43 protein-coding genes and 2 pseudogenes are annotated in these 52,504 nt (G+C 71.5%); 20 read left to right on the top strand and 25 right to left on the bottom strand.

The window, feature by feature from the left end; genetic code table 11:
• The 5 genes and pseudogenes from QZV97_RS11740 to soxC form a co-directional block, all read right to left on the bottom strand.
• Positions 1 to 230, bottom strand: a pseudogene (locus QZV97_RS11740) (sulfur oxidation c-type cytochrome SoxA); the annotation flags it as partial.
• Between the two features lie 45 nt (positions 231 to 275).
• On the bottom strand, positions 276 to 587 hold the full coding sequence (gene soxZ, locus QZV97_RS11735; RefSeq protein WP_295642086.1) for a thiosulfate oxidation carrier complex protein SoxZ: 312 nt from the start codon (positions 585 to 587) through the stop codon (positions 276 to 278).
• 52 nt (positions 588 to 639) lie between these two features.
• Complete coding sequence (soxY, locus tag QZV97_RS11730; RefSeq protein WP_295642084.1) at positions 640 to 1,107, bottom strand: thiosulfate oxidation carrier protein SoxY; 468 nt, start codon at positions 1,105 to 1,107, stop codon at positions 640 to 642.
• 73 nt (positions 1,108 to 1,180) lie between these two features.
• Positions 1,181 to 2,236: a c-type cytochrome gene (locus QZV97_RS11725; protein WP_295642082.1), complete on the bottom strand. Its 1,056-nt coding sequence runs from the start codon at positions 2,234 to 2,236 to the stop codon at positions 1,181 to 1,183.
• Entirely contained in the window at positions 2,220 to 3,593 is a 1,374-nt protein-coding gene (gene soxC, locus QZV97_RS11720; protein WP_295642080.1) for a sulfite dehydrogenase, read from the bottom strand. The genes QZV97_RS11725 and soxC overlap by 17 nt, the downstream gene beginning before the upstream one ends.
• A gap of 114 nt (positions 3,594 to 3,707) precedes the next feature.
• Here soxC and QZV97_RS11715 point away from each other — a divergent pair, with 114 nt between their 5' ends.
• The 4 genes from QZV97_RS11715 (at position 3,708) to QZV97_RS11700 (ending at position 7,009) form a co-directional block, all read left to right on the top strand.
• Positions 3,708 to 4,829: a YeeE/YedE family protein gene (locus tag QZV97_RS11715; RefSeq protein WP_295642078.1), complete on the top strand. Its 1,122-nt coding sequence runs from the start codon at positions 3,708 to 3,710 to the stop codon at positions 4,827 to 4,829.
• A 203-nt stretch (positions 4,830 to 5,032) separates the two neighbouring features.
• Complete coding sequence (locus QZV97_RS11710; RefSeq protein WP_295642076.1) at positions 5,033 to 5,653, top strand: superoxide dismutase; 621 nt, start codon at positions 5,033 to 5,035, stop codon at positions 5,651 to 5,653.
• Between the two features lie 11 nt (positions 5,654 to 5,664).
• Positions 5,665 to 6,135 (top strand): hypothetical protein, encoded by a 471-nt coding sequence (locus QZV97_RS11705; protein ID WP_295642074.1) that lies wholly within the window; start codon positions 5,665 to 5,667, stop codon positions 6,133 to 6,135.
• 235 nt (positions 6,136 to 6,370) lie between these two features.
• A complete protein-coding gene (locus QZV97_RS11700; protein ID WP_295642092.1) occupies positions 6,371 to 7,009 on the top strand; it encodes a Crp/Fnr family transcriptional regulator in 639 nt (212 codons plus the stop codon).
• Positions 7,010 to 7,015: 6 nt separating this feature from the next.
• On the opposite strand, the gene QZV97_RS11695 is transcribed toward QZV97_RS11700, so the two are convergent.
• Positions 7,016 to 8,227, bottom strand: a complete 1,212-nt coding sequence (locus QZV97_RS11695) for an AI-2E family transporter (protein WP_295642072.1) — start codon at positions 8,225 to 8,227, stop codon at positions 7,016 to 7,018.
• Positions 8,224 to 9,189 (bottom strand): hypothetical protein, encoded by a 966-nt coding sequence (locus tag QZV97_RS11690; RefSeq protein WP_295642071.1) that lies wholly within the window; start codon positions 9,187 to 9,189, stop codon positions 8,224 to 8,226. The genes QZV97_RS11695 and QZV97_RS11690 overlap by 4 nt, the downstream gene beginning before the upstream one ends.
• Before the next feature lie 208 nt (positions 9,190 to 9,397).
• On the opposite strand from QZV97_RS11690, the gene QZV97_RS11685 reads away from it, so the two are divergent.
• The 5 genes from QZV97_RS11685 to QZV97_RS11665 all read left to right on the top strand — a co-directional run bounded on the left by QZV97_RS11685 (position 9,398) and on the right by QZV97_RS11665 (position 15,194).
• Positions 9,398 to 11,365 (top strand): AsmA family protein, encoded by a 1,968-nt coding sequence (locus QZV97_RS11685; protein WP_295642090.1) that lies wholly within the window; start codon positions 9,398 to 9,400, stop codon positions 11,363 to 11,365.
• The gene (locus QZV97_RS11680) at positions 11,365 to 12,696 is read left to right on the top strand and encodes a sorbosone dehydrogenase family protein (protein ID WP_295642069.1); all 1,332 of its coding nucleotides are present in this window, start codon (positions 11,365 to 11,367) and stop codon (positions 12,694 to 12,696) included. The genes QZV97_RS11685 and QZV97_RS11680 overlap by 1 nt, the downstream gene beginning before the upstream one ends.
• 20 nt (positions 12,697 to 12,716) lie before the next feature.
• Positions 12,717 to 14,102, top strand: coding sequence for a cardiolipin synthase (cls, locus tag QZV97_RS11675; RefSeq protein WP_295642067.1), 1,386 nt, complete (start codon positions 12,717 to 12,719; stop codon positions 14,100 to 14,102).
• A gap of 17 nt (positions 14,103 to 14,119) precedes the next feature.
• Positions 14,120 to 14,533 carry a DUF2177 family protein gene (locus QZV97_RS11670; protein ID WP_295642065.1) on the top strand — a complete coding sequence of 138 codons (414 nt, stop codon included), beginning with the start codon at positions 14,120 to 14,122 and terminating at the stop codon, positions 14,531 to 14,533.
• A 109-nt stretch (positions 14,534 to 14,642) separates the two neighbouring features.
• A complete protein-coding gene (locus QZV97_RS11665; protein ID WP_295642063.1) occupies positions 14,643 to 15,194 on the top strand; it encodes a hypothetical protein in 552 nt (183 codons plus the stop codon).
• Between the two features lie 64 nt (positions 15,195 to 15,258).
• Here the strand turns inward: QZV97_RS11665 and QZV97_RS11660 are convergent, their stop codons facing one another.
• From QZV97_RS11660 to QZV97_RS11635, 6 genes and pseudogenes are all read right to left on the bottom strand, one after another.
• Positions 15,259 to 16,713, bottom strand: coding sequence for an aldehyde dehydrogenase (locus QZV97_RS11660; RefSeq protein WP_295642088.1), 1,455 nt, complete (start codon positions 16,711 to 16,713; stop codon positions 15,259 to 15,261).
• 279 nt (positions 16,714 to 16,992) lie between these two features.
• A pseudogene (locus tag QZV97_RS11655) lies at positions 16,993 to 17,502 on the bottom strand (ATP-binding cassette domain-containing protein); the annotation flags it as partial.
• Entirely contained in the window at positions 17,499 to 18,245 is a 747-nt protein-coding gene (locus QZV97_RS11650) for an ABC transporter ATP-binding protein (RefSeq protein WP_295642061.1), read from the bottom strand. The pseudogene QZV97_RS11655 and the gene QZV97_RS11650, both read right to left, overlap by 4 nt.
• The gene (locus QZV97_RS11645; RefSeq protein ID WP_295642059.1) at positions 18,242 to 19,210 is read right to left on the bottom strand and encodes a branched-chain amino acid ABC transporter permease; all 969 of its coding nucleotides are present in this window, start codon (positions 19,208 to 19,210) and stop codon (positions 18,242 to 18,244) included. The genes QZV97_RS11650 and QZV97_RS11645 overlap by 4 nt, the downstream gene beginning before the upstream one ends.
• Before the next feature lie 7 nt (positions 19,211 to 19,217).
• Positions 19,218 to 20,096 carry a branched-chain amino acid ABC transporter permease gene (locus QZV97_RS11640; RefSeq protein ID WP_295642057.1) on the bottom strand — a complete coding sequence of 293 codons (879 nt, stop codon included), beginning with the start codon at positions 20,094 to 20,096 and terminating at the stop codon, positions 19,218 to 19,220.
• Between the two features lie 91 nt (positions 20,097 to 20,187).
• Positions 20,188 to 21,408: an amino acid ABC transporter substrate-binding protein gene (locus QZV97_RS11635; protein ID WP_295642055.1), complete on the bottom strand. Its 1,221-nt coding sequence runs from the start codon at positions 21,406 to 21,408 to the stop codon at positions 20,188 to 20,190.
• A gap of 217 nt (positions 21,409 to 21,625) precedes the next feature.
• Between QZV97_RS11635 and QZV97_RS11630 the strand changes: the two genes are divergently transcribed.
• Positions 21,626 to 22,576 (top strand): helix-turn-helix domain-containing protein, encoded by a 951-nt coding sequence (locus QZV97_RS11630; RefSeq protein WP_295642054.1) that lies wholly within the window; start codon positions 21,626 to 21,628, stop codon positions 22,574 to 22,576.
• 45 nt (positions 22,577 to 22,621) lie between these two features.
• Here QZV97_RS11630 and QZV97_RS11625 read toward each other — a convergent pair whose 3' ends face one another.
• From QZV97_RS11625 to QZV97_RS11610, 4 genes are all read right to left on the bottom strand, one after another.
• Positions 22,622 to 24,166: a PAS domain-containing methyl-accepting chemotaxis protein gene (locus tag QZV97_RS11625; RefSeq protein ID WP_295642052.1), complete on the bottom strand. Its 1,545-nt coding sequence runs from the start codon at positions 24,164 to 24,166 to the stop codon at positions 22,622 to 22,624.
• A gap of 187 nt (positions 24,167 to 24,353) precedes the next feature.
• Positions 24,354 to 25,244 (bottom strand): DMT family transporter, encoded by an 891-nt coding sequence (locus tag QZV97_RS11620; RefSeq protein ID WP_295642050.1) that lies wholly within the window; start codon positions 25,242 to 25,244, stop codon positions 24,354 to 24,356.
• Positions 25,241 to 25,738: a methylated-DNA--[protein]-cysteine S-methyltransferase gene (locus QZV97_RS11615; RefSeq protein ID WP_295642048.1), complete on the bottom strand. Its 498-nt coding sequence runs from the start codon at positions 25,736 to 25,738 to the stop codon at positions 25,241 to 25,243. The genes QZV97_RS11620 and QZV97_RS11615 overlap by 4 nt, the downstream gene beginning before the upstream one ends.
• Positions 25,735 to 27,231 carry an AlkA N-terminal domain-containing protein gene (locus QZV97_RS11610; protein ID WP_295642046.1) on the bottom strand — a complete coding sequence of 499 codons (1,497 nt, stop codon included), beginning with the start codon at positions 27,229 to 27,231 and terminating at the stop codon, positions 25,735 to 25,737. Before QZV97_RS11610 ends, QZV97_RS11615 begins: the two co-directional genes overlap by 4 nt.
• Before the next feature lie 158 nt (positions 27,232 to 27,389).
• Here QZV97_RS11610 and QZV97_RS11605 point away from each other — a divergent pair, with 158 nt between their 5' ends.
• From QZV97_RS11605 to waaA, 3 genes are read left to right on the top strand one after another with little or no spacing between them, the layout of a single operon-like run.
• Positions 27,390 to 28,781: a phosphomannomutase/phosphoglucomutase gene (locus tag QZV97_RS11605; protein ID WP_295642044.1), complete on the top strand. Its 1,392-nt coding sequence runs from the start codon at positions 27,390 to 27,392 to the stop codon at positions 28,779 to 28,781.
• A gap of 18 nt (positions 28,782 to 28,799) precedes the next feature.
• Positions 28,800 to 29,777, top strand: a complete 978-nt coding sequence (waaC, locus tag QZV97_RS11600) for a lipopolysaccharide heptosyltransferase I (RefSeq protein ID WP_295642041.1) — start codon at positions 28,800 to 28,802, stop codon at positions 29,775 to 29,777.
• Positions 29,774 to 31,051 (top strand): lipid IV(A) 3-deoxy-D-manno-octulosonic acid transferase, encoded by a 1,278-nt coding sequence (gene waaA / locus QZV97_RS11595; protein ID WP_295642039.1) that lies wholly within the window; start codon positions 29,774 to 29,776, stop codon positions 31,049 to 31,051. The genes waaC and waaA overlap by 4 nt, the downstream gene beginning before the upstream one ends.
• 7 nt (positions 31,052 to 31,058) lie before the next feature.
• Here the strand turns inward: waaA and QZV97_RS11590 are convergent, their stop codons facing one another.
• Both QZV97_RS11590 and QZV97_RS11585 read right to left on the bottom strand, forming a co-directional pair.
• Positions 31,059 to 32,186: an aminotransferase class V-fold PLP-dependent enzyme gene (locus QZV97_RS11590; RefSeq protein WP_295642037.1), complete on the bottom strand. Its 1,128-nt coding sequence runs from the start codon at positions 32,184 to 32,186 to the stop codon at positions 31,059 to 31,061.
• Positions 32,187 to 32,302: 116 nt separating this feature from the next.
• On the bottom strand, positions 32,303 to 33,337 hold the full coding sequence (locus tag QZV97_RS11585; RefSeq protein WP_295642035.1) for a quinone-dependent dihydroorotate dehydrogenase: 1,035 nt from the start codon (positions 33,335 to 33,337) through the stop codon (positions 32,303 to 32,305).
• Positions 33,338 to 33,405: 68 nt separating this feature from the next.
• Here QZV97_RS11585 and rpiA point away from each other — a divergent pair, with 68 nt between their 5' ends.
• Entirely contained in the window at positions 33,406 to 34,065 is a 660-nt protein-coding gene (rpiA, locus tag QZV97_RS11580; RefSeq protein WP_295642033.1) for a ribose-5-phosphate isomerase RpiA, read from the top strand.
• A 57-nt stretch (positions 34,066 to 34,122) separates the two neighbouring features.
• On the opposite strand, the gene QZV97_RS11575 is transcribed toward rpiA, so the two are convergent.
• The 5 genes from QZV97_RS11575 to QZV97_RS11555 form a co-directional block, all read right to left on the bottom strand.
• A complete protein-coding gene (locus QZV97_RS11575) occupies positions 34,123 to 34,743 on the bottom strand; it encodes a DUF4124 domain-containing protein (RefSeq protein ID WP_295642031.1) in 621 nt (206 codons plus the stop codon).
• 32 nt (positions 34,744 to 34,775) lie between these two features.
• Complete coding sequence (locus tag QZV97_RS11570) at positions 34,776 to 36,824, bottom strand: M3 family metallopeptidase (RefSeq protein ID WP_295642029.1); 2,049 nt, start codon at positions 36,822 to 36,824, stop codon at positions 34,776 to 34,778.
• Between the two features lie 35 nt (positions 36,825 to 36,859).
• Positions 36,860 to 37,711, bottom strand: coding sequence for a bifunctional methylenetetrahydrofolate dehydrogenase/methenyltetrahydrofolate cyclohydrolase FolD (folD, locus tag QZV97_RS11565; RefSeq protein WP_295642028.1), 852 nt, complete (start codon positions 37,709 to 37,711; stop codon positions 36,860 to 36,862).
• A gap of 83 nt (positions 37,712 to 37,794) precedes the next feature.
• Complete coding sequence (locus QZV97_RS11560) at positions 37,795 to 38,418, bottom strand: response regulator transcription factor (RefSeq protein ID WP_295642026.1); 624 nt, start codon at positions 38,416 to 38,418, stop codon at positions 37,795 to 37,797.
• Positions 38,419 to 38,427: 9 nt separating this feature from the next.
• On the bottom strand, positions 38,428 to 40,974 hold the full coding sequence (locus tag QZV97_RS11555) for a PAS domain-containing sensor histidine kinase (protein WP_295642024.1): 2,547 nt from the start codon (positions 40,972 to 40,974) through the stop codon (positions 38,428 to 38,430).
• 175 nt (positions 40,975 to 41,149) lie between these two features.
• Between QZV97_RS11555 and aceE the strand changes: the two genes are divergently transcribed.
• The 6 genes from aceE to QZV97_RS11525 all read left to right on the top strand — a co-directional run bounded on the left by aceE (position 41,150) and on the right by QZV97_RS11525 (position 51,893).
• Positions 41,150 to 43,888 (top strand): pyruvate dehydrogenase (acetyl-transferring), homodimeric type, encoded by a 2,739-nt coding sequence (gene aceE, locus QZV97_RS11550; RefSeq protein WP_295642022.1) that lies wholly within the window; start codon positions 41,150 to 41,152, stop codon positions 43,886 to 43,888.
• A 48-nt stretch (positions 43,889 to 43,936) separates the two neighbouring features.
• Positions 43,937 to 45,592, top strand: a complete 1,656-nt coding sequence (gene aceF, locus QZV97_RS11545; protein WP_295642020.1) for a dihydrolipoyllysine-residue acetyltransferase — start codon at positions 43,937 to 43,939, stop codon at positions 45,590 to 45,592.
• A gap of 10 nt (positions 45,593 to 45,602) precedes the next feature.
• Positions 45,603 to 47,357 carry a dihydrolipoyl dehydrogenase gene (gene lpdA, locus QZV97_RS11540; RefSeq protein ID WP_295642018.1) on the top strand — a complete coding sequence of 585 codons (1,755 nt, stop codon included), beginning with the start codon at positions 45,603 to 45,605 and terminating at the stop codon, positions 47,355 to 47,357.
• A 28-nt stretch (positions 47,358 to 47,385) separates the two neighbouring features.
• Entirely contained in the window at positions 47,386 to 48,807 is a 1,422-nt protein-coding gene (locus QZV97_RS11535) for an FAD/NAD(P)-binding protein (protein ID WP_295642016.1), read from the top strand.
• Between the two features lie 143 nt (positions 48,808 to 48,950).
• Positions 48,951 to 51,233: a TonB-dependent receptor gene (locus QZV97_RS11530; protein ID WP_295642014.1), complete on the top strand. Its 2,283-nt coding sequence runs from the start codon at positions 48,951 to 48,953 to the stop codon at positions 51,231 to 51,233.
• A gap of 111 nt (positions 51,234 to 51,344) precedes the next feature.
• Entirely contained in the window at positions 51,345 to 51,893 is a 549-nt protein-coding gene (locus QZV97_RS11525) for a cytochrome b (protein WP_295642011.1), read from the top strand.
• A 45-nt stretch (positions 51,894 to 51,938) separates the two neighbouring features.
• Here QZV97_RS11525 and QZV97_RS11520 read toward each other — a convergent pair.
• Positions 51,939 to 52,504: sodium/proton-translocating pyrophosphatase (locus QZV97_RS11520; protein WP_295642009.1), on the bottom strand; the 566-nt coding region annotated here is incomplete at its 5' end.

The following is a 52,504-nucleotide window of genomic DNA, read 5'->3' as shown; positions in this document are numbered from 1 at the left end:
GGCCCCTTGCCCAGATCGCACCGCTCGAGCGAGGCGTTCTTCGGCCCGCGCTTCTGCTTCCACAGGGCCTCGCCCTTGGCTTCGAAGAGGTCGGCCGGGTTGCCGTCCTCGAGCATCCTGCGGTATTCGGCGATGCCGTCGGCCGTGCTCCTGGCCTGCGACCAGGCGACGCCGGCCGTGGCCAGTGCGACGGCGGCCAGCGCACCGCCGGCGATCCTTGCGTGTCTCATTCGGGCTTGTCTCCGTGGTTCTTCCTGCCGATCGCGCGCGGGTGCTCAGGACACCGTGGCTTCGTCGGTGCGCGTGTCGCCCTTGTTGTCGACCCAGGTGATCGCGACCTTGTCGCCGGCCTTCGCGCCCTTGATCGTGAACTGCAGGAAGGGGTTCTTCGCGACGGCCGGGCCCCACTGGGCGGTCATCACGGTCTTGTCGTTGTGCTTCGCGCTGACCTGCTGGATGTGCCAGGCCGGGATCGTCTTGCCGGACGAGTCCTTGCGCTGACCGGTCTCCATCTCGTGGGCCATCAGCACGCGGACGGTGGCGTTGGGGCCGGCCACCTGGGCTCGGATGCGCATCGGGTCTGCCATGGGAATCTCCTTCGATCGTTGCGGTTCGGGGTGTCGAAGCGGGCGCGAGGCTTCAGCCGCCGCAACCGCCGAGCGTCACCTTGACTTCCTTCTGCGCATACAGCACGCGGCCGTCGTTCATCATCGCGACCGCGAAGACGTTGGACGACTGGCCCATCTTCACGCGCGTCGTGATCGAGGGCTCGACCGCATCGGTCAGCTCGAAGATCGAGGTCATGATGCTGGGGTTCTTCTCGACCAGCAGCGCGAGACGCTTCACGCCCGGCAGCGTGGTCGCGGCGCCCAGCGGCACGACGGCGCCGTTCTCGGCGATGTCGGGACCGGTGATCGTGACGTCCTTGCTCTCGGCGGGTGCCGAACCGCCGAGCGCCTTCATCAGCTCGGCCATGGTCTTCGTCTCGAAGGCCGCGGCGTTGTAGCCCGAGGCCTGGGCGCGGGCGACGGTCGGCAGCAGGCCGGCCGCCATCATCAGCGCGGCGACGCTCGCGCTGCGCTGGAGCATGTCTCGACGGGTGTTCATCAGGGTCTCCTTCATCACTCGATGCTAATGATTCGTGGCGGGTCCCGGCTCGGTGCCATCCCTAGCCGGTGGATCAGGGCGCGGCGCCGCGCGCCAGCCAGTCGGCGATCGAACGCAGGTCGGCATCGGGCGCGGATTGCGGCGGCATCGGGATCGTGCCCCAGGCGCCGCTGCTGCCGGCCTTGATGCGGCCGGCGAGCCAGGTCGATGCATCGTCGCGACCGGCGTGGCGCGCAGCGATCTCGCGGAACGACGGACCGAGGATCCGGCTGTCGATCGCGTGGCAGGCGGTGCAGCCGTGCTTCTGCGCCAGTGCGGCGGCGTTCGCGGGCGCGGGGGGCGATGTCGCCGCCGCCACGGGCTGGTTCGCGGCGGCGCGGCGCGTGTCGGCACCGCGCTGCGCACCGACCTCGCGGTTCTGGTCGGCCAGGTTGCCGTGCGCATCGCGCGCGAAGTCGGGCAGGAAGGACGCGAGCTTCGGCTCGCCGCCGCAGTCGCGCATGCACGCCGAGCCCTGCACGTCGGGCCGCGCGCTGCCGCCGAACTCGCGGCCCGGCCACAGCGCGTGCCGCTGTGTCATGCCGTCGCGGTTGGGCAGGCGCCGCTGCACGTCGGCGATGTTGCGGTCGCTCAGAACGAAGTCGTCGGGCAGCACGCCGCCCAGGTTGAGCACGTAGGCCGTGACCGCGTAGACCTCCTCGACGCTCAGCGACTTGGGCGCGGTCCAGGGCATCGCGCGGTTGATGTAGTCCCACAGCGTCGAGACCTGCGAGGCCTTCATCAGCGTCGTGCGGCCCGGATAGCCGGCATCGGTCAGGCGCGCGACGCGGCCGCGCTCGACATCGGCCCGGGTCGTGCCGCCGACCACGGGATTGAAGACCTCGCCCGACTCGCCGAACACGCCGTGGCAGGACGCGCACTGGGCCTCCCACACCTCCTGGCCCCGGGCCACCGAGCCCGACCCGGGCGGCAGGCCCTTGAAGTCCGGCCGCACGTCGATGTCCCAGGCGGCGATCTCCCTGGGCGTTGCGGGGCGTCCGATGCCGGGCAGGGCGGCGGATTGCGCCAGTGCGGCGGCCGACAGCAGCAGCGCGCCGACGGCCAGCAGGGACTCACGCCAGCTGCACATTGCGCACCTCGCCGCTCTCCTGCACCAGCCAGGTCTGGATCGCGTTGTTGTGATAGATCGAGCGCGAGCCGCGCACCGCGCGCAGCTGCTGATAGCTCGGCTGCACGTGGCCGGTCTCGTCGGTCGCGCGGCTCTGTACCAGCGCCGGCCTGCCGTCCCAGGCCCAGTCGACGTTGAAGCGCGTGAGGCACTTCGACATCACCGGCTGCTCGAGCCGCGCCATGCGCCAGTTGCGGCCGCCGTCGACCGACACGTCGACGCGCCGGACCTTGCCGCGGCCCGACCAGGCGAGGCCCGAGACGTTGTAGTAGCCGCGGTCCAGCAGCACCTGGCCGCCCGAGGGCGTGGTCACGACGCTCTTCACCTCCTGCAGCGAGCTGTACTGGCGGTGCAGGCCGCCGGGCATCAGGTCGACGTAGTGCAGCACCTCGTCCTTGGTGCCGTAGGGCTGGTCGCCGAGCTCGATGCGCCGCAGGTACTTGACCCAGCTCACGCCCTGCACGCCGGGCACGACGAGGCGCAGCGGATAGCCGTTCTCGGGCCGCAGCATCTCGCCGTTCTGGCCGTAGGCGACGATCACCTCGCCGCTGTCGATCAGCGAGCGCGGGATGGTGCGCGTCATCGACGAGCCGTCGGCGCCTTCGGCCAGCACGAAGCGGCCGCGCTTCCAGTCGGCACCGCACAGGTCGAGCAGGGTCTTCAGCGGCACGCCGGTGAACTCGCTGCAGCTGATCATGCCGTGGCTGTACTGGCAGGTGGGCACGGCGACGTTGCCCCACTCCATGCCGGTGTTGGCGCCGCACTCGATGAAGTGGAAGCGCGACACCGACGGCAGGCGCATCAGCTCGTCGAGCGTGAAGACCATCGCACGCTTCAGCATCGCCTCGTCCGAGCCGTTGATCATCAGCCGGTGCTTCGACGGATCGATGTCCCACCAGCCCTGGTGGTGGCGCTCGAAGTGCAGGCCGCTGGGCGTGACGATGCCGAACAGGCTCTGCAGCGGCGCGAACGACACCGAGGCCTGCGTGGTCTGCGTCAGGCCCGGGCTCTGGCGGCGCTGCACGTTGGACTCGTACCGCGAGGGCTTGCCGTAGCCGTCGGTCGCGACCGGCCGGCCCAGGCCGCGGCTGTGCTCGGGCAGCCTCAGGATGTTGGGGTCGCCGTCGCCGGCCACCGGGTTGGCCCGGGCCGCGGCCAGCGGTGCCGCGCCGCCGGCCACCGCGGCGGCGAAGGCGTTGCGGATGAAGTCGCGCCGGCCGGCCTTGCCTTCGCGGAACACCGTGCGGATGTCGTCGCGGTCGAGGAAGTTCTCGGGAGCCTTCAGCAGGCGGCCGGCCAGGGACGGGGGAGGGGGCACGGTGGGTGTCGTCTAGATCAGTGAGTGCAAATATAAGCGTATGCAAATATGCGGCTATGCGGGTTTGCACCGCCCGGCGGGCAGAATGTCGGCCCGATCCGACCGCCGCCGCCCATGGACTTCCCGCTCTCCCCGCAAGCCGCCACCCAGGCCGTCGTCTGGGGCGCCTTGCTGCTCGGGCTGGTGCTGGGCGCGGCCGGTCAGGCCTCGCGCTTCTGCGTGCGCGGCGCGATCGCGGACTGGTACATCTTCGGCGGCCAGGGGCGCATGCTGTCCTGGCTGCTGGTGGTCGTGGTCGCCGCGGCGGGCACGCAGGCACTGATCGCGCTGCAGGTCTTCGAGGCGCCGCGCGCGCTGGCCTGGAGCGACCGCTTCCTGTGGGCGTCCTACCTGCTCGGCGGCGTCGTGTTCGGCTACGGCATGGTGCTGGCGGCCGGCTGCCCGCAGCGCAGCCTGGTGAAGGCCGGCGCAGGCAACCTGAAGGCGATCGTCACGCTGCTGGTGGCGGCGATCGCGGCGCAGATGACGCTGCGCGGCGTGTTCGCCGAGGCGCGCGTGCGCAGCGTCGACAGCTGGGGCGTGCAGCTGCCGACGCCGCAGGACCTGGGCTCGCTGCTGACCGCCTGGCTGCCGGGATCGGCTGCGGCCTGGCGCGGCGTCCTGCTGGGGCTCGTGCTGCTGGCCGCCATCGTCTGGCTGTGGCGGCGACGCGCCGACATGGAGCCGACGCAGTGGGTCGCCAGCGTCGTCATCGGCCTGCTGGTGCCGACCGCCTGGTGGCTCACCGGCTTCGTCGGCTACCTGCCCGACCACCCCGAGACGCTCGAGCCGGCCTGGCTGGGCACGCAGTCGCGCCGCCCGGAGGCGCTGACCTTCACCGCGCCGGTCGCGCACACGCTGGACCTGCTGACCTTCTGGTCCGACCGCAACGCGACCGTGAGCTTCGGCGTGATGCTGACCGTCGGCGTGCTGGCGGGCAGCTTCGTGTCGGCGCGGCTGCGCGGCGAGTTCCGGCTCGAGTCCTTCTCCGGCCCGCGCGAGTTGCGCGACCACCTGCTGGGCGGCCTGCTGATGGGCATCGGCGGCGTCACCGCCGCCGGCTGCTCGGTGGGGCAGGGCGTGACCGGGCTCGCGATGCTGTCGGCCGGCGCGGCGCTGGCCGTGGCCGGCATCGTCGTCGGCGCGCTGCTGGCCCTGGCGGCCCAGGTGCGGCGCGCCGAGGCCACGACGGCCTGAGGACCGCCGGCGCGTCGCGCTGCGCGCCGGGGCCACCGGGTGTAGGACAACGCCGCGCGTGCGGGCTCCGCGGCGATCGAAGCGCGCTTTCTGCGTGCTTGTGTGGCCTGGCCCACAGACCGGCGCGCACGCGGTCCCTAGCCTTCATCGACCGTGTTGCTGCGGCGCCGTCGCGGCGACGCACCCGATCGAAAGGACCCGAGATGAGCGCAAGACCGACGACCCACAGCCCGTCGCACGAGCTTCCCCCGCTGCCCTACGCCGAGGACGCGCTGGCCCCTGTCATCTCGGCGCGCACCGTGGGCCTGCACCACGGCAAGCACCAGCGCGGCTATGTCGATACCCTGAACAAGCTGATCGCCGGCACGCCCTATGCCGAGATGAGGCTCGAGGACATCATCACCGCGACCGCCGGGCAGGCCGACGAGGTGCCGGTCTTCAACAACGCGGCGCAGGCCTGGAACCACGACTTCTACTGGAAGAGCCTGCGACCCGACGGCGGGGGCGTGCCGCCGCTGTCGATCCGGCCGCTGATCGAGGCGTCCTTCGAGAGCGTCGACGCCTGCAACGCGATGCTGGCCGACGCCGCGATCAAGCACTTCGGCAGCGGCTGGGCCTGGCTGGTGCTCGAGCGCGGCAAGCTCAAGGTGATCACGACGGTGAACGCCGAGGTGCCCGCGACGCGCGGCCTGCGGCCGCTGCTGGCCATCGACGTCTGGGAGCACGCCTACTACCTGGACTGGGAGAACCGGCGCCCGGAGCATGTGCGCGCCGTGATCGACCGGCTGGTCGACTGGGGCTTCGCGGCCGACAACCTGGGCTAGGGCCGACGACGATGGACAAGTCGCATCCCCCCGAGAGCTTCGGCGTCTTCAGCCCGGTCGGCCACACCGTGCTCGCGTTCCGCTCCGCTGCCGGCATGGAGGCGGCGGCGGCGGCGCTGGGCCTCGCCGGGTTCGACGTCGAGGCGCTGACGCGCTACACGCCGCAGGAGATGGTGGCGCAAGCCGACGCGGACCTGCGCAATGCCAGCCCGATGGCGTCGCTGGGCCAGGACCTGAACCTGGTCAAGGCCCATCGGGACCTGGCACGCAGCGGCTGCAGCTTCCTGGTGGTGCCGACGCCGGACGAGGAGCGTGCGCGGCGCGTCGCCGACCTGGCGGCGGCGACGGGCGCGGCCGCCGCGCGGCGCTACGGGCGCTTCCTCGTCGAGGAGCTGGTCGACCGTACGGCGGGCGAGGTGCAGAGCTTCGAGTCGCCGGCGCGCGGCCTCGATGTCGACGACGAGGGCAAGGCGGCTTCATGACCGCGGGCCGACCGACGCGATGCCGGGCGGCCGCCGCCACGTCGCCGCTGTAGGAAGCGACCGACACGGGAACCCGGCCTGCGCCGATATCGGTGCGATGCGTCGGGGTCGACCATCGGGACTCGAAACTGCGGAGAGTCCCGTGAATGCGACAGCCCGATCCATCTCCGACCTGCGCCAGAACCATCTGCTCGGGTCGCTGCCCGACTCCGACCTGCGGCGCTGGTTGCCCGAGATGGAAGTCGTGGACCTGCGCGCCGGCCAGGTGATCGGCGAGCCCGGTTCCGCCGCCGGCCATGTCCACTTTCCGGTCTCGGCCGTCGTGTCGCTGCTGTACCTGACGCAGGACGGTGCCTCGATCGAGACCGCGGTCATCGGCAACGACGGCCTGGTGGGCCTGGCGCACTGCATGGGCGGCGATGCGTCGCCGAGCCAGGCGGTCGTGCAGCATGCGGGCCAGGCGTATCGCCTGCGCGGCGCACTGATGAAGCAGGACCTCGCGCGCGGCGGCCCGGTGCTGACGATGCTGCTGCGCTACACGCAGTCGATGATCGTGCAGGCGACGCAGACGGCCGCCTGCAATCGCTATCACACGATCGATCAGCAGCTGTGCCGCCGGCTCCTGCAGAGCCTGGACCGGTCGCCCTCCAACGAGCTGGAGATGACGCAGGAGGGCGTCGCCCGGCTGCTGGGCGTGCGCCGCGAAGGCGTGACCTCGGCGGCGCTCAAGCTGCAGCATGCCGGCGTGATCCGCTACCGCCGGGGCCACATCGCGGTGCTCGACCGGCCCCGGCTCGAGCAGCGCGCCTGCGAGTGCTATGCGGTCGTGCGCCAGGAGCAGCGCCGCCTCCTGCCGCTGCCGCAGGCCGCCTGACGGGGCTCAGCCCTTCATCAGCTGCGCCAGGCGCCCGCCCGACCGCGAGTGTTCGGCGACGACCTTGATCAGCACGACCAGGGCCGGGCCGAGGAACAGCCCCCAGATCCCCCACAGCGCCCCCCAGAACACCAGGCCGATGAACACGGTCGCGGCGTTCATCTTCGCGGCATGGCCTTGCAGCCACGCGGTGCCCAGCGTTCCGACCAGCGTCGACAGCAGCACGACGAAGCCGGCCATGCCGAGCGCGGCACCCGCCGTGCCGTGGGCCAGGAAGGTCTCGGCCGCGCCCAGCACGGTCAGCAGGGCCATGCCGAGGTAGGGAATGACATGCAGCACCGCGGCGGCCGCACCCCAGCCCGCGGCGTCGGGCAGGTCGGCCAGCGAGAAGGCGACCCACACGGCCATGCCGATGACGGTGTTGGTGACCAGCAGCACGACGCCGTAGATGCGGATCTGCCGCCCCGACTCCAGCAGCGCCTGGCGGGCGCGCGCATGGACCCGCGGATCGTGGCCCCACAGTCCGAGGAAGCGCTCGGTCAGGGGCGCGCCGCCGGTCAGCACGAAGAACGCGATGAAGAAGATGATGGACAGGTTGCCGGCGAAGGCGAGCAGCACGCTCGAGCCGGTGACCGCGGTTTCGCGCAGCGCGACCGTGGCGCCCTCGGTGATGCTGGCCACCGGGGCGCTGGCGGCGGCCGGTGCCGCAGCGGGCGTCGTGGCGGCGGCCGCGCGTCGCTTCGGCCGGGCCGGCGGCTCGGGCCGCATCATGCGGTCGGCGGCCCGGTCCAGCTCCTGCAGCGCGACGCGTGCCCGCGTCAGCAGCGAGTCCGTGCCCGGGTCGCGCTCGGCGAGTTGCTGCGTCACCATGCCGATCATGTCCGGCGTGCGTTCGGCCACGCGGACGAACTGCCCGCCGAAGGCCATGGCGCCGAGCACCAGCGTGCCCAGCACCATCAGCAGGCTCAGCAGGGTCGCGGCCACGGCGCTGCGCAGCACCCGCGTCAGCCGGGCGTTGAGCGGCATGACCAGCATGGCCAGCATCAGCCCGGCCGTCAGCGGGATCAGGAAGCGCTGCCCCCACCACAGCGCGGCGATCACCGCGAGCGTGGCGAGCACCGTGGCCGCCACGCTGGAGCGCTCGCGAGGCGCGGGCTCGCCCGGGGCCGGTCCGTCGTCGGTCGTGTCGCGACGGGGCGGCGGGGTGTCGGGGCTCATGCAGCGATCCTAAGCCGGCCCGACGGCCCGGGGGCTCTTGCCAGCGACGCCTGCTGGCGACGGAGCTCGCCGCGCTTCATCCGCAGGTAGTCGTCGCGCTCCAGCTCGTGCAGCTGCAGTGGGTAGCGCTCGACGCCGCTGTGCCAGTCGTTGAGGCGCTTCTCCTGCCGCTGCGCGGCCGGCACGGCCAGCGCGCCGAGGTAGGCCTCGACGGCCAGGTAGTAGCGCATCGTGTTGCGCTCGATGACGCCGCGCGTGCCGCCGACGTGCACCGGCCGCCCGCCTGCATCGGTGCCGACGACGCTGAAGCCGACCTTGTCGCGTCCGGCGGTCGCCAGGTAGGTCTGCATCGCCATCCGCGCCACCGCGCCGTGGGCGTAGGAGTAGGACATGTGCAGGAAGCTGCGTTGCGCGTCGAGCGCCACCACCTCGACCTGGATGCGATAGCGGCGGGTGCCGAGCGGACCTTCGTCGGCCTGCAGCGCGATGTGCAGGTAGTCGGGCCGGGCCGCGAGCACGCGGTAGCCGAACTCGAAGCGGTAGGCGTCGGCCAGCGGCTGGTCGAACTTGCGCCCGATCGCCAGGCGCAGGGCCTCGCCGGCCGACGATCTCGAGGCCGTGCACTGCTTGACGTTGAGATGCAGCATCAGGATGTCGCACCACGCGCCGACCGGCGTCAGGGCGGGCCCGACGCTCGCGTAGGGCTGCTCGATCACGGCATGGATGTCGCCTCGCAGCTCCCCGTCGCCCTGCCGCGACTCCACGTGCAGCGGCCGGCGGAAGGCGTTGGTCGACAGCGTCTCTCGCAGTGCCGCATGGCGCGCCCGCAGCGACGCGGCGTCCTGCGCCTGCGCGGCCGGCCACACGAGGAGGGCGCCGCACAGCGCCAGCCACGCCAGCCGCGATGGCGCGATCCGGCGCGCGTCCTTGCGTGGCGATGCCGAGGCGGGGGTGGCGACCATGGACCGACGCTAGGGCCGCACGCAGCGGCCGTCTGTTCGACATCGAACGCCGGCCTGTAGGACATCGCGAGCACCGCGGTGCTGCCGCGGCCGACACGCCGACGCGCGCTCTGCCGATGCCGGGCACGCCGCCGCGGATCCACAGTCGGGGCCAGGCCGCGCGACCGCGTTCGGCCAAGACCCTGACCTGACGGAGACCGCCGTGAAGATGCTGAGCCGACGCTGGCAGCTCGTGGCCGCGGGCGTGCTGCTCGCCCTGCTGGCCGCGGTGGCGCTGGGCGAATGGCGTGGCTGGCCGTTCCTCGTGCCGCCGCTGCAGCGCGTGCTGTCCGAGCGCCTGGAACGCAAGGTCGACCTGTCCGCCGACGCAACAGGCAGCGGCAGCGTGCGCCTGCGCTTCGTCGGCGGCGTGCAGCTGCACGCGCCGCGACTCGTCGTCGGCGCGCCGGCCTGGAGCCGGGCGCCGCACCTGCTGCAGGCGAACGAGGTCGCGGTCGAGCTGCGCTACGTCGACCTCTGGCGCGCCCACCGCGGCGAGCCGCTGCGAGTCCAGCGGCTCGAGGCGAAGACGCTCGACAGCCACCTGGAGCGCCGCGCCGACGGCCGCGCGTCCTGGCAGTTCGGCACGCAGCTGCCCGACGCGGCGCCGCGTCCCCTGTCCCTGCCGCGCTTCGTGCACCTGAAGCTCGGCAGCGCCGATCTCCACGTGCGCGACGAGATCCTGGCCGTCGATGCCGACGGGCGCGTGTCGCCCGGTGGCGGCAGCCCGCCAGCGTGGCGCCTCGAGGCGACGGGGCGCTTTCGCGACCTGCCGCTGAAGCTGGAGCTGCTCGCCTCGGACGGCGAGGCCGCCACCGCCCCGACGACCGTGCGGCTGAAGGCCGAGGTCGGCCGCTCGCGCCTCGCGTTCGACGGCCATGCCCGTGGCCTGCAGGACCTCGGCGGTCGCTACAGCCTGCAGGGTCCGTCGCTCGCCGCGGTCGGCGACACGGTGGGCGTGACCTTGCCGACCACCGGTGCCTTCCGCGCCGAGGGCAGCGTCGTGCGCGACGGGTCGCTCTGGCAGGTCGCGATCGACGATGCGACGGTGGGCAGCAGCCGGCTGCGCGGCGCCTTCGCCTACGGACCCGTGCGGGGGCCGGGGACGGCGCGGCCGATGCTGACCGGCCGGCTCGGCGGCAGCCGGCTGCTGTTGTCCGACCTGGGTCCGGCGGTGGGCGTGGTCCCGGCGTCGACCGGCGCCGCGCGCAAGGCCGGCCGGGTGCTGCCGGACCGGGCCTTCGACCTGCCGTCGCTGCGTGCGATGGACGCCAACGTGCTGATCGACATCGCCGAGGTCGATCTCGACACCGCGCTGCTCGAGCCGCTGCGGCCGCTGCGTGCGCACCTGCTGCTGTCGAACGGCGTGATGACGCTGCGCGACGTCGACGCGCGCACGGCCCAGGGGCGGCTGCAGGGCCGGCTCAGCCTCGACGGCCGCGACAGTCCGGCCGGCTGGACCACCGACCTGCGCTGGGACGGCGTGCGGCTCGAGCGCTGGCTGCGCCTGGCGCGGGCCGACGACGCGCCGCCCTTCGTGTCGGGCCGGCTCAGCGGCAGGGCCGCGCTGACGGGCCAGGGACGGTCCACGGCCGAGATCCTGGGCAGCCTGCGCGGCGCCGTGCGCACCGAGCTGCACGAGGGCTCGATCTCGCATGCCACGATCGAGGCGGCCGGCCTGGACCTGGCCGAGAGCCTGGGCCTGCTGATCCGCGGCGACGACGCGCTGCCGGTCCAATGCGCGGTGGCCGACCTGGCCGCCGAGAAGGGCGTGCTGCGGCCGCGCGTGATGGTGGTGGACACGGCCGATTCGGCGATCTGGATCGACGGCTCGCTGTCGCTGGTCGACGAGACCCTGGACTTGCGTGCCGTGGTCGCGCCCAAGGACTTCAGTCCGCTGGCGCTGCGCACGCCGCTGCGCGTGCGCGGCAGCCTGGCCAAGCCCGCGGTGTCGGTCGAGAAGGGCGGGCTCGGCCGCAAGGTCGCCACCTCGCTGCTGCTGGGTCTGATCAACCCGCTGGCCGCGCTGATCCCGCTGGTCGACACCGGCAACGCCGACGGTGCCGAGCGCAGCGCGACTGGCTGCCAGGCCTTGATGCGGCGTGGCGCGGCGCGCAACACCCGACAGGAGCCGTGATGCGGACACCGAAGCCGAGATTGGGATCCACGCCGGCAGTCGCGCTGGCAGTTGCGCTGGCGCTCGGCGGCTGCGGCGATGTCGCCAAGCTGCCCGTGTCGGCCGGCACCGGACCGCAACCGACGCTGCCGGCGCCGCGCGAGTCCTGGATCCCGACGGTCAACATCGCGCCGGCCCAACCCTGGCCGCCCGGCGCGATGCCGCAGCCGGCTGCCGGCCTGCAGGTCGTCGCCTTCGCGCAGGGGCTCGACCATCCGCGCTGGCTGCTGGTGCTGCCCAACGGCGACGTGCTGGTGGCCGAGTCCAACGCCCCGCCCAAGCCCGACGACGCCCGCGGCGTCAGGGGCTGGGTGATGGGCCTGGTGATGCGGCGCGCCGGTGCGGCCACGCGCAGCGCCGACCGCATCACGCTGCTGCGTGACACCGACGGCGACGGCGTCGCCGACCTGCGCTCGGTGCTGCTCGAAGGCCTGAAGTCGCCGTTCGGCATGGCGCTGGTCGGGTCGTCGCTGTACGTCGCCAACTCCGACGCGGTGCTGCGCTTCCCCTATGCGCCCGGCGAGACGCGCATCGGCGCTGCCGGCACGCGCGTGGTCGAGCTGCCGGCCGGGCCGATCAACCACCACTGGACCAAGAACCTGATCGCCAGCGCCGACGGCAGCAGGCTCTACGTGAGCGTCGGCTCCAACAGCAACGTCGGCGAGCGCGGCATGGCGGCCGAGGAAGGCCGCGCCGCGATCTGGGAAGTCGACACCGCCAGCGGCGCGCATCGTGTCTTCGCGTCCGGCCTGCGCAACCCGAACGGCATGGCCTGGGCGCCGGGCGGGGCGCTGTGGACCGTGGTGAACGAGCGCGACGAGATCGGCAGCGACCTGGTCCCGGACTACCTGAGCGCGGTGAAGGACGGCGGCTTCTACGGCTGGCCCTACAGCTACTTCGGGCAGCACGTCGACACGCGCGTGCAGCCGCCGCGGCCCGACCTGGTGGCGCGCGCGATCGCGCCGGACTACGCGCTGGGTCCGCACACCGCGTCGCTGGGGCTGGCGGCGTCGGCCGGCAACGCGCTGCCGCCGGCCTTTGCCGACGGCATGTTCATCGGCCAGCACGGCTCGTGGAACCGGCGGCCGCACAGCGGCTACAAGGTCATCTTCGTGCCGTTCCGCGGCGACCGGCCGTCCGGCGAGGCGCCGATCGACGTGCTGACCGGCTTCCTCGGCGAGAACGGCAAGGCCCGCGGGCGGCCGGTGGGTGTCGCGATCGACGGGCGCGGTGCGCTGCTCGTCGCCGACGACGTGGGCAACGTGGTCTGGCGCGTCAGCGCCCGGCCCTGACGATCCGGGAGCGGTGCGCGATGGTCGCGACGATTCGACGGCAGGTCCTGGGGCCCGCGCTCGCCTGCATCCTGCTGCTGGCCGGCTGCGGCACGCTGCCGACCTTCGTGCCCGACCTCGAGCGGCGGCCCGCCGGGCCGGTGCGGCTGGAAGGCGCGCAGGGTCCGCTGTCGACCGCGCAGAGCCAGGCCATCATCGCCAGGCTGCGCAGCCAGCGCGGCCAGGACACCGACATCTTCGACCGCCACCTGGCGCTGGAGGAAGCCATCGTCGGCAGCCCGCTGACCACCGGCAACCGCGTGCGGCTGCTGCAGGACGGCCCGGCGACCTACGAGGCGATGTTCGCGGCCATCGCAGCGGCGCGCGACCACATCAACATGGAGACCTACATCCTCGAGGACGACGAGGTCGGCCAGCGCTTCGCGCAGGCTCTCATCGCCCGTCAGCAGCAGGGCGTGCAGGTCAACCTGATCCGCGACAGCGTGGGCACCATCGCCACGCCGGCGGCGTTCTTCCAGCGCCTGACCGACGCCGGCGTGCAGGTGCTCGAGTTCAACCCCGTCAACCCGCTGGCGGTGCGCAAGGACTGGCAGGTGAACCAGCGCGACCACCGCAAGCTGCTGATCGTCGACGGCCGCACCGCTTTCCTGGGCGGCATCAACATCAGCAGCGTCTACTCCGGCGGCTCGCGCCGGCGGGCCGACACCGACAGCGCCCTGGCCTGGCGCGACACCCACCTGCAGCTGCAGGGACCGGTGGTGGCCGAGCTGCAACAGCTCTTCCTCGCGACCTGGGGTCAGCAGAAGGGCCCGCCGCTGCTGCCGCGCCACTACTTCCCGCCGCCCGAGAACGTCGGCCGCGAAGTCGTGCGCGCGATCGGCAGCTCGCCCGAGGAGCCGTACAGCCAGATCTACAAGACGCTGCTGTCGGCCATCGCCAGCGCCGAGACCAGCGTGCTGCTCACCAACGCCTACTTCGTGCCCGACCCGCAGTTGCTGGCGGCCCTGGAGGCGGCCGCCGCGCGCGGCGTCGACGTGAAGCTGATCCTGCCGGGCCAGACCGACTCGTGGCTGGTGTTCCACGCCGGGCGCGGCTACTACGCGCGGCTGCTGCGCGCCGGCGTCAGGATCCACGAGCGGCGCGGCGCGATCCTGCATGCCAAGACCGGGCTGATCGACGGCGTGTGGGCCACCGTCGGGTCGACCAACCTCGACTGGCGCAGCTTCCTGCACAACCACGAGCTCAACGCCGTGGTGCTGGGCGCCGAGTTCGGCCGCGAGTTGCGGGCCATGTTCGACCAGGACCTGGCGGCGTCCGACGAGGTGACGCTCGAGCAGTGGGAGCGGCGCCCGCTCGACCTGCGGCTGAAGGAGGCCTTCGCCCGGGCCTGGGAATACTGGCTCTGATCCGGAGGAACCGCCTCATGAAGTACGCCGCCGCCTACGCTGCCACCGCCCTGGTGATGGTCGTGCTCGACCTGCTGTGGCTGGGCGTGATCGCCAGGCCGCTGTACCAGCATGGCATCGGGCACCTGATGCTCGAGCGGCCGAACGTGCCGGTCGCCGTGCTGTTCTACGCGGTGTTCGCGCTGGGGCTGGTGGTGTTCGCGGTGCTGCCGACGGCGGCCGACCCGGGATGGACGCGGACGGCGCTGTGGGCCGCGCTGTTCGGCTTCTTCGCCTACGCGACCTACGACCTCACCAACCTGGCCACGCTCAAAGGCTGGCCGGTCGGGCTGTCGCTGATCGACATGGCCTGGGGCAGCGCGGTCAGCGCGGTCTCGGGCGTGGCCGGCAAGCTGGCCTTCGATCTCTTCCTGCCGCGAGCGCCTGCGTAGGACGACGACTACCGCAGGCGGCGAGTCCTTCCGATGGTCGCGGCGACGGCGCGTTCGCACACTGCGGTCACCGCGGTCCCGCCGCGGACCCACTCGACAGGAGACCTTCATGAACAAGACCTTCGCTCTCAAGACCTCGATCATCGTCGCCGCCATGCTGGCTCTGCCGGTGGTTCACGCCGCCGGCATGAGCAAGGCCGACTTCAATGCCGCGAAGACGCGCATCGAAGCCGACCACAAGGCCGATCGCGCTGCCTGCGACTCGCTGGCCGGCAACGGCAAGGACGTCTGCGTCGAGCAGGCGAAGGGCAAGGAGAAGGTCGCGCGGGCCGAGCTCGACGCCAGCTACAGCGGCAAGCCGGACGACCGCAACAAGCTGCTGGTCGTGAGGGCCGAGACGGCCTACGCGGTCGCCAAGGAGAAGTGCGACGACAAGGCCGGCAACGACAAGGACGTCTGCGTCAAGGAAGCCAAGGCCGCCGAGACCAAGGCCCTGGCCGACGCCAGGATGAGCAAGGCGACCGGCGCCGCGGCCCGGGAGGCGACCGCCGACAAGCGCGAGGCCGACCTGAAGGTGGCGCTCGAGAAGTGCGACGCGCTGTCGGGCGACGCCAAGGCCAGCTGCGTCGCCGACGCGAAGGCGAAGTTCGGCAAGGGCTGAGTCGCCGCCTCTCGACCGGAAGAAACGGGCCCGCGGGCCCGTTTCTTCCGTGCGGCCACCAGCCTCAGAACGGATAGTGCCGGGGCGCCGTCTGCACCGTGATCCAGCGCAGCTCGGTGAACTCGGCGATGCCCGCCTTGCCGCCGAAGCGGCCCAGGCCCGAGCCCTTGACGCCGCCGAAGGGCATCTGGGCCTCGTCGTGCACCGTCGGCCCGTTGATGTGGCAGATGCCGGACTCGATGCGCCGGGCCACGTTCATCGCACGCGCCACGTCGCGTCCGAACACGGCCGCCGACAGGCCGTACTCGTTGTCGTTGGCGCAGGCGACCGCGGCCTCGACGCCGTCGACGCGCACGACGCACTTCACCGGGCCGAAGGTCTCTTCGCGGTAGATGCGCATGGCCGGCGTCACGTGGTCCAGCACCGTGGCCGGCATCAGCGTGCTGTCGGCCTTGCCGCCGCACAGCAGCTTTGCGCCCTTGGCGAGCGCGTCGTCGATCAGCGCGTTGCAGTGCTCGACCGTGCCCATGCCGACCACCGAGCCCAGCACCACCGGCTCGGGCTTGCGCGGGTCGCCGAGCGGCAGCGACTTCGCCTTCCTGACGAACTTCGCGACGAAGTCGTCGGCGATGCGACCGTCGACGACGAGGCGCTCGGTACTCATGCAGATCTGCCCGCTGTTGGCGAAGGCGCCGAAGGCCGCGGCATCGACCGCGGCGTCGAGGTCGGCATCGTCCAGCACGACCAGCGGCGCCTTGCCGCCCAGTTCCAGCACGACCGGCTTCAGGTGCCTGGCGCAGGTCATCGCGATCAGCCTGCCGACGCGCGTGCTGCCGGTGAAGTTGACGCGCCGCACCGCCGGGTGCGCGACCATGGCCTCGACCACCGCGCCGGCGTCGGCCGGCGCATTGGTGAGGTAGTTGACGACGCCCGGCGCGAAGCCGGCGTCCTGGAAGGCCTCGACGATCAGCTGGTGGGTGCGCGGGCAGTTCTCGCTGCCCTTGAGCACCACGGTGTTGCCGCAGGCCAGCGGCACGGCGATCGCGCGCACGCCCAGGATCACCGGCGCATTCCACGGCGCGATGCCCAGCACCACGCCGGCCGGCTGGCGCAGACCCATGGCGAGCGAGCCGGGCACGTCGGATGGGATCACTTCGCCGGCGATCTGCGTCGTCAGCGCGGCGGCCTCGCGGATCATCCCGGCGGCCAGCATCACGTTGAAGCCGGCCCACGGGCCGGTGGCGCCGGTCTCGGCGGCCATCGCCTCGATGAACCGGGGCGTGCGTGCCTCCAGCGCGTCGGCGGCCTTCAGCAGCAGGGCGCGCTTCTCGCCGGGGCCGGCCTGGCTCCAGGTCCGGAAGGCCTCGGCCGCCGATTCGACCGCGGCCACCGCGTCGGCGGCGCTGGCTGCGGGCGCGCGCGTCGCGACGCTGCCGTCCAGCGGGTTGCGGCGCTCGAAGGTCGCGCCCTTCTCGGCAGAAACGGCGAGGCCGTTGATGAGCATGGACAGATCGGACATGGGACTCTCCTTCGCGGGGGAACTGGTGGCTGTCGGAGCGGCCGCAGCGCCGCTGCCCAGATAGGCCTGGCGGACGATGGTGGACCGCGCCAGCAGCGTGGCCGGGCCGCTGGCGACCAGGCGGCCGCGCTCCATCACGTAGCCGCGGTCGGCGACGGCCAGCGCCTTGCGCACGTTCTGCTCGACCATCAGCACGGTGGTGCCGGCATCGGCGATGCGGCGCGCGATCGCGAGCAGCTCGTCGACCATGCGCGGCGCGAGGCCGAGCGAGGGTTCGTCGAGCATCAGCAGGCGCGGCGCGCTCATCATCGCGCGGGCCACGGCCACCATCTGCTGCTCGCCGCCGCTCATCGTGCCGGCCAGCTGGCGGGCGCGCTCGCGCAGCTTCGGAAAGTCCGCGAAGGCCTGCTCGAGCCGGCGCGCGCGTTCGTCGGGCGGCAGCAGCCAGCCGCCGAGCTCGAGGTTCTCGGCCACCGACATCTGGGGAAAGAGCTGCCGGCCTTCGGGCACGAGCGCGATGCCGCGCCGGACGATCTCGCTCGTCTTCGCGTCACGCTCGATCGGCTGGCCGTCCAGCGTCAAGCTGCCGCCGCGCGGGATCAGCCCTGCGATCGCCTTCAGCAAGGTCGTCTTGCCCGCACCGTTGGGCCCGAGGATCACCGTCAGCCCGGGCCGCGCTTCCAGCGACAGCTCGCGCAGCACCAGGAAGGCGCCGTAGCCGGCCGACAGGCCCTCGACCTTCAGGTGGGCCAGGCGGCGGCCGAGCGCGGTCTCGATCTCGTTGTTCATGCGGCTTGCGTCATCTCGTCGCCGAGGTAGGCCTCGACGACCTCGGGGTTGCGCACCACCTCGGCCGGTGCGCCGTCGGCGATCTTGCGGCCCTGGTGCAGCACCAGCACGCGCTCCACATGGCGCAGCAGCGTGGTGACCGCGTGCTCGATCCAGATCACGGTCAGGTCCAGCTCGTCGCGCAGGCGGCGGATCAGGCGGGCCATGGCCTCGATCTCGGCCTCGGTCAGGCCGGCGGCGACCTCGTCGAGCAGCAGCAGGCGCGGGCGCGTCGCGAGCGCCATGCCGATCTCCAGCAGGCGCTGCTGCGACGGCGTGATCGCGGCGGCCGGCAGTGCGGTCTGCGGCGCCAGGCCGATCAGCGCCAGGATCGCGGCCCCGTCCTTCAGCAGCCCCGGCGCGCTGCGCCCGCGGCCCGCGAACTGCAGGCCGAAGTCGATGTTGTCGGCCACGCTCAGCTCGCCGAACACGCGCGGCGTCTGGAAGGTGCGCGCGATGCCCTGGCGCGCGTAGCGGTGCGGCCCGGCGCCATCGAGCCGCCGGCCCTGCGCGAACAGCCGGCCGGCGCTGGGGGCGACCACGCCGGACAGCGCGTTGAAGAAGGTGGTCTTGCCGGCGCCGTTGGGACCGATGATGCCGACCAGCTCGCCGGGTGCGAAGGCGGCGCTGACGGCGTCGACGGCGACGAGGCCGCCGAAGCGCACCGTCACGTCGCGGGCTTCGAGCAGCGGGTGGCCGTTCATGCGGTGCTCCCGGATTGCGCGCCGGGTCGGCGAAGCGCGCGCCACCACGCCTGCAGGTCGTCGCGCCACTGCCGCAGCGTCGCCGCACGCAGCGAGGCCAGGCCGCCCGGCAGGTAGAGCACGCACAGGATCAGCAGCAGGCCCAGCGACATCATGTAGACCTGCGGTGCCTGCAGGCGCAGCGTCTCGGCCAGCAGACTGAAGACCACGGCGGCGATCAGCGGGCCCCAGAGCGTGGCCGCGCCGCCGATCAGCGCGATCAGCACGGTCTGGAAGCCGATGAAGGGGTTGAAGACCGTGGCCGGGTCGATGTAGGTCCAGCGCACGCTCATCGCCGCGCCCACCGCGCCGGCGAAGGCCGCGGTCAGCGCGAAGCCGGCGGTCTTGACGAGCCGCGTGTTCACGCCCAGCGTCTGCGCGCGCTGTTCGTCGGCGCCGATGCCGGCCATCGCCAGGCCGAAGCGGCTGCGCCGCACGACGATGGCCGTCGCCACGGCTGCGACGGCCAGGGCCAGCATCGTGAGGTAGATGGTGTCGCGGTCGGGCACGGTGGTCAGCACGCGGCCGACGGTGCCGGTGACCTGCTTCTCCCACCAGGTGATGGCATGGCGGATCAGCTCGGTCATGCCGAAGGTCAGCACCGCGAAGTAGGTGCCGCGCAGGTGCAGCACCGCCAGGCCCATGACGACGGCGACGGCCGCGGCGATCGCCGCGCCGAGCCCGATGGCCGCGGCCCAGCCGGCTGCGTCCAGCACCAGCGCGCTGGTGTAGGCACCGATGCCGAAGAAGGCGGCCGTCGCCAGCGACAGGTAGCGGGTCGTGCCGCAGAACAGGCTCCAGCTGGTGGCGAGCGCCGCGTACATCAGGCAGGTGAGCGCCAGCGAGACGGCGAAGTCGCTGCCGTAGTGCGGCACCGACAAGGCCCAGCCGGCGAGCGCGAAGAGGATCAGGAAGTCACGTCTCATGGGCCGCTCACTTGCGCACGAACAGGCCGTTGGGCCGCCACAGCAGCACCGCGATGAAGATGCCGTAGGAGAGCAGCGACTTCAGCGACGGGCTGGCGAAGTGCATGCCCAGCGCCTCGACGACGCCCAGCGCCAGCCCGCCGACCAGTGCGCCGGCCATGCTGCCGAAGCCGCCGAGCGTGATGACGATCAGCGCCGTCACCGTGTAGGGCTCGCCCATGGTCGGCGAGATCGTGTAGGTCATCGACAGCAGGCAGCCGGCCACGCCCGACAGGCCGAGGCCCACGCCGAACATCAGCGGGTGCAGCCGCGTCGTGTCGATGCCGACCAGCTGCGCGCCGGTCGGCGACTGCATCAGCGCGCGCACGCCCTTGCCGTAGAGCGTGCCGCGCAGCACCGCGATCAGCGCGCCGCTGAACCCCAGCGCCAGCGCCAGCAGCAGCAGCTTGTTGGCCGCGAACTGCGCGCCGCCGATCGCGACCGGCCCGGTCAGGTAGTCGTAGCCGCGCAGGTCGCCGCCCCAGAGCAGCTGCGCGGCGTTCTGCAGCAGGAACATCAGGCCGAAGGCGACCATCAGGCCGCGCGCCTCGAAGACGTCGAGGTTGGGGCTGGTGCGCGCGAGGCGCCGGAAGCTCAGGCGATGGATGACGAGCCCCATCGCCATCAGCACCGCAAAGCACACCGGGATCATCAGCAGCGGCGAGAGCCCCAGCGTGGACTGCGCAGTCCAGGTGAGGAAGGCGCCGACCATCAGGAACTCGCCATGCGCGATGTTGAGGATGCGCATCAGCCCGTACTGCAGGTTCAACCCCAGCGCGACGAGCGCATACACGCCGCCGGTGATCAGGCCGGAGGCGATCAGTTCGAGCCAGGCGCCGAGGCTCATGTCGGTTGCTGCGCGTGCTGGGAGCGGCGTTTGCTTTTCCCCCGCCGCACACCGCCTGCCGCGCCGCGCAGCACCACCAACAACACGACACTCAACTCCACGCCGGCTTGGCGATCAGCGTCGAGGTCGCGTTCGACTTGGGCCAGACCACCTCGAACTCGCCCTTCTGCCACTGGCCCACCGAACCCGGCGTGCCGACGTTCTCGCTGCCGGCGAACCTGATCTTGCCGAGGATGGTCGAGTGCTCGGTGTTCGCCACGTAGTCGCGCAGCGCCTTGCGGTCCAGGCCGACCCTGGCGACGCCGGCGGTCAGGATCTCGAGCCCGGCCCAGGTCGCGCCGCTGGCCCAGCGGTCGGGTTCCTTCTGCGCGCCGTACTTGGCGACATGGGCGTCGAAGTAGGCCTTGGCACCGGGGCTGGTCTTGGCGTTCCACGAGCCCATGCCCAGCACGCCCTCGGCGCCGGCGGCCGTCATCACGTTGCGGTAGAGCTGGAAGGCGGTGCCGACGCTGGCGTAGAAGAACTTCGGGTTGAAGCCGATCTCCTTGCTCTGGCGGCTGGCGAGGATGGTGTCGGGCGGGTAGGTCAGGCCGACGAAGGCGTCGGGGTTCTTGTCCTTGATGCTGCGCAGCACCGGCGACAGGTCCTTCACGCCGAGCGGGTAGCTCTTGTCCTCGACCAGGCTGATGCCGGTGCCCTGCAGCGCGACCTTGAGCGCGGCGTAGTTCTCCAGGCCGAACAGGTCGTCGACGTAGATCGTCGCGATCGAGCGCACGCCGTTGGCCTTGAGCATGTCGACCAGCGCGTTCATCATCGGCGCCGGCTGCTGCAGCAGCGAGAAGAAGTAGGGCAGCTTCATCTCGATCAGCCGCCGGCTCAGCGCGGTCGGCGCGAGGAAGGGATAGCCGAAGCGCGTGGCCAGCGGCGCGACCGCGAAGTTGGCGTTGCTGCCCCAGGGCGGCAGCACCAGGTCGACCTTGTCGCTGCCCATCAGCTTCTCGTAGGTGCGCACGCAGGTCTCGATGTTGCTCTGGTCGTCGCTGCTGACCAGCTCGATGGTCCGCTTCGCGCCCTTGACGCTGAGTCCGCCGGCCGCGTTCTGCTGCTCGGCCCACAGCAGGTAGTTCGGCTCCTGGCTGACCTGCGCGCCGGTGGTCCACGGCCCGGTGCGCGCGATGGCGTAGCCGATGCGCACCGGCGCCGCCTGGGCGCGCACGAGGCCGGGCAGGGCCAGCGCGGCGGACGCGGCCGACGCCGCCTGCAGGACGGTGCGGCGCTTCAGGCCCGCGGGCAAAGGACGGCGTGCGGTCATCGGTGTCTCCTTGGGGGCGCCGGCTGGGCCGGTCGGTGTGGGTCGATGCGTGACGGTATGGGCGGATTCTTGGCCGCCGCCGCCGCCGCCGCTTGCCGCCGCATGCAGGCGGCTTGACGATCCGTGCACGGCCGCTAGTGTCTTACCCGGGGACGGGTTCGTGGCCTTGAGGCGCGGCTGCCGCGCCGATACCCTGTCGGCCCGGAGGGCATGCGCCATGGCCATCACCAGCACCGCGATGAACACCGACCAGGTCGCGCCGGCCGAGCGCGGCGGCTACTGGTCGGACTGGATCGATCGCCTGTTCTGCGGCCTGAAGTCCGACCTCTACGGCGACGGCGGCTTCGACGGCCGCATGACCACGCTGCACGCCGGCGACGTGGTGCTGACGCGACTGGAGGCCAACCGCCACCGCGTGATGCGCTCGGCCGCGATGGTGCGCAGCTCCGAGGTCGGCTACCTGAAGATCGTCGCGCCCTATGTCGGTTGCGCCGGGGTCGAGCAGAAGGGCCGCGAGGCCTGGGTCACGCCCGACCAGTGGAGCATCTACGACACCACCGACAGCTATGCGGTCGCCAATCCGGTGCGCGTCGAGCACCTGATCGTCATGCTGCCCAAGGCGCGCCTCGCCGAACGCGGCGTCTCGCTCGACCCGCTGATGGCGCGGCGCCTGGGCGGCAGCGGCGGGGTCGCGCGGCTGGCGCTGGAGACGATGCGCTCGGCCTACCGCGAGCTGCCGGGCATGTCGGAGACGGCCGCGCGCGGCGTCGGCGACGCGATCACGCAGTTCGTGCACCTGGCGATGCTGGACCTGGCCGGCATCGGCACCGCGGTGACGCAGCGCGAGGCGCTGCGCGAGCGCATCAAGCAGCACGTCGCTGCGCGCCTGGGCGACCCGGGGCTCACGGTCGACGGCATCGCGCACGCGCTCAACTGCAGCCGGCGCCAGCTCTACAACGCCTTCGCCGAAGAACCCGACGGCGTGGCCGGCTACATCCTGCGGCGCCGCCTCGAGGCCTGCCGCCGCAGCTTCGACGACCGTGCCAACGAGCAGCGCTCGATCACCGACATCGCCTTCGCCTTCGGCTTCTCGAACATGGCGCACTTCAGCCGCGTGTTCCGCAGCCACCTCGGGCTGTCGCCCAGCGACTACCGGCGCGCCAAGTGAAAAGGCGGCCTCGCGGGCCGCCTCTTGCGTGCTGCAGCGCGAGGCTCAGCGGAACACGCTGACCGCCTCGACCAGGCGGGTGGCCTGCTGCTTCAGGCTCTCCGACGCCGCGGCGCTCTGCTCGACCAGCGCGGCGTTCTGCTGCGTGATCTGGTCCAGCGAACCGACCGCCTGGCTCACCTGGGTGATGTCGCCGGTCTGCTCGTGCGTCGCCGAGCTGATCTCGGCGATCAGGTCGGTGACGCGCTTCACCTGGCTGACGATGTCGTCCATCGTGCGGCCGGCGTCGTCGACCAGCTTGGCGCCGGCCTCGACCTTGTCGACGCTGGCGCCGATCAGGTCCTTGATCTCCTTGGCCGCCTGCGCGCTGCGCTGGGCCAGGTTGCGCACCTCGCCGGCCACGACCGCGAAGCCGCGGCCCTGCTCGCCGGCGCGCGCCGCTTCCACCGCGGCGTTGAGCGCCAGGATGTTGGTCTGAAAGGCGATGCCGTCGATCACGCTGATGATGTCGGCGATCTTCTTCGAGCTGTGTGTGATGTCGTTCATCGTCGTCACGACCTCGGAGACCGCCCGGCCGCCGCGCGCCGCGGCGTCACTGGCCGAGCCCGACAGCTGGTTGGCCTGGGTCGCGGTGTCGGCGTTGCTCTTCACCGTCGCGGTCATCTGCGTCATCGACGAGGCGGTCTGCTGCACGCTCGACGCCGCCTGCTCGGTGCGCGAGCTCAGGTCGTTGTTGCCTTGCGCGATCTCGTTGATCGCGGTCTGGACGTTGAGCACCTGGCCGCTGACGTCGTCGATCAGCCAGCGGAACATCAGGCCGAGCTGGCTGATGGTGCGCAGCGTCATGCCGATCTCGTCGACGCGATTCATGTGCAGGGCTTTCTGGCTCTCGCCCGAAGCCACGCGCAGCGCCTGCTCGAGCACCTGCTCCAGCGGGCGCGAGATCTGCGACTCCAGCCACCACGACGCGAGGACGCACGCGGCCGCGGTCACGCCGGCCAGGCCACCGAGCGCGCCGCCCGCCAGGCCCAGGCCCCAGGCGCCGGCGACGATGGCCGGGGCCAGCGTCAGCAGCGTCGAGCGGATGCGCCAGCGAACCGGCAGGGTCTGGAACATCGAGCGCCAGGCGCCCGGGCCGGTGCGCACGACCAGGCCCTTGTGGAAGCGGCGGCTGCCGGCCTTGCCCTCGCGGAACTCGCGGTACAGCGCCTCGGCGCCGGCGATCTCGTCGCGGCTGGCCTTGGTGCGCACCGACATGTAGCCGGCGTGCCGGCCGTTGCGGATCACGGGCGTCGCGTTGGCGCGCACCCAGTAGTGGTCGCCGTTCTTGCGGCGGTTCTTGACCAGCGCCGTCCAGGGCTCGCCGCCCTTGAGCGTGGTCCACATGTCGGCGAAGGCTTCCTTCGGCATGTCGGGATGGCGCACCAGGTTGTGCGGCTGGCCCATCACCTCGTCGCGGCTGAAGCCGCTGACCTCGATGAACGCGGCGTTGGCGTAGGTGACGTGGCTCTGCGTGTCGGTGGTCGACATCAGCGTGGCGTGGTCGGGAAACTCGAACTCGCGCTGGGTGACGGGCTCGTTGAGGCGCATGAAAGGCTCCGATGCAAGGTGCGGCGACAGGACAGGTACTGCAGGCTTTGCAGACGCGTTGTCGTCGGATCGTCGGAGCGCTGATCGCCCCGGCGGCATCGGACCGGCCCCCCGGCAAGACGTCGACGGCGACAGTGTCGGCCGCCGGCCGGCCCGGCGAAGCGCCGACTTGGGCCGCGATCCGGCCTCAGTTCGCGGCTTGCCGCGGCTTCAGCAGGCCGGTCGCCAGCGCCGTGCCGAGCAGGATCACGGCGCAGCCCAGCAGCATCGCCAGCGTCAGGCCTTCGCCCAGGAACATCCAGCCCCACACCACGGCGAACACGGGGATCAGGAAGGTCACCGAGATCGCCTTGGCCGGCCCGACATGCGCGATGAGGCGGAAGTACAGCACGTAGGCCACGCCGGTGCAGGCCACGGCCAGCAGCGCGACCGCGACCCAGGCGGTCGTCGACGGCGTCTGCGCCGGCCACCACCAGAGCATCGGCAGCAGCAGCACGACGGCGGCCGACAGCTGGCTGCCGGTGGCGACCGCCAGCGGCGGCACGCCGGCCAGGTGGCGCTTGGTGAAGTTGGCCGACCAGCCGTACAGCAGCGTCGCCGCGAGGCAGGCGACGACCGCCCAGCCCGAGGACAGGCCGTCGGCGCCCGGCTTGAAGCTGGCCTTGTCCCAGGCCAGCCACAGCACGCCGCCGAAGCCGATCGCCAGGCCGAGCGCCCGCCAGGACGTCGGCCGGTCCCTCAGCCACAGCCAGGCGATCAGCGCACCCCACAGCGGTGTGCCGGCATTGAAGATCGACGACAGGCCGGCCGTGATGCTGAGCGCCGCGTAGCTGTAGGCCAGGAAGGGCAGGGCCGAGTTGGCGATGCCGACGGCGAAGATCGCCCGCCCGTTGGCCCGCAACGCCGCCCACTGGCCGCGCGCGACCAGCAGCGGCAGCAGGAAGAGCGTGGCGCCGACCACGCGCAGCCCGGCCAGCGCGACCGGGCCGAACTCGCCCGCGCCCAGCCGCATGAAGAGGAAGGACGCGCCCCACAGCGCGGCCAGCGCGAGCAGTTCGGCGAGGTCGCGGGACTTCATCGGAGCAGCGCGCCTTCCAGCTGCAGCAGCGCGGCCTTGCGCTCCAGGCCGCCGGCATAGCCGGTCAGCGAGCCGTCGGCGCCCAGCACGCGGTGGCAGGGCACGATGACCGACAGCGGGTTGCGGCCCACGGCGGCGGCGACGGCGCGCACCGCCGAGGCCCGGCCCAGCGAGCCGGCCAGCGCGCCGTAGCTCGTCGTGCGCCCGGCCTCGATGCCGCGCAGCGCGTCCCAGACGCTGCGCTGGAAGGCGCTGCCGTCCAGGTCGACCGGCGTCGTGAAGCGGCCTTCACCGTTGCGCCAGTAGGCCGCGAGTTCCGCCAGCGCCTGCGCGATCCAGCGCTGCGACGGGTCGTCGGGCGCGTCGATCTCGCCGGGGTGGTGCTTCTGGTCGTCGAACCACAGGCCGGCGAGGCCGTGCTCGGTCGCCGCCACGGTGATCGGGCCCAGCGGAGTGTCGGCGCGTGCCTGCGCACGCAAGGGGGTGGTGCTCATGTCTGTTTCTCCAGTTCCTGCCACAGCCGCATCACGGCATAGGCGCGCCAGGGCCGCCAGGCCTCGGCGAGTGCGGTGAGGTGCTTCGGGTCGCGTGATCCGAGCGCGTTGTACAGGCCGATGTCGGTGGCCGGCCAGGCGTCGGGCCAGGCCAGCGCGCGCATCGCGACGACCTGGGCCGTCCACTCGCCGACGCCGGGCAGCGCACGCAAGGCGTCGAGCGTGGGCTCCAGCGGCGCGCCGCGGTGCAGGTCCAGCGTGCCGTCCGCCACCGCGCGCGCCAGCGCCTGCAGGGCGCCGACGCGCTGGCGCACGATGCCCAGCGTGCCGATGGACTCGGCCCGCGCAGCGGCCAGCGCCTCGGCGGTGGGAAACAGCCGCGACAGGTCGGCGAAGGGCGTGGCGACCGGCTCGCCGAAGCGATCGACCAGGCGCTGTGCGAGGGTGCGCGCGGCCTTCACGGTGACCTGCTGGCCGAGGATCACGCGCACCGCGATCTCGAAGCCGCCGAAGCCGCTGGGCAGGCGGATGCCGGGTCGCGGCGCCACGGGCAGCCGGGCCAGCACCGGGTCGATGCGCTCGGGATCGGCGTCGAGGTCGAAGGCCTGGCGCAGGCTCTGCAGCACGCCGCCGAGCGCGGGCGCGAGCCCCGGTGAAATGGCGGCTTCCAACTCGTGGCGCTGCGCGTCGAAGCGCACCGCGAACCAGCCGCGGTGCAGCCGGCCGCCATGCGACAGCGCCAGCGTGCGGCGCAGCCCGGTCGCATCGACCACCTCGAGCCCGCCGACCTGGCGCTGCGCGAAGTAGCGCAGCACGCCGTCGATGTCGTAGGGCGGCCGCCAGCCCAGGCGCAGCCGGACCAGGTCGGGCGGGCCACCGGCCGGGCCGGCGCGGCCGGCGCGGCGCAGCGCGCTCGGGCTCAGCCGGTAGCGCTGCTGGAAGGCGGCATTGAAGCGCCGCAGGCTGTCGTAGCCGCTGGCGTGCGCGACCTGGGTGACCGGCTGCGCGGTGTCGGTCAGCAACTGCTTGGCGAGCAGCAGGCGCTGGGTCGTCAGATGATCGATCGGCGTCACGCCGTGCACGGCCAGGAAGATGCGGCGCAGGTGGCGGTCGGTGACGCCCAGGCGCCCGGCGATCTCGGGCATGCCGACGCTGCGGCCGGCGTGCACGGCCTCCTGGATCAGGTGCGCCGCGTGCTGGGCCAGCACCTGCGAGGAGTCGACCAGCGCCAGGCCCGGCGCCAGCTCGGGCCGGCAGCGCAGGCAGGGGCGGAAGCCGTCGCGCTCGGCGCTCGCGGCATTGCCGAAGAAGCGCATGTTCGCGCGCCGCGGCATGCGCACACGGCACACCGGCCGGCAATAGATGCCGGTCGAGGTCACGCCGACGAACAGGCGCCCGTCGAAACGCGCGTCGTGCGTGCACCAGGCCTGGTAGGCGGCGTCCTCGTCGATGGGCGACGAGGCGGTCGCCGCGGTGGAATCGGGGGAGAGCATGCCGGCATCTTAGGCGCGCCGGGCCGGCCGACTCGCCGTTTTCGGACCTGTGCTTCGGCACGCCCGCCGGCCCGGCGGGCGACCCCCGTCGGCCCCGCCGGGGGCGTCCCTACAATCTGGCGGCTCTGCCATGCCGGCAGGGCTCCCGAGGACACCGAATGCAGCTTGCCCATTCCATCTTCAAGGCCTACGACATCCGCGGCATCGTCGGCAAGACGATCGACGAGCGCTTCGCCGAGCACCTGGGCCGGGCCTTCGGGACCGAGGCGCGCCAGCTCGGCGAGAAGGCGGTCGCCGTCGGTCGCGATGGACGCCTGTCCGGGCCCGCGCTCGTCGCGGCCCTGGTGCGCGGGCTGCGCTCGACGGGGCTCGACGTCGTCGATCTCGGCGCGGTGACGACGCCGATGCTGTACTACGTGGCCGCGACGCGCGGCGCGCACGGCTGCCGCAGCGGCATCCAGGTGACCGGCAGCCACAACCCCAAGGACTACAACGGCTTCAAGATGGTGCTGGCGGGCCGCGCGATCCACGGCGAGGACATCCAGGGCCTGCGGCGCCGCATCGAGGCCGAGGACTACCAGCAGTCGGTCGGCCGCTCGGCGATGATGAACATCGTGCCCGAGTACGCGCACCGCATCGTGGGCGACTGCAAGCTGGCGCGGCCGATGAAGATCGTCGTCGACTCGGGCAACGGCATCCCCGGCGCCTCGGCGCCCGGCATCCTGCGCGCGCTGGGCTGCGAGGTGATCGAGCTGTACTCCGAGGTCGACGGCGACTTCCCCAACCACCATCCCGACCCGAGCAAGCCCGAGAACCTGGAGGACCTGATCCGCAGCGTCAAGGCGAGCGGCGCCGAACTGGGCCTGGCCTTCGACGGAGACGGCGACCGCCTCGGCGTCGTCACGGCGGACGGCCACAACATCTTCCCGGACCGGCAGCTGATGCTGTTCGCGCGCGACATCCTGAAGCGCCATCCGGGCGCGCCGATCATCTTCGACGTCAAGTGCAGCCAGCGGCTCGTCACCGCGATCCGCGAGGCCGGCGGCGAGCCGGTGATGTGGCGCACCGGCCATTCGCTGATCAAGGCCAAGCTCAAGGAGAGCGGCGCGCCGCTGGCCGGCGAGATGAGCGGGCACATCTTCTTCGGCGAGCGCTGGTACGGCTTCGACGACGCGACCTACACCGCGGCGCGGCTGCTGGAGATCCTGTCGCGGCACAAGAACCCGAGCGCCGTGCTGGACGCGCTGCCGACCAGCCACAGCACGCCCGAGCTCAACGTGCCCTGCGCCGAGGGCGAGCACCACGAGGTCGTCGCGAAGCTGCGCGAGCAGGCGCGCTTCGACGGCGCGAGCGAGATCATCAAGATCGACGGCCTGCGCGCCGAGTATGCCGACGGCTTCGGCCTGATCCGCGCGTCGAACACGACGCCGGTGCTCGTGCTGCGCTTCGAGGGCCAGACGGCGGCGGCGCTGGAGCGCATCCAGACGCAGTTCATGGCCGCGCTGCGTGCCGTGAAGCCCGACGCGCAGGTGGCCGCGGCAGCGCACTGACCGCGCCGCGCAGCCGCCATGCGGGTGCTGATCGTCCGGCTGTCCTCGCTCGGCGATGTCGTGCATGCGGCGCCGGTGCTGGCCGACATCCACCGCGCGCACCCGGGCGCGCGCATCGACTGGGTGGCCGAGGAGGCCTTCGTGCCGCTGCTGCGCTGCTTCGCCGGCGTCGAGCACGTGCTGCCGATCGCGCTGCGGCGCTGGCGCAAGGCGCCGGGGGCGGCGCGCGACGAGGTCGCGGCCTTCTGGCGCCACCTGCGCGGCTTGCGCTACGACGCGGTGCTGGACCTGCAGGGCCTGATCAAGAGTGCGCTGATCGCCCGGGCCGCGCCGCTGGCGCCGCGCGGCCGCCGCTATGGCCTGGCCAACCGCACCGACGGCTCGGCCTACGAGGCGCCGGCGCGCTGGGCCTACGACGAGGCGCTGCACATGCCGGTGCGCATCCACGTGGTCGACCGTTCGCGCGACCTCGCGGCGCGCGCGCTGGGCCATCGCGCCGAGGGCCCGCCGGTCGTGCCCTGGCAGGTGCCGGCGCTCGATCCGCAGGACGCGCCCTGGAGCGATCCGCGCGCGGTGCTGCTGGTGCACGGCTCGGCGAAGGCGCAGAAGCTGCTGCCGCCCGGCTACTGGGCCGAACTGGGCCGCTCGCTCGTGCAGCGCGGTGCGCGCGTCTGGCTGCCCTGGGGCACGGCCGACGAGCGCGCCAGCGCCGAGGCGATCGCCGCGCAGGTCGGCGCCGGGGCGGCCGTGCTGCCGCGCCTGCCGCTCGACCGGCTGGCCGCCGTGATGGCGCGCTGCCACGGCAGCATCGGCCTGGACACCGGGCTGTCGCACATGTCGGCGACGCTGGGCCGGCCGACGGTGCAGCTCTTCATCGAGGACAAGGCCTGGCGCGCGGCGGCCTACTGGCAGCCGAAGACCGCGGTGCTGCAGGCCAGCGAGGCGGACTTGCCGACGGTGGCGCAGACGATCCAGGCCTGGGAGCGCGTCGCGTGAAGGCGGCGCTGGCGCGCTGGGCCTATGACGCGCTGCTGTGGGTCGTTGCGCCGCTCTACCGGGTGAGGCTGTGGCGGCGCGGTGCCGTCGAGCCGCTCTACCGCCATGCGATGGCCGAGCGCTTCGGCCGGGGCTATCCGCCGGCGCGACCGGGGGCGGTGTGGATCCACGCGGTCTCGCTGGGCGAGACGCGTGCCGCGGCGGCCCTGATCGATGCGCTGCGTGCCGCCCGACCGGGCCTGCGCCTGCTGCTGACGCATGGCACCGCGACCGGACGCGAGGCCGGTGCGGCGCTGCTGCAGCCGGGTGACGCGCAGTGCTGGCTGCCCTACGACGCGCCGGCGGCCGTGCGGCGCTTCCTCGATCACTGGCAGCCGGCGGTGGGCGTGCTGATGGAGACCGAGGTCTGGCCGAACCTGGTCCGCCGGGCGACGCGCGCCGGCGTGCCGGTGCTGCTGGTCAACGCCCGGCTCAGCGACAGGAGCCTGCGGCGCGGCCTGCGCTTCGAGGCGCTGCTGCGCCCGGCGATGGCCGCGCTGGCGCGCGTGCTGGCGCAGACCGAAGCCGATGCCGAGCGGCTGCGCGCGGCGGGCGCTCCGCAGGTCGAGGTCGCGGGCAACCTGAAGTTCGACGTGACGCCCGATGCGGATCGGCTGGCGCAAGGCCGCGCGTGGGCGCAGGTCGGTGCGCGGCCGCTGGTGCTGGCCGCCAGCACGCGCGAGGGCGAGGAGGCCGAACTGCTGGCGGCGTGGCCCTCTGTGGCCTCGGCGGCCCGGCTGCTGCTCGTGGCGCGCCATCCGCAACGCTTCGACGAGGTGGCGGCGCTGGTGGAGCGTGCCGGGCTGTCGCTGTCGCGCCGCAGCGCGTGGCCGGCGGCCGGCCCCGATGACGCGGCGCGAGCCGCCGATGTCTGGCTCGGCGACACGATGGGCGAGCTGCCGGCCTACTACGCGGCCGCGCGCGTCGCGCTGCTGGGCGGCAGCTTCGCGCCGCTGGGCGGGCAGAACCTGATCGAGGCGGCGGCCTGCGGCTGCCCGGTGCTGATGGGGCCGCACACCTTCAACTTCGCCGAGGCCGCGGAGCGTTCGATCGCCGCCGGTGCGGCCGAGCGGGTCGGCGACCTGGCGTCGGCGGTCCGGCGCGCCGTCGCGCTGCTGGCCGACGAGGCGGTCCGGGGGCGCATGGCCACGCAGGCCCTCGACTTTGCGGCCGCGCACCGTGGCGCGGCGCGGCGCATGGCGGCGGCGATCCTGTCGCAGCTCGCCGGCCGCTAGCGCCCGGTCAGAGCAGCTGGTTCAGCGCGTCGTCGAGCGAGCGCACGGTGCGCTCGACGTTCTGCAGCTTGTCCAGGCCGAACAGGCCGATGCGGAAGGTCTGGAAGTCGGCCGGCTCGTCGCATTGCAGCGGCACGCCGGCCGCGACCTGCAGGCCCAGGCCGAGGAACTTCTTGCCGGTCTGGATGCCGGCGTCCTCGGTGTAGCTGACGACCACGCCCGGCGCCTGGAAGCCGGCCGCCGCGACGCTCTTGATGCCCTTGTGCGCGAACAGCGCGCGCACGCGATCGCCGAGTTCCTGCTGGCGCGCGTGCAGCAACGCGAAGCCGATGGCGCGCGACTCGTTCATCACGTCGCGCACGCGCGTCAGCGCATCGGTCGGCATCGTCGCGTGGTAGGCGTGGGCACCGCCCTCGTAGGTCTCCATGATCTGCAGCCACTTGCGCAGGTCGCAGGCGAAGCTGGTGCTGGTGGTGCCGTCGATGCGTTCGCGCGCGAGCGGGCTCAGCGCGACCAGCGCGCAGCACGGCGGGCCGCTCCAGCCCTTCTGCGGGGCGCTGACCAGCACGTCGACGCCGGTGGCCGCCATGTCGACCCAGATCGTGCCCGAGGCGATGCAGTCCAGCACGAAGAGACCGCCGACGGCGTGCACCGCATCGGCCACCTGCCTGAGATAGTCGTCGGGCAGGATCATCCCGGCCGAGGTCTCGACGTGGGGCGCGAACACGACGGCGGGCCGCTCGGCCTGGATGGTGGCGACGACCTCGGCGATCGGTGCCGGCGCCCAGGCGGCCTGCTTGCCGTCCTCGACGCGGCGCGCCTTCAGCACGATCGCTTCCGACGGGATCGAGCCCATGTCGAAGATCTGCGTCCAGCGGTAGCTGAACCAGCCGTTGCGGATCACCAGCACCTTCCGGCCGGTCGCGAACTGGCGCGCGACGGCCTCCATGCCGAAGCTGCCGCTGCCGGGCACGACGACCGCCGACTTCGCGCGATAGACCTCCTTCAGCGTGGCCGAGATGTCGCGCATCACGCCCTGGAACTTCTGGGACATGTGGTTGAGCGCGCGGTCGGTGTAGACGACCGAGTACTCGAGGAGGCCTTGCGGGTCGACGTCGGGGAGCAAGCCGGGCATGTTGGATTCCGTGAAGCGGGGGCCTTCGCCCCGGTGGGGCGCGCAGCTTAGCACCGGGGCGAAGGCCCGGCTCGCGGCAGTGCCCGAGCCGGGGCCCCTGGGCGCGGGGGGCGGGGTCAGCCGCGCAGGGCCTGCGCGGCCTCCGGAACGAGGGCGGGGCCGCGGTAGATCAGTCCGGTGTAGATCTGCACCAGGTCGGCGCCCGCGGCGCGCTTGGCCCGGGCGTCGGCGCCGCTCATCACGCCGCCCACGCCGATGATGGGATAGCCGGCGCCGAGCGCTGCGCGCAGCTGGCCGATCACGCGGTTGCTGGCGTCGGCGACGGGTCGGCCGCTGAGGCCGCCGACCTCGCCGGCGTGCGGCAGGCCCTGCACCGCGTCGCGCGCGAGCGTCGTGTTGGTGGCGATCACGCCGTCGATCGCGTTCCTGCGCAGCGTGGCGGCGATCACGCCGACCTGGGCTTCGTCGAGGTCGGGTGCGATCTTCACGAACATCGGCACGCTGCGCCGGTGCTGCGCGACGAGCTGCTGGCGCCGCTCCTGCAGCGCGCCGAGCAGCGCGTCGAGCGCCGCGTCGCTCTGCAGGCTGCGCAGGTTCTTGGTGTTGGGGCTGGAGATGTTGACGGTCACGTAGTCGGCGTGCGGGAACACGCCGTCCAGGCCCAGCAGGTAGTCCGAGGCGGCGTCCTCGATCGGCGTCGCGGCGTTCTTGCCGATGTTGAGCCCGAGCACGCCGCCGCGCTCGCGGAAGCGCGCGCGCCGCACGTTGGCGACGAAGGCCTCGAGCCCGTCGTTGTTGAAGCCCAGGCGGTTGATCAGCGCGTCCGCCGCCGTCAGCCGGAACAGGCGCGGCTTCGGGTTGCCGGGCTGGGCCTTGGGCGTGACGGTGCCGACCTCGATGAAACCGAAGCCCATCGCCCCCAGGCCGTCGATGCAGCGGCCGTTCTTGTCCAGGCCGGCGGCCAGGCCGACGCGGTTGGGGAAGCGCAGGCCGGCCACCGTGACAGGGTCGTCGACGCGCGCCTGCTGCCAGGTGCACTGCAGCGGCGTGTCCTGCAGCCGCGCGATGGCGGCCAGCGTCAGCTCGTGCGCATGCTCGGCATCGAGGCCGAAGAGGAAAGGGCGCGCCAGGGCGTAGGGAACGAGAGGCATGGGCGGATTGTCCCAGAGGCCCTGCCGGCAGCGGCCGGGATAATGCGGTCGCAACCCGAGGCGAATGCATGAACCAGGACGAACTCAAGGCCCTCGTCGGGCGCGCCGCGCTGGATCACGTCGTGGCCGGCAGCATCGTCGGCGTGGGCACCGGCTCGACGGTCGACTGCTTCATCGACGCGCTGGCGGGGATCAAGTCGCAGATCGCCGGCGCGGTGTCGAGTTCGGTGCGCAGCACCGAGCGGCTGCAGGCCCATGGCATCCGGGTCTTCGAGGCGAGCGAGGTCGAGTCCCTGCCGGTCTACGTCGACGGCGCCGACGAGATCGACCCGCAGGGCTGCATGATCAAGGGCGGAGGCGCGGCGCTGACGCGCGAGAAGATCGTCGCCGACCTGGCCCTGCGCTTCGTGTGCATCGCCGATGCCTCCAAGCGCGTCGACGTGCTGGGGCGGTTTCCGCTGCCGGTCGAGGTGGTGCCGATGGCGGTGGCGCAGGTCCGCCGCCGTTTCGCGGCGCTGGGCGGCGACGCCCGCGTGCGCGAGGGGGTGGTGACCGACAACGGCCAGTGCATCGTCGACGTGCACGGCCTGCGCATCGCCGAGCCGCTGGCCTTCGAGACCGAGGTGAACCAGTGGCCCGGCGTGGTGACGGTCGGCGTGTTCGCGCGCCACCGCGCCAGCGTCTGCCTGCTGGGCACGCCCGAGGGCGTGCAGACGCTGCGCTACTGAGCGCCCCCCGCGGGGGTTCAAGCAAAGTGGCGGAGCCACATTTGCTTGAGAGCGGCGCTAGAAGCGGATGCCCTGCGGCGCTGTCTCGAGCGCGGGCGGCAACTGGGCCGGCGGCTGCGGTGGTGCCGCGGGCCGGGCGGGCGGCGTCGCGGTGGTCTGGCCGACCAGCGGTGCCGGGTCGGCGCTCTTGTAGCTGGCCGGCAACCTGGACTGCGCCGGGTAGCCGGCGGCGTCGAGGTAGCTGCGCCACTCGGCGTCGGTGTAGCCCTTGAGCTGCTGCGTGCCGATGCGCAGCACCGGCAGCTCGCTGCTGGACTCGAGGCGCTTCAGCGCCTGGATGTCGGCATCGGTCTTGACGGTCTTCTCGGTGAAGGGGACGCCGCGCTGGCGCAGCATGTTGCGCCCGGCCGTGCAGGCGTCGCAGTTGTCGCCGCTGTACAGCGTGACCGGATAGCGCTCGGCGACCTGGCGCAGCTCGTAGGGCAGCGACGACACGGTTTCGCTGCCGGGCGTGGTGCGGATCGGCTGCACCTTGGCCGTGCTCGACGGCGTCGGGCGGTCGGTGTAGGTGACACGGCCGTCGGGGTCGACCACCTTGTACTGGGCCAGCAGCGGCGAGCCGGCGGCCCCGAGCAGGCCGAGGACCAGCAGCGCGCGGACAACGGGTTGGTGGGTCATCGCGGAGTCCCCCAAGTGTGAAGCACAGGCTGTCAGTCTGCCATGCCCTGGTGGCGCAGCAGGGCGTCGATGCGCGGCTCGCGGCCGCGGAAGGCCTTGAAGCTCTCGATCGCCGGGCGGCTGCCGCCGGCTTCCAGGATGGCCTCGCGGTAGCGGCGGCCCACGGCGGGATTGAACACGCCTTCCTCTTCGAAGGCCGCGTAGGCGTCGGCGCTCAGCACCTCGGCCCACTTGTAGCTGTAGTAGCCGGCCGCATAGCCGCCCGCGAAGATGTGCGAGAAGCTGTGCTGGAAGCGGTTGAAGGCCGGCGGCTGCAGCACCGCGATCTCGCGGCGCACCGCGTCGATCGAGCGCTGGATGTCGATCGCCGCCGCCGGCTCGGCGTGGATGCGCATGTCGAACAGCGCGAACTCGACCTGGCGCAGCGTCTGCAAGCCGCTCTGGAAGTTGCGCGCGGCGAGCATCTTGTCGAACAGCGCGCGCGGCAGCGGCTCGCCGCTGTCGACGTGTGCCGTCATGTGGCGCACGACCTCCCACTCCCAGCAGAAGTTCTCCATGAACTGGCTCGGCAACTCGACCGCGTCCCACTCGACGCCGGAGATGCCGGCCACGCCGATCTCGTCCACCTGGGTCAGCATGTGGTGCAGGCCGTGGCCGAACTCGTGGAACAGGGTCGTCACGTCGTCGTGCGACAGCAGCGCGGGCTTGCCGTTGACGGGCGCTGCGAAGTTGCAGACCAGCTGGGCCACCGGCGTCTGCAGCCCGCCCTCGGGCCGGGCCCAGCGCCCGCGCACGTCGTCCATCCAGGCGCCGGGGCGCTTGCCGGGGCGCGCGTACGGGTCGAGGTAGAACTGGCCGACGAGCTGGCGGGCGCCGTCAGGCCCCTGCGGGTCCGTGCGGTCGATGCGGAAGAAGCGCACGCTTTCGTTCCATACCGGCGCGCTGTCGGGGCGGATCGCCACCTCGAACAGGGTCTCGATGATCCTGAACAGGCCGGCCAGCACCTTGGGCTCGGTGAAGTACTGCTTCACCTCGGTGTCGCTGAAGGCGTAGCGCGCCTCCTTGAGCTTTTCGGATGCGTAGGCGATGTCCCAGGCCTGCAGGTCCGTGAGACCGAGCTCGCTGCGGGCGAAGTCGCGCAGCTCGGCGAGGTCGCGCTCGGCGTGCGGCCGGGCGCGGCGGGCCAGGTCGCGCAGGAAGGTCTCGACCTGCTGCGGCGAGTCGGCCATCTTGGGCACCAGCGAGACCTCGGCGAAGCTGGCGTAGCCGAGCAGCCGGGCTTCCTCCTCGCGCAGGGCCAGGATCTCGCGCATCACCGTGCTGTTGTCGCGCTCGGCCGGGCCGGCCTCGGAGGCGCGGGTGACGTGGGCGCGGTAGAGGCGCTCGCGCAGGCCGCGGTCCTGCGCGTACTGCATCACCGGCAGGTAGACGGGCATGTGCAGGGTCAGCTTGTGGCCGCTCGCCAGGCCGTCGGCGGCCGCAGCGGCGCGCGTGGCGGCATTGACGTCGTCGGGGACGCCCGCCAGTTCCGCCTCGGTGGCGACGTGGCTCCAGGCATCGGTGGCGTCGAGCACGTGCTCGGAGAAGGCCTGGCCCAGCTCGGCCTGGCGCGCCTGGATGGCGGCGAAGCGCTCCTTGCCCGCGCCCTGCAGTTCGGCGCCCGACAGCACGAAGTCGCGCATGGCGTTGGACAAGGCCTTGCGGCGCGCGGCATTCAGCGCCTCGGCCTGCGAGCCACCGGCGATGGCCTTGTACTTGGCGTAGAGCCGCTCGTCGGCGCCGAGCTGGGTGTAGAAGTCGGTGACCTTGGGCAGGGCCTCGGTGTAGGCGGCGCGCAGCTCGGGCGTGTCGGCGACGGCGTTGAGGTGGCTCACGGCGCCCCAGGCGCGGCCCAGGCGTTCGGTGGCGACATCGAGCACCGCCGACAGCGCGTCGTAGTCGGCCGGGACCGCGGGGCCGGTGGCCTTGTCGAGCGCGGCCTGGGCTTCGGCCAGCAGCGCATCGATCGCCGGGGCGACGTGGGCCGGGCGGATGGCGTCGAAGCGCGGCAGGGCCGCGGAGTCGAGGAGGGGATTGCTCATGGTCGTGACCGGTGTCCGGGATGTCTGTGACAGTGTCAGGCCGCGTTGCGTTCCGCGGATTCGATCGTGTTCATCAGCAGCATAGTGATCGTCATCGGGCCGACGCCGCCCGGCACCGGCGTCAGGTGGCCGGCCACCTTGGCGACCCCGGCATGGTCGACGTCGCCGCACAGGCGCCCGTGCTCGTCGCGGTTCATGCCGACATCGATGACGACCGCGCCGGGCTTGACCATGTCCGCCGTCAACACGTTGCGCTTGCCGACCGCGGCGACCACGATGTCGGCCTGCCGCGTATGAAAGCCCAGATCGGCGGTCGCGCTGTGACAGATGGTGACGGTGGCGCTGGCTTGCAACAGCAGCATCGCCATCGGCTTGCCGACGATGTTGCTGCGGCCGATCACGACCGCGTGCTTGCCCTTGGGGTCGCAGCCGATCGACTCGAGCATCTTCATGCAGCCGTAGGGCGTGCAGGGCCTGAAGCCGGGCTGGCCGACCATCAGCGCGCCGGCGCTCGCGACGTGGAAGCCGTCGACATCCTTGGCCGGCGCGATCGTCTCGATCACGCGATGCGCGTCGATGTGGCCCGGCAGCGGCAGCTGGACCAGGATGCCGTGGATCGCGGCATCGGCGTTGAGCGCCTTGATGCGGGCCAGCAACTCGGCCTCGGTCATCGCGGCGGGGTAGTGCTCGAGCACCGAGTGCAGGCCGTTGTCGTGGCAGGCCTTGACCTTGTTGCGCACGTAGACCTGGGAGGCGGGGTTCTCGCCGACCAGGATCACCGCGAGGCCGGGGGTGATACCCCGCTCGCGCAGCAGGGCGGCGCGCTCGGCCACCTCGTGGCGCAGATGGCGGGAGAGGGCGTTGCCGTCGATGGTCTTGGCGGTCATGCGCGTCCTTGTGTCCTTGCCTCGTCGAAGCGGGCGTCAAAGAAAAGGGCCGCTCGCGGCGGCCCTGGTCGGCAGGATCGGCCTCAGGCCTTGGCCTGGGCCCCGAGCGCGATCTTCAGCAGATCGGCCACGGTGTTGGCGTTGAGCTTCTCCATGATGTTGGCGCGGTGCGCCTCGACCGTCTTGATGCTGATGCCCAGGTCGTCCGCGATCTGCTTGTTGAGACGCCCGGCGACGATGCGCTCGAGCACCTGGGCCTCTCGCGTCGTCAGTCGGCTCAGCAGCGCGTCGCGGCTGGCGGCCTCCTGGTGCTGGCTGAAGGCAGCGCGCGCCTGGTCGAGCATGCGTTCGACGAGGCCGAGCAGCTCTTCTTCCTTGAAGGGCTTCTCGATGAAATCCATCGCGCCCTTCTTCATCGTCGTGACGGCCATCGGCACGTCGCCATGGCCCGTGATGAAGACGACCGGCAACGGGCTCTTGCGCTCGACCAGGCGGTCCTGGAGCTCCAGGCCGCTCATGCCGTCCATGCGGATGTCGGCGATCAGGCAGGCGACCTCGCGCGGGTCGAAGCGCGACAGGAAGGACTCGGCCGAGTCGAAGCACTTGACGCGGTAGTCCTTGCCTTCGAGCAGCCACTGCAGGGAGTCGCGCACGGCTTCGTCGTCATCGACGACGTACACGGTGCCCTTCTTCGGGATGAGGCTCATGCGCGCTCTTTACGAGGTTTCGATCAGCGTGGGACCGGCCGATTCGGCGGCCGGAGCGGCCAGTTCGACCGGCAGGGTGAAGGCGAAGCGACAGCCTGTCACGGCGTTGCCATTGTAGAGGTTCTCGGCACGTATCCGGCCACGGTGCGACTCGATGATCGAGCGGCACAGCGACAGCCCGATGCCCAGACCGTCGGGCTTGGTGGAGAAGAAGGCCTCGTACAGACGGGCCATCACCTCGTCGCGCACGCCGGGGCCGTGGTCGGTGACGCTGAACTCGATGACGCCACCTTCCTCGGGCGTGTGCTTGGGCACGACGCGCAGCTCGATGTGGCGGCGTGACGGCGGCAGGTGGGCGTTGTCGATCGCCTCGGCGGCGTTCTTCAGCAGGTTCAGCAGCACCTGCTCGATCAGGATCGGGTCGACCTGCAGGTCCGGCAGGCGCTGTGCCACGTAGGTGCGGATGTGCACGTTGCGTCGGCGGATCTCGATACCGGCCAGTTCCACCGCGTCCTCGACGATGTCGCGCGCCTTGGCGGCCTGGCGCTGCGGCTCGCTGCGCTTCACGAAGGCGCGGATGCGGTGGATGATCTGCCCGGCGCGTTGCGCCTGGCGCGCGGTCTTCTCCAGCGCGGCGATCAGGTCCGGCTTCTCGATCGCGTCCCCCTTGACCCGCGAGACCATGCCGTTGCAGTAGTTCGTGATCGCGGTGAGCGGCTGGTTCAACTCGTGGGCGACGCTCGAGGCCATCTCGCCCATCGTCACCAGGCGGCTCGTGACCTGGGCCTTCTCGGCCTGGTGCGAGGCCAGCTCCTCGGCGCGCCGGCGCGCGGTGATGTCGGTGGCGATCAGCATCTGCGCGAGCCGGCCGTCGGTCCACTGCACGTAGCGCGCCCGCACGTCGAACCACTTCTGCAGCGGTTCGACGAAGACCTCGCGGGCATCGCCGGCCGCCTCGGTCAGCTCCTGCGTGGGCAGTCCGCCGAAGTTGTCGACGCTCTCATCGGCCTCGCGCAGCGCGGCCAGGTTCTCCTCGGCACCTGCCAGTTGCGCGTGGCCGCGCGAGTCGGCACCGAACCACAGGCGGTAGGAGCGATTGGCGAACAGCAGCTCGCCCTGGGCCACGGACAGCACCGACACGGCCGCCTCGAGGCCCTCGAGCACGGTCGTGAAGCGCTCGTGCGACGCCGACAGCTGGTCGCGGATGCGCTTGGCCTCGGTGATGTTGGTCATCGACGTCATCCAGCCGGTCTGGTGGCCCTTGGCGTCGATCAGCGGCGAGACGTACATGCGCGCGTCGAACAGCGTCCCGTCCTTGCGCATCACCTTGACCTCGATGCCGCCGGCCGGGCTGCGGCCCTGCAGTTCCTGCTGCAGCAGGCGCGTGTTCTCCTCCATGCGGTCGGGCGGCCAGTGCGGGAAGGGCGGCAGCCTCCCGATCAGTTCGCTCTCGGCGAAGCCGGTCATCGCGCAGAAGGCCGGGTTGACGTAGCTGATGCGGCCTTCGAGATCCATCGCCCGCATGCCGGTCAGCATGGAGTTCTCCATCGCGCGCCGGAAGTTGGTCTCGGACACCAGCGTGCTCTGCATCTGCGAGCGCCGCCGCATGTGGCGCCACGTGCCGAGCAGCATCCACACGGTCAGGGCCGACAGCGCCACGACCATCCAGAACAGCGTGTTGCCGATCAGGCCGATCGAGGTGCGCCACCCCTGGCCGCGTACCACGAGGCCGTTGCCGGACGGTGCGAGCGCGATCTCGTGGACGATGCCGCTGCGGCGTGTGCTGCCGGGCGGCTCGCGCGAGACGCTGCTGGCGAGCACGCGCTCGTTGCTGTCGAGCAGGCTGATCGCGTGACGGCGCGTCACCTCGGCCGGCACGAAGTAGCGCAACAGCGCCTCCACCGAATACTCCGCGACGACCGTGCCTGCGAACGCGCTGCGATCGACCAGCGGCACGTGGACCTGGAACACGGCCTGTGCCGCGCCGCCCTCGAAGGGTCGCGAGTAGACCGGTTGCCGCAGGTCGCGGGCGGCGGCAAAGGCCCAGGCCGGCTCGGTGACCTGCGAGGGCGAGGCCGTCGTCGTCGAGTTCTCCTGGGGCCATCGCACCGGATCGCCCGGGTGATTGGGCGACATGTGGTGCGCCTTGACGGACTGGTCCGCCGTGAGCCAGCTGACACTGACGATCTCGGGCCGCTCCCGCGCGAAGCTGACCGCCTGGCCCAGGAACTCGTCGAGGTCGATGCTGCGGGTCGCGACCTCGCGCGCCATGCGGACGAGCTGCTCCTGGTTCTCGATCAACCGCAGTCGAATCTGCTGCTGGGCGATCTCGGTGTCGCGCTTGACCGACTCCTGCTCGCGCTCGAATTCCTCGTTGCGCAGATACCAGAAGGCCGTGATGATCGCCGCGAGGAAGAGCAGCACCGACAGCAGCGGCGCGAGCGTGGCGAAGCGATCCTGCCGGGCCGGCGACTGGCGTTTCCACCATGCCCAGAACAGGCGCCGCGGCGGCGAAGCGAGTGGATCGAGGGTGGAGTCGGGCGCGGGGACGGCCATGCGCGGATTATCGAACCCGGCGCGCCGGACTTCGGCCCCGGTCCGGGGGCGAGGATGCGTAGTATCCACAATATGAAATCAAGTCGCGCTATTTGAAATTTTCGAGAGGCTGTGACAGACTTCGAACACCGCACACCGAGGCGCGACGACAGCGCCTGACACCAGGAGACAAGCCATGTCCGCAGTTCCGGAGTCCTTCGGCCGGTCGGCCGCCAACGATGCGAGCGACACCGACAGCCAGGAGACACGCGAGTGGCTGGAGGCCCTCGCCGCAGTCATCGAGAGCGAAGGCCCGTCGCGCGCGCACTTCCTGCTCGAGCGCCTGATCGACGAGGCGCGCCAGGCCGGCATCGACATGCCGTTCTCGGCCACCACGCCCTACGTCAACACGATCTCCGCCGGCCAGGAACAGCACAGTCCCGGCCAGATCGATGTCGAGGAGCGCCTGCGCGCCTACATGCGCTGGAACGCGATGGCGATGGTCGTGAAGGCCAACCGCCTGAACCCGGCCGACGGCGGCGACCTCGGCGGCCACATCTCCAGCTTCGCCTCGCTGGCGACGATGTTCGGCGCCGGGTTCAACCACTTCTGGCATGCCGACGACACCGACAAGGGCGGCAGGCACGGCGGCGACCTGCTCTACATCCAGGGCCACTCGTCGCCCGGCATCTATGCGCGTGCCTTCATGGAAGGACGCATCACCGAGCAGCAACTGCTGAACTTCCGGCAGGAGGTCGACGGCAAGGGCCTGTCGAGCTATCCGCACCCGAAGCTGATGCCCGACTTCTGGCAGTTCCCGACGGTCTCGATGGGCCTGGGGCCGCTGATGGCGATCTACCAGGCGCGCTTCCTGAAGTACCTGCATGCGCGCGGCATCGCCGACACCTCGCAGCGCAAGGTCTGGGTCTTCTGCGGCGACGGCGAGATGGACGAGCCCGAGTCGCTCGGCGCGATCGGCCTCGCGGCGCGGGAGAAGCTCGACAACCTGATCTTCGTCATCAACTGCAACCTGCAGCGCCTCGACGGCCCGGTGCGCGGCAACGGCAAGATCATCCAGGAGCTAGAGGGCGAGTTCCGCGGCTCGGGCTGGAACGTCATCAAGCTGATCTGGGGCAGCTACTGGGACCCGCTGCTTGCGCGCGACAAGGAAGGCCTGCTGCGCAAGGTGATGATGGAGACCATCGACGGCGACTACCAGGCCATGAAGGCCAATGACGGCGCCTTCGTGCGCAAGCACTTCTTCGGCCAGCATCCCAAGTTGCTGGAGATGGTGTCCAAGCTCAGCGACGACGACATCTGGCGCCTGAACCGCGGCGGCCACGACCCGCACAAGGTGCACGCGGCCTACCACGCAGCGGTCCACCACAAAGGCCAGCCGACGGTCCTGCTCATCAAGACCGTCAAGGGCTACGGCATGGGCAAGATCGGCGAAGGCAAGAACACGGCCCACCAGACCAAGAAGCTGGTGGACGAGGACGTGCGGGCCTTCCGCGATCGCTTCAACATCCCGATCCCCGACGACAAGCTGCACGACATCCCGTTCTACAAGCCGGCCGACGACTCGCCGGAGATGCAGTACCTGCATGCGCGCCGGCAGGCCCTGGGCGGCTACCTCCCCAAGCGCCGCACCAAGGCCGACGAGCAGCTCGCCGTGCCGGAGCTGTCGGCCTTCCAGGCGGTGCTGGACGCGACCGCGGAGGGCCGCGAGATCAGCACGACCCAGGCGTACGTGCGCTTCCTGACCACGCTGCTGCGCGACAAGACCCTCGGGCCGCGCACCGTGCCCATCCTGGTGGACGAGGCACGGACCTTCGGCATGGAAGGCCTGTTCCGGCAGATCGGCATCTACAACCCCGCAGGCCAGAACTACACGCCGGTCGACAAGGACCAGGTGATGTACTACCGCGAGGACAAGGCCGGGCAGATCCTGCAGGAAGGCATCAACGAGGCGGGCGGCATGAGCTCGTGGGTCGCCGCGGCGACGTCGTACTCGACGAACAACCGCGTGATGATCCCGTTCTACATCTACTACTCGATGTTCGGTCTGCAGCGCGTGGGCGACCTGTGCTGGGCCGCCGGCGACATGCAGGCGCGCGGCTTCCTGCTCGGCGGCACCTCGGGCCGGACCACGCTCAACGGCGAGGGCCTGCAGCACGAGGACGGCCACAGCCACATCCTCGCGGGCACGATCCCCAACTGCATCAGCTACGACCCGACCTTCGCCCACGAGGTCGCGGTGATCCTGCACGACGGCCTGAAGCGCATGGTCGAGCGCCAGGAGAACGTCTACTACTACATCACCCTGCTCAACGAGAACTACCCGCACCCCGGCCTGAAGCCGGGTACCGAGGCGCAGATCATCAAGGGGATGTACCTGCTGGAAGAGGGCGCGCCGGCGAAGAAGAAGGACGCGCCGCGCGTCAACCTGCTGGGAAGCGGCACCATCCTGCGCGAGTCGATCGCGGCCAAGGCCCTGCTCGAGGCCGACTGGGGCGTGACGGCCAGCGTCTGGAGCTGCCCGAGCTTCAACGAACTGGCGCGCGACGGCCAGGACGCCGAGCGCTGGAACCTGCTGCACCCGACCGAGACGCCGCGCAAGGCCTTCGTGACCGAGCAGCTCGAGCCGCATGCCGGGCCGGTGGTCGCATCGACCGACTACATGAAGGCCTACGCCGAGCAGATCCGGGCCTTCGTGCCGGCCGGTCGCGCCTACAAGGTGCTGGGGACCGACGGCTTCGGCCGCAGCGACTTCCGCACCAAGCTGCGAGAGCACTTCGAGATCAACCGCCACTACATCGTGGTGGCGGCGCTGAAGGCCCTGGCCGACGACGGCAAGCTGCCGGCGACCAAGGCCGCCGAGGCCATCAAGAAGTACGGCATCGACGCGAACAAGCTGAACCCGCTGTACGCCTGAAGCGCGCTCCGGGCGCGGCGCAGAACAGAACGAGAACGGAGACGGAACATGGCGCTCGTGGAAGTGAAGGTGCCCGACATCGGCGACTTCGATCAGGTCGAGGTGATCGAGGTGCTGGTGAAGGCGGGGGATGCGATCAAGGCCGAGCAGAGCCTGATCACGGTCGAGAGCGACAAGGCCTCGATGGAGATCCCGGCCAGCCACGCCGGCACCGTCAGGGAACTGCGCGTCGCGCTCGGTGACAAGGTCCGCGAGGGCTCGGTCGTGCTGCTGCTGGAGACGGCCGGCGCGTCGGCCCCGGCCACGGCGCCGGCGGCCCCAGCCGCTGCCACGGCGCCTGTCGCCGCACCGCCGGTTGCCGCTGCCGCTGCCGCTGCCGCTGCCGCGGCCCCCGCGGGCGGCACGGTCGAAGTCGTCGTCCCGGACATCGGCGACTTCGACGAGGTCGCCGTGATCGAGCTGCTGGCCCGTCCCGGCGAGGACGTGAAGGCCGAGCAGAGCCTGATCACCGTCGAGAGCGACAAGGCCTCGATGGAGATCCCGTCGCCCCAGGCCGGGCGTCTGCAGACGCTGCTGGTGAAGGTTGGCGACAAGGTGTCCAAGGGAACGCCGATCGCGGTGCTGGCCGGAGCGGCAGGTGCGGCGGCTCCTGTGCCCGCACCCGGGCCGGCGCCGGCCGCTGCCGCGCCGGCGCCGGCGCCGCTGGCGAGCCAGCCCGTCGAACGCACGCCGCCGACCGCAGCGCTGCCGGCCCACGAGCCGACGACGCCGAGCGGCCACCTGCCGCACGCCTCTCCTTCCGTGCGCCGCTTCGCGCGCGAGCTGGGTGTGCCGCTGGCCGAGGTCAAGGGCAGCGGCCTGAAGGGACGCATCACGCCCGAGGACGTGCAGAACTTCGTCAAGTCCGTGATGAGCGGCGCGCGCACGGCCGCGCCTGCCGGCAAGGCAGCGACCGCTGCCGGCGGCGGTGGGCTCGACCTGCTGCCCTGGCCCAAGGTCGACTTCACCAAGTTCGGCCCGGTCGAGCGCAAGGACCTGTCGCGCATCAAGAAGATCAGCGGCGCCAACCTGCACCGCAACTGGGTCGTGATCCCGCATGTCACGAACCACGACGACGCCGACATCACCGAGCTCGAGGCCTTCCGCGTGCAGCTCAACAAGGAGAACGAGAAGTCGGGCGTCAAGGTCACGATGCTGGCCTTCCTGATCAAGGCGGCCGTCGCGGCGCTGAAGAAGTTCCCGGAGTTCAATGCGTCGCTGGATGGCGACCAGATCGTCCTCAAGCAGTACTTCCACATCGGTTTTGCGGCCGATACGCCCAACGGCCTGGTCGTGCCGGTGATCAAGGACGCCGACAGGAAGGGCGTGCTCGCGATCAGCAAGGAAATGAACGAACTCGCGGCCAAGGCGCGCGACGGCAAGCTGGGGCCCGCCGACATGAGCGGCGGCTGCTTCAGCATCAGCTCGCTCGGCGGCATCGGCGGCACCTACTTCACGCCGATCATCAATGCGCCCGAGGTGTCGATCCTGGGCGTCTGCAAGAGCGCGACGCGCCCGGTGTGGGACGGCAAGCAGTTCGCGCCGAGGCTGATCCTGCCGTTGTCGCTGAGCTGGGACCACCGCGTGATCGACGGCGCGGCGGCGGCTCGCTTCAACGCCTACCTGGGTCAGATCCTGGCGGACTTCCGCCGCGTGTTGCTGTAGGGGGCCGGCGATGGCGATCATCGACATCAAGGTTCCGGACATCGGCGACTTCAAGGACGTCGCCGTCATCGAGGTGCTGGTCAAGCCGGGCGACGCGGTCGCGGCGGAGCAGAGCCTGATCACGGTCGAGAGCGACAAGGCCTCGATGGAGATTCCGGCCAGCCACGCGGGCGTCGTCAAGGAGCTCAAGCTCAAGCTCGGCGACACGGTCAACGAAGGCTCGGTGATCCTGACGCTCGAGGCCGCCGGCGCTGCAGCGGCAGCCCCGACGCCCGCGTCGGCACCCGCTGCCACGCCGGTGACCCCCGCGGTCGCGGCGCCGCAGGCGGCCAGCCACACCGGCGGCGCCGACCTCGAGTGCGACATGCTGGTGCTCGGCGCCGGGCCCGGCGGCTACTCGGCGGCCTTCCGCGCGGCCGACCTCGGCATGAAGACCGTGCTGGTCGAGCGCTATCCGACGCTCGGCGGCGTGTGCCTGAACGTCGGCTGCATCCCCTCGAAGGCGCTGCTGCACGTCGCCGCGGTGATGGACGAGGTCTCGCACTTCGACGCGTTGGGGATCAGCTTCGGCAAGCCGCAGGTCGACCTGGGCAAGCTGCTCGCACACAAGAACAAGGTCGTCGGCAAGCTGACCGGGGGCTTGAGCGCGATGGCCAAGATGCGCAAGGTGACGGTGGTTCAGGGCGTCGGCGAATTCGCCGATCCGCACCACCTGAAGGTCACCGCGGCCGACGGCAAGGCGCAGACGATCAGGTTCAGGAACGCGATCATCGCGGCCGGCTCCGAGGCGGTGAAGCTGCCCTTCCTGCCGAAGGACGACCCGCGCATCGTCACCAGCACCGGGGCGCTCGAGCTGCGCCAGCAGCCGAAGAAGATGCTGGTGATCGGCGGCGGCATCATCGGCCTGGAGATGGGCACGGTCTACTCGACGCTGGGCGCCAAGCTCGACGTCGTCGAGATGCTCGACGGCCTGATGCAGGGCGCCGACCGCGACCTGGTCAAGGTCTGGCAGAAGATGAATGCGCCGCGCTTCGACAAGCTGATGCTCAAGACCAAGACCGTCGGTGCCGAGGCGACCAAGGACGGCATCCGCGTGCAGTTCGAGGGACTCGACGGCGCGAAGAGCGAGGGTGTGTACGACCTGGTGCTGCAGGCCGTCGGCCGCACGCCCAACGGCAAGAAGATCGGTGCCGACAAGGCCGGCGTGATCGTTGGCGAGCGGGGTTTCATCCCGGTCGACGTGCAGATGCGGACCAACGTGGCGCACATCTTCGCGATCGGCGACATCGTCGGGCAGCCGATGCTGGCCCACAAGGCGGTGCACGAGGGCCACGTGGCGGCCGAGGTGGCCAGCGGCGACGCCAAGTCGCAGTTCGACGCGCGCGTGATCCCGAGCGTGGCCTACACCGACCCCGAGGTGGCGTGGGTCGGCGTGACCGAGGACGAGGCCAAGGCACGCGGAATGAAGCTGAAGAAGGGCCTGTTCCCGTGGACCGCTTCGGGCCGCGCCATCGCCAATGGCCGCGACGAGGGGTTCACGAAGCTGCTGTTCGACGAGGAGACGCACCGCATCGTCGGCGGCGGCATCGTCGGCACGCATGCCGGCGACATGATCGGCGAGATCGCGCTGGCCATCGAGATGGGTGCGGACGCCGTCGACATCGGCAAGACGATCCACCCGCACCCGACGCTGGGCGAGAGCATCGGCATGGCCGCCGAGGTGGCGCACGGCAGTTGCACCGACCTGCCGCCGGCCCGGCGCTGAGCCTGCCCGCCGGCACCGCGAGACCTTCATGCGATCCGCGAGCACCGACTACCTGATCGTCGGTGCCGGCGCGACCGGTCTGGCCTTCGCCGACACGCTGATCGCCGAGACCGACGCGCATGTCACGATCGTCGACCGGCAGGGCAAGCCCGGCGGTCACTGGAACGACGCCTATCCGTTCGTCACGCTGCACCAGCCGTCGTCGTTCTACGGTGTCGCCTCGCTGGAGATGGGCAGCGGCCTCAAGGACCCGGTCGGGCTGAACCGCGGCCTGTACGAGCTGGCGAGCGGCCCCGAGGTCTGCGGCTATTTCGACCGCGTGATGAACCATCGCCTGCTGGCCAGCGGGCGCGTGAGCTATCACCCGCTGAGCAACCATCTCGGCGGCGGCGAGGTCGAGTCGCTGCTGTCGGGGGCGCGCACGCCGTTCACGGTGCGCCGCAAGATCGTCGATGCGACCTGGTTCACCCCGGCCGTGCCCTCGACGCACGTGCGCGGCTTCGAGGTCGGCGAGGGCGTGCACGTCGTGCCGCCGAACAGCCTGCCGGGGCTGTGGCACCGGTCGCAGGGCGGCATCGTGCCGCGGCGTTTCGTCGTGCTGGGTGCCGGCAAGACCGCGATGGACACCTGCATCTGGCTGCTGCAGTCGGGTGCCGATGCCGACGCGATCACCTGGGTCGTGCCGCGCGACTCGTGGGTGACCAACCGGCTGACGACGCAGAACGCGCCCGAGTTCTTCAACGAGGCCATCGGCGGGCAGGCCGACCAGATGGAGGCGATGGCACAGGCGAGTTCGGCGGACGACCTGTTCCTGCGCCTGGAGGCCTGCGGCGCCATGCTGCGCATCGATCGCGAGCGTCTGCCGACGATGTTCCACTTCGCGACGCTGTCGGAAGCCGAGGTCGAGGTGCTGCGCCGCATCCGGCGCGTGCTGCGCCTCGGCCGCGCGCGCACGCTGGCGGCCGACCACATGGTGCTGGAGCAGGGGCGCGCGGACGTCGAGCCGGGCAGTCTCTACGTCGACTGCACCGCGTCGGCCGTCGGGTTCAGGGCGTCGGAGCCGGTGTTCCAGCCGGACCGCATCGTCGTGCAGCTGTTGCGTGCGCCGCTGGTAGCTTTCAGTGCGGCGCTCACCGCGTGGATCGAGGCTCACCACGACGACGATGCGCTCAAGAATCGCTTGTGCGCGCCGGTGCCGTTCCCGCATGTCGCGGCCGACTACCCGCGCACGGTGGCGGCGGCGCTGGCCAACCAGTTCCACTGGAACCAGGACGAAGTGCTGCGAAAGTGGATCCGCCACTGCCGGCTCGACGCCTTCGGCCGGCTGACGGCCGGCGCCGACAAGCAGGACGCCGACAAGCAGGCGATCCTGGCCCGCCTCAAGGCGTCGGTGCCGGCCGCGATGGCCAACATGCCGCGTCTGATCGCGAACGCCGCGACCCCGGCCTGAGCCGCGCCGCGGCGCTCTCCGTTCAGGACGGGAGAAATTCCCTGGTGGATCTCTCATTCGTTGTCGATGATCAGCCCTCGTTGACAGCTTGATGTCAACTAATCGTCAAGATCTTGACGGTTGGACCACAACGAGAGGATGCGATGAGACAACGCAAGATGCCGCGCCGGGCGCTGCCCGCCGCGGTGGCAGCGGCTTGCCTGGTGGCGACCGGCGCCGTTGCCCAGACTGCCGCGCCGGTGACGGCCCTGCCGCCGGTCACGGTGACCGCGGCCCTGCCCAACCAGCTGGAGGCGGTGCCCGGCTCGAGCGTGGTGGTCGGCTCTCGTCAGCTCGAGGCGGAACGGCCGTACTCGATCCGCGAAGCCCTGCAGGGCGTGCCCGGGCTGCACGTCGTCGGCGAGGACGCCTTCGGCCTGAACCTGAACATCGGCGTGCGCGGCCTCGACCCGCGACGCACCAGCCGCACCCTGCTGCTGGAAGACGGCATGCCGATCCACCTGGCGCCGTACAGCGACCCGACAGCGCACTACCACACACCGCTGGAGCGGCTGTCGCGCATCGAGGTGATCAAGGGCTCGGGCCAGATCGTCCACGGACCGCAGACGGTCGGCGGCGTCATCAACTTCGTCACGCGCGCGGTGCCGCGGGCCTTCGAGGGCAGCGTCGACCTGTCGGTCGGCGACCGGGCCTTCGGACGGGCCGCTGCCAGCGTGGGCAGCGGTGGCGCCTGGGGCGGCTGGCTGGCCGAAGCCGCGATGCGTCGCGGCAACGGCAGCCGCGACGGCAGCCATCACCGCATCCGCGACGTGTCGCTCAAGACCGAGTTCGACCTCGGCACGCAGCAGTCGCTGCGCCTGCGCTTCGGCTACTACGACGAGGACTCGCGCTTCGGCGAGGCCGGCCTCGACCAGGCCCGCTTCGACACCGATCCGTTCCAGAACGCCTTCCGCAACGACGTGTTCGAGCTGGAGCGGCGCAGCCTGCAGGCGGTGCACACCTTCAACTTCTCCGACACCAGTCGCCTGGCTACGCAGGTCTACTACCAGAAGGTCGAGCGCGCGTCGTATCGGCAGCTCGACGCGATCGTCGAGGCCGATGCCGATGGCGTCGAGGCCGAGAAGGAGCGCGAGGGCCTGCGCTACGACGAGGTCGGGGCCGACGGCAGCGGCATCGTCGCCGGCTGTCCGGTCGACGTCGACTACAGCGTGCCCGGCGGCTTCGAGCAGTTCGCGTCGGTCTGCGGCAACCAGATGCGGCCGCGCACCTACGAGTTCTACGGCATCGAGCCGCGCCTCGAGCTGCAGCACGGCCTGTTCGGGCTGCGCAGCGAGCTGGTGGTCGGCCTGCGCCTGCACAAGGAGACGATCAACCGCAAACGCTACAACGGCGCCTTCGCGACGGCGCGCGAGGACTCGCCCGGCACCGGCCTGCGCGACGAGTTCGACATCGAGACCGAGGCGGTCGCGGCCTACGTGCAGAACACCTTCCATGCCGGGCACTGGTCGTTCACGCCCGGACTGCGCTACGAGAACTACCGCCAGAAGAACCGCATCACGCAGGACGAGTTCGCGCCGGTGTCGCCGCCCGCCGAGACCGCGCAGCGTCACACCGAACTGCTGCCCGGCCTGGGCGTGACCTGGTTCGGCTGGCCCGGCACGACGCTGTTCGCCGGCGTCCACCGCGGCATCGCGCCGCCGCGACCCGACGCCAACCTGCCGCCCGGCGATGCCGATCTGCAGAAGGTCGACCCCGAGATCAGCACCAACATCGAGATCGGGGCCCGCAGCGCGCCCGCGACCGGAGTGCAGGTCGAGGCGACGCTGTTCCAGATCGACTTCAAGAACCAGATCCTGCCGGGCTATGCCGTCGGGCAGGGCCAGACCTTCGCCAACGCCGGACGCAGCCTGAACCGCGGCGTCGAGCTCGGCGCGCGTGTCGACTTCGGGCGCTTGCAGGGCCGCACGAACAACCCCTACCTGAGCCTGAGCTACACGAACCTGTTCACGGCCCGGTTCGACAGCGACCTGCTGACCCCCGACTTCGCACCGGGCGAGGACGAGACGACGGTGTTCAGCAACGCGCGCGGCAAGCGCTTGCCGTACGCGCCGCGGCAGACGGTGTCGGCGAGTCTCGGCTACGAGCACGGGTCGCTGTGGGACGCGCGCATCGGCGTCAGCCATGTCGGCGAGCAGTACACCGATGCGCTGAACACGCGCGAGGCGGCGGCCGACGGGCAGTCGGGCCTGATCCCGAGCTACACGACGCTGAACGCCTCGGTGAACCTGCGTCTGCCGCAGCAGGGCGCCACGCTCTACCTGAGCGCCACCAACCTGACCGACAAGACCTACCTCGTCAGCCGCGTCAACGGCGCCTTCGCCGGGGCGCCGCGGCAGGTGTTCGTGGGAGCACGCGTCCGCTTCTGAGTCGACCGTCGTGGTTCTGAGTCCGGTCCTGTGAAGGGGGCCGTTTCACCGCGGGCGAGCGATCGTCCGCGGCTTTTCTTGCTTTGCCTTGCCTCGCCGCGAAGGACCGCCATGCCAGACCGCCATCCCGTGACCCGCTACAGCGACCTGTCGATCGCCCTGCACTGGCTGATGCTGGGGCTGATCGCGCTGACCTATGCGTTCACGGAGCTGCGCGTGCTGTTCGAGCGCGGCACGCCGGAGCGCGACTTCATGCGCCAGGCGCACTTCAGCTGCGGACTCACGGTGCTGGGGCTGGCGCTGGTCCGCCTGGTCGCGCGCTGGTTCGGCGGCACACCGGCGATCCACCCGCCGCTCCCGGCGTGGCAGCGGCGGGCGGCGCGGCTGTCGCATGCGCTGCTGTATGCCTTCATGATCGGCATGCCGCTGCTCGCCCTGGCGATGATGGGCCTGCGCGGCGACGAGGTGATCTTCTTCGGCATCGAGCTGCCGCCGCTGCTCGCCGAGGACAAGGACCTCGGCAAGCAGCTGCGCGGCTGGCACGGCGATATCGGGCGTGCCGTCTACGCGCTGATCGCGCTGCATGCCGCGGCGGCGATCTACCACCACCGCATCCGCGGCGACGACACGCTGCGCCACATGCTGCCCGGCCGGCCATGAAGAAGGCCCGCCGAAGCGGGCCTTCCGGTTCACGTCGAGCGGTGTCTACTCGAGCTTGACCTCGACGCGCCGCGCCTCGGCCGCGTCGCCGGCATTCAGCTGCTCGGGCTTCTTCAGCTCGACCTTGTCCTCGGCGACGCCGGCGGCCTTGAGCGCATCGCGCACGGCGAGCGCGCGCTGCTTGGCCAGCTCCTCGTTCTTGGCCGGGTCGCCGGTGGAGTCGTGGAAGCCGCTGACGACGGCCTTCTTGCCGCCGGCCACGCCCTTGGCCACATCGGCCAGGGCCGCGGCCGCGCCATCGGCCACCGCGGCCGAGGCGGTGGCGAAGTAGAACTTCACGACGCCGTTCTCGACCTTGATGCTGGCACCGCCGGCAGCGGCCGGGGCCGCCGCGGTGGTCGTTGCCGCCGCCGGTGCCGCAGCGGGGGCCGCACCGTGCGAGGCCGCACCGCCGGTCACGCCGGGCAGCAGCGGCACGATCAGCAGCGCCACGATGTTGATGATCTTGATCAGCGGGTTGACGGCCGGGCCGGCGGTGTCCTTGTACGGATCGCCGACGGTGTCGCCGGTCACGGCGGCCTTGTGGGCCTCGCTGCCCTTGCCGCCGTGGT

Source organism: uncultured Methylibium sp. (genome assembly GCF_902826655.1).
Taxonomy (GTDB): domain Bacteria; phylum Pseudomonadota; class Gammaproteobacteria; order Burkholderiales; family Burkholderiaceae_C; genus Methylibium.
Note: the sequence above shows the minus strand (reverse complement) of the source record. Positions and strands in the feature narration are given on the sequence as shown.

Excerpts from the sequence above, each read along its gene's own strand:
- rpiA (WP_295642033.1), top strand. The coding sequence starts at position 33,406 with ATGAACCAGGACGAACTCAAGGCCCTCGTCGGGCGCGCCGCGCTGGAT.
- QZV97_RS11715 (WP_295642078.1), top strand. The coding sequence starts at position 3,708 with ATGGACTTCCCGCTCTCCCCGCAAGCCGCCACCCAGGCCGTCGTCTGG.
- QZV97_RS11555 (WP_295642024.1), bottom strand. The coding sequence starts at position 40,974 with ATGGCCGTCCCCGCGCCCGACTCCACCCTCGATCCACTCGCTTCGCCG.
- soxY (WP_295642084.1), bottom strand. The coding sequence starts at position 1,107 with ATGAACACCCGTCGAGACATGCTCCAGCGCAGCGCGAGCGTCGCCGCG.
- QZV97_RS11535 (WP_295642016.1), top strand. The coding sequence starts at position 47,386 with ATGCGATCCGCGAGCACCGACTACCTGATCGTCGGTGCCGGCGCGACC.
- QZV97_RS11615 (WP_295642048.1), bottom strand. The coding sequence starts at position 25,738 with ATGAGCACCACCCCCTTGCGTGCGCAGGCACGCGCCGACACTCCGCTG.
- cls (WP_295642067.1), top strand. The coding sequence starts at position 12,717 with ATGGTCGCGACGATTCGACGGCAGGTCCTGGGGCCCGCGCTCGCCTGC.
- QZV97_RS11630 (WP_295642054.1), top strand. The coding sequence starts at position 21,626 with ATGGCCATCACCAGCACCGCGATGAACACCGACCAGGTCGCGCCGGCC.
- QZV97_RS11640 (WP_295642057.1), bottom strand. The coding sequence starts at position 20,096 with ATGAGCCTCGGCGCCTGGCTCGAACTGATCGCCTCCGGCCTGATCACC.
- QZV97_RS11650 (WP_295642061.1), bottom strand. The coding sequence starts at position 18,245 with ATGAACGGCCACCCGCTGCTCGAAGCCCGCGACGTGACGGTGCGCTTC.
- QZV97_RS11665 (WP_295642063.1), top strand. The coding sequence starts at position 14,643 with ATGAACAAGACCTTCGCTCTCAAGACCTCGATCATCGTCGCCGCCATG.
- QZV97_RS11525 (WP_295642011.1), top strand. The coding sequence starts at position 51,345 with ATGCCAGACCGCCATCCCGTGACCCGCTACAGCGACCTGTCGATCGCC.
- lpdA (WP_295642018.1), top strand. The coding sequence starts at position 45,603 with ATGGCGATCATCGACATCAAGGTTCCGGACATCGGCGACTTCAAGGAC.
- QZV97_RS11560 (WP_295642026.1), bottom strand. The coding sequence starts at position 38,418 with ATGAGCCTCATCCCGAAGAAGGGCACCGTGTACGTCGTCGATGACGAC.
- QZV97_RS11660 (WP_295642088.1), bottom strand. The coding sequence starts at position 16,713 with ATGTCCGATCTGTCCATGCTCATCAACGGCCTCGCCGTTTCTGCCGAG.
- QZV97_RS11575 (WP_295642031.1), bottom strand. The coding sequence starts at position 34,743 with ATGACCCACCAACCCGTTGTCCGCGCGCTGCTGGTCCTCGGCCTGCTC.
- QZV97_RS11670 (WP_295642065.1), top strand. The coding sequence starts at position 14,120 with ATGAAGTACGCCGCCGCCTACGCTGCCACCGCCCTGGTGATGGTCGTG.
- QZV97_RS11645 (WP_295642059.1), bottom strand. The coding sequence starts at position 19,210 with ATGAGACGTGACTTCCTGATCCTCTTCGCGCTCGCCGGCTGGGCCTTG.
- QZV97_RS11690 (WP_295642071.1), bottom strand. The coding sequence starts at position 9,189 with ATGGTCGCCACCCCCGCCTCGGCATCGCCACGCAAGGACGCGCGCCGG.
- QZV97_RS11585 (WP_295642035.1), bottom strand. The coding sequence starts at position 33,337 with ATGCCTCTCGTTCCCTACGCCCTGGCGCGCCCTTTCCTCTTCGGCCTC.
- QZV97_RS11700 (WP_295642092.1), top strand. The coding sequence starts at position 6,371 with ATGGAAGTCGTGGACCTGCGCGCCGGCCAGGTGATCGGCGAGCCCGGT.
- QZV97_RS11705 (WP_295642074.1), top strand. The coding sequence starts at position 5,665 with ATGGACAAGTCGCATCCCCCCGAGAGCTTCGGCGTCTTCAGCCCGGTC.
- QZV97_RS11680 (WP_295642069.1), top strand. The coding sequence starts at position 11,365 with ATGCGGACACCGAAGCCGAGATTGGGATCCACGCCGGCAGTCGCGCTG.
- waaC (WP_295642041.1), top strand. The coding sequence starts at position 28,800 with ATGCGGGTGCTGATCGTCCGGCTGTCCTCGCTCGGCGATGTCGTGCAT.
- aceF (WP_295642020.1), top strand. The coding sequence starts at position 43,937 with ATGGCGCTCGTGGAAGTGAAGGTGCCCGACATCGGCGACTTCGATCAG.
- folD (WP_295642028.1), bottom strand. The coding sequence starts at position 37,711 with ATGACCGCCAAGACCATCGACGGCAACGCCCTCTCCCGCCATCTGCGC.
- QZV97_RS11725 (WP_295642082.1), bottom strand. The coding sequence starts at position 2,236 with ATGTGCAGCTGGCGTGAGTCCCTGCTGGCCGTCGGCGCGCTGCTGCTG.
- QZV97_RS11695 (WP_295642072.1), bottom strand. The coding sequence starts at position 8,227 with ATGAGCCCCGACACCCCGCCGCCCCGTCGCGACACGACCGACGACGGA.
- QZV97_RS11605 (WP_295642044.1), top strand. The coding sequence starts at position 27,390 with ATGCAGCTTGCCCATTCCATCTTCAAGGCCTACGACATCCGCGGCATC.
- QZV97_RS11570 (WP_295642029.1), bottom strand. The coding sequence starts at position 36,824 with ATGAGCAATCCCCTCCTCGACTCCGCGGCCCTGCCGCGCTTCGACGCC.
- QZV97_RS11620 (WP_295642050.1), bottom strand. The coding sequence starts at position 25,244 with ATGAAGTCCCGCGACCTCGCCGAACTGCTCGCGCTGGCCGCGCTGTGG.
- aceE (WP_295642022.1), top strand. The coding sequence starts at position 41,150 with ATGTCCGCAGTTCCGGAGTCCTTCGGCCGGTCGGCCGCCAACGATGCG.
- QZV97_RS11530 (WP_295642014.1), top strand. The coding sequence starts at position 48,951 with ATGAGACAACGCAAGATGCCGCGCCGGGCGCTGCCCGCCGCGGTGGCA.
- QZV97_RS11625 (WP_295642052.1), bottom strand. The coding sequence starts at position 24,166 with ATGCGCCTCAACGAGCCCGTCACCCAGCGCGAGTTCGAGTTTCCCGAC.
- QZV97_RS11610 (WP_295642046.1), bottom strand. The coding sequence starts at position 27,231 with ATGCTCTCCCCCGATTCCACCGCGGCGACCGCCTCGTCGCCCATCGAC.
- QZV97_RS11710 (WP_295642076.1), top strand. The coding sequence starts at position 5,033 with ATGAGCGCAAGACCGACGACCCACAGCCCGTCGCACGAGCTTCCCCCG.
- QZV97_RS11635 (WP_295642055.1), bottom strand. The coding sequence starts at position 21,408 with ATGACCGCACGCCGTCCTTTGCCCGCGGGCCTGAAGCGCCGCACCGTC.
- soxZ (WP_295642086.1), bottom strand. The coding sequence starts at position 587 with ATGGCAGACCCGATGCGCATCCGAGCCCAGGTGGCCGGCCCCAACGCC.
- QZV97_RS11590 (WP_295642037.1), bottom strand. The coding sequence starts at position 32,186 with ATGCCCGGCTTGCTCCCCGACGTCGACCCGCAAGGCCTCCTCGAGTAC.
- QZV97_RS11685 (WP_295642090.1), top strand. The coding sequence starts at position 9,398 with ATGCTGAGCCGACGCTGGCAGCTCGTGGCCGCGGGCGTGCTGCTCGCC.